This is a genomic window from Arthrobacter sulfonylureivorans (assembly GCF_047607445.1).
GTDB classification, from domain to species: Bacteria; Actinomycetota; Actinomycetes; order Actinomycetales; family Micrococcaceae; genus Crystallibacter; species Crystallibacter sulfonylureivorans_A.
Map to the genome: position 1 here is coordinate 1 of NZ_JBLKRT010000030.1, position 56121 is coordinate 56121.

At 65.2% G+C, this 56121-nt stretch carries 58 protein-coding genes (1 of these 58 only partly in view); 53 read left to right on the plus strand and 5 right to left on the minus strand.

Annotated features, from left to right (window positions below):
- Positions 1–52 precede the first annotated feature (52 nt).
- A complete protein-coding gene (locus tag ACMX2H_RS14240; RefSeq protein WP_414961265.1) occupies positions 53–499 on the minus strand; it encodes a universal stress protein in 447 nt (148 codons plus the stop codon).
- 215 nt (positions 500–714) lie between these two features.
- On the opposite strand from ACMX2H_RS14240, the gene ACMX2H_RS14245 reads away from it, so the two are divergent.
- The 9 genes from ACMX2H_RS14245 (at position 715) to rplL (ending at position 12436) form a co-directional block, all read left to right on the plus strand.
- Positions 715–1818 carry a GNAT family N-acetyltransferase gene (locus ACMX2H_RS14245; protein ID WP_414961267.1) on the plus strand — a complete coding sequence of 368 codons (1104 nt, stop codon included), beginning with the start codon at positions 715–717 and terminating at the stop codon, positions 1816–1818.
- Between the two features lie 84 nt (positions 1819–1902).
- The gene (locus ACMX2H_RS14250) at positions 1903–5622 is read left to right on the plus strand and encodes a nitrate reductase subunit alpha (protein ID WP_414961269.1); all 3720 of its coding nucleotides are present in this window, start codon (positions 1903–1905) and stop codon (positions 5620–5622) included.
- Positions 5622–7397, plus strand: coding sequence for a nitrate reductase subunit beta (gene narH, locus ACMX2H_RS14255; RefSeq protein WP_414961271.1), 1776 nt, complete (start codon positions 5622–5624; stop codon positions 7395–7397). Before ACMX2H_RS14250 ends, narH begins: the two co-directional genes overlap by 1 nt.
- Positions 7394–8020 (plus strand): nitrate reductase molybdenum cofactor assembly chaperone, encoded by a 627-nt coding sequence (gene narJ / locus ACMX2H_RS14260; RefSeq protein WP_414961272.1) that lies wholly within the window; start codon positions 7394–7396, stop codon positions 8018–8020. Before narH ends, narJ begins: the two co-directional genes overlap by 4 nt.
- The gene (narI, locus tag ACMX2H_RS14265; RefSeq protein ID WP_414961274.1) at positions 8017–8769 is read left to right on the plus strand and encodes a respiratory nitrate reductase subunit gamma; all 753 of its coding nucleotides are present in this window, start codon (positions 8017–8019) and stop codon (positions 8767–8769) included. Before narJ ends, narI begins: the two co-directional genes overlap by 4 nt.
- Before the next feature lie 48 nt (positions 8770–8817).
- Positions 8818–10035 (plus strand): MFS transporter, encoded by a 1218-nt coding sequence (locus ACMX2H_RS14270; RefSeq protein WP_414961276.1) that lies wholly within the window; start codon positions 8818–8820, stop codon positions 10033–10035.
- Between the two features lie 210 nt (positions 10036–10245).
- Positions 10246–11004, plus strand: a complete 759-nt coding sequence (locus ACMX2H_RS14275) for a FadR/GntR family transcriptional regulator (protein WP_414961278.1) — start codon at positions 10246–10248, stop codon at positions 11002–11004.
- 400 nt (positions 11005–11404) lie between these two features.
- Positions 11405–11989 (plus strand): 50S ribosomal protein L10, encoded by a 585-nt coding sequence (rplJ, locus tag ACMX2H_RS14280; RefSeq protein ID WP_136784947.1) that lies wholly within the window; start codon positions 11405–11407, stop codon positions 11987–11989.
- 69 nt (positions 11990–12058) lie between these two features.
- The gene (gene rplL / locus ACMX2H_RS14285; RefSeq protein ID WP_414961280.1) at positions 12059–12436 is read left to right on the plus strand and encodes a 50S ribosomal protein L7/L12; all 378 of its coding nucleotides are present in this window, start codon (positions 12059–12061) and stop codon (positions 12434–12436) included.
- A gap of 162 nt (positions 12437–12598) precedes the next feature.
- Here the strand turns inward: rplL and ACMX2H_RS14290 are convergent, their stop codons facing one another.
- A complete protein-coding gene (locus ACMX2H_RS14290) occupies positions 12599–13096 on the minus strand; it encodes an aminoacyl-tRNA deacylase (protein ID WP_414961282.1) in 498 nt (165 codons plus the stop codon).
- Positions 13097–13277: 181 nt separating this feature from the next.
- Entirely contained in the window at positions 13278–14480 is a 1203-nt protein-coding gene (locus ACMX2H_RS14295; protein ID WP_414961284.1) for an acetyl-CoA C-acetyltransferase, read from the minus strand.
- A 549-nt stretch (positions 14481–15029) separates the two neighbouring features.
- Here ACMX2H_RS14295 and rpoB point away from each other — a divergent pair.
- The 17 genes from rpoB (at position 15030) to tuf (ending at position 38320) form a co-directional block, all read left to right on the plus strand.
- Positions 15030–18548 carry a DNA-directed RNA polymerase subunit beta gene (gene rpoB, locus ACMX2H_RS14300; RefSeq protein ID WP_414961286.1) on the plus strand — a complete coding sequence of 1173 codons (3519 nt, stop codon included), beginning with the start codon at positions 15030–15032 and terminating at the stop codon, positions 18546–18548.
- A 119-nt stretch (positions 18549–18667) separates the two neighbouring features.
- Positions 18668–22558, plus strand: a complete 3891-nt coding sequence (locus tag ACMX2H_RS14305) for a DNA-directed RNA polymerase subunit beta' (protein WP_414961287.1) — start codon at positions 18668–18670, stop codon at positions 22556–22558.
- Positions 22559–23077: 519 nt separating this feature from the next.
- Positions 23078–23833: an IclR family transcriptional regulator gene (locus ACMX2H_RS14310; RefSeq protein ID WP_414961289.1), complete on the plus strand. Its 756-nt coding sequence runs from the start codon at positions 23078–23080 to the stop codon at positions 23831–23833.
- Positions 23834–24150: 317 nt separating this feature from the next.
- Positions 24151–25338, plus strand: a complete 1188-nt coding sequence (locus ACMX2H_RS14315) for a 4-hydroxybenzoate 3-monooxygenase (RefSeq protein ID WP_414961291.1) — start codon at positions 24151–24153, stop codon at positions 25336–25338.
- 120 nt (positions 25339–25458) lie between these two features.
- Complete coding sequence (gene pcaH, locus ACMX2H_RS14320) at positions 25459–26304, plus strand: protocatechuate 3,4-dioxygenase subunit beta (protein WP_414961292.1); 846 nt, start codon at positions 25459–25461, stop codon at positions 26302–26304.
- Positions 26304–26876, plus strand: coding sequence for a protocatechuate 3,4-dioxygenase subunit alpha (gene pcaG, locus ACMX2H_RS14325; protein ID WP_414961294.1), 573 nt, complete (start codon positions 26304–26306; stop codon positions 26874–26876). The genes pcaH and pcaG overlap by 1 nt, the downstream gene beginning before the upstream one ends.
- Before the next feature lie 6 nt (positions 26877–26882).
- A complete protein-coding gene (locus ACMX2H_RS14330) occupies positions 26883–28394 on the plus strand; it encodes a lyase family protein (RefSeq protein WP_414961296.1) in 1512 nt (503 codons plus the stop codon).
- Positions 28391–29185 (plus strand): alpha/beta fold hydrolase, encoded by a 795-nt coding sequence (locus tag ACMX2H_RS14335; RefSeq protein WP_414961298.1) that lies wholly within the window; start codon positions 28391–28393, stop codon positions 29183–29185. The genes ACMX2H_RS14330 and ACMX2H_RS14335 overlap by 4 nt, the downstream gene beginning before the upstream one ends.
- Before the next feature lie 104 nt (positions 29186–29289).
- The gene (gene pcaC, locus ACMX2H_RS14340; RefSeq protein WP_240691717.1) at positions 29290–29658 is read left to right on the plus strand and encodes a 4-carboxymuconolactone decarboxylase; all 369 of its coding nucleotides are present in this window, start codon (positions 29290–29292) and stop codon (positions 29656–29658) included.
- Positions 29659–29874: 216 nt separating this feature from the next.
- Complete coding sequence (locus ACMX2H_RS14345) at positions 29875–31086, plus strand: thiolase family protein (RefSeq protein WP_414961300.1); 1212 nt, start codon at positions 29875–29877, stop codon at positions 31084–31086.
- A 14-nt stretch (positions 31087–31100) separates the two neighbouring features.
- A complete protein-coding gene (locus ACMX2H_RS14350) occupies positions 31101–31787 on the plus strand; it encodes a 3-oxoacid CoA-transferase subunit A (protein WP_414961302.1) in 687 nt (228 codons plus the stop codon).
- Positions 31787–32431 (plus strand): 3-oxoacid CoA-transferase subunit B, encoded by a 645-nt coding sequence (locus ACMX2H_RS14355; RefSeq protein WP_414961303.1) that lies wholly within the window; start codon positions 31787–31789, stop codon positions 32429–32431. Before ACMX2H_RS14350 ends, ACMX2H_RS14355 begins: the two co-directional genes overlap by 1 nt.
- Before the next feature lie 25 nt (positions 32432–32456).
- Positions 32457–33248, plus strand: a complete 792-nt coding sequence (locus ACMX2H_RS14360; RefSeq protein WP_414961305.1) for an IclR family transcriptional regulator domain-containing protein — start codon at positions 32457–32459, stop codon at positions 33246–33248.
- A 615-nt stretch (positions 33249–33863) separates the two neighbouring features.
- The gene (gene rpsL / locus ACMX2H_RS14365) at positions 33864–34238 is read left to right on the plus strand and encodes a 30S ribosomal protein S12 (protein WP_136784929.1); all 375 of its coding nucleotides are present in this window, start codon (positions 33864–33866) and stop codon (positions 34236–34238) included.
- Position 34239: 1 nt separating this feature from the next.
- Positions 34240–34710, plus strand: coding sequence for a 30S ribosomal protein S7 (gene rpsG / locus ACMX2H_RS14370; protein WP_136784928.1), 471 nt, complete (start codon positions 34240–34242; stop codon positions 34708–34710).
- A gap of 65 nt (positions 34711–34775) precedes the next feature.
- A complete protein-coding gene (gene fusA / locus ACMX2H_RS14375) occupies positions 34776–36890 on the plus strand; it encodes an elongation factor G (protein WP_414961307.1) in 2115 nt (704 codons plus the stop codon).
- Between the two features lie 239 nt (positions 36891–37129).
- On the plus strand, positions 37130–38320 hold the full coding sequence (gene tuf / locus ACMX2H_RS14380) for an elongation factor Tu (protein ID WP_414961308.1): 1191 nt from the start codon (positions 37130–37132) through the stop codon (positions 38318–38320).
- A 142-nt stretch (positions 38321–38462) separates the two neighbouring features.
- Here the strand turns inward: tuf and ACMX2H_RS14385 are convergent, their stop codons facing one another.
- Positions 38463–38843, minus strand: a complete 381-nt coding sequence (locus ACMX2H_RS14385; protein WP_414961310.1) for a VOC family protein — start codon at positions 38841–38843, stop codon at positions 38463–38465.
- A 119-nt stretch (positions 38844–38962) separates the two neighbouring features.
- Between ACMX2H_RS14385 and ACMX2H_RS14390 the strand changes: the two genes are divergently transcribed.
- A complete protein-coding gene (locus ACMX2H_RS14390; protein ID WP_414961312.1) occupies positions 38963–39100 on the plus strand; it encodes a hypothetical protein in 138 nt (45 codons plus the stop codon).
- A gap of 5 nt (positions 39101–39105) precedes the next feature.
- Here the strand turns inward: ACMX2H_RS14390 and ACMX2H_RS14395 are convergent, their stop codons facing one another.
- A complete protein-coding gene (locus ACMX2H_RS14395) occupies positions 39106–40641 on the minus strand; it encodes a glycoside hydrolase family 1 protein (RefSeq protein ID WP_414961314.1) in 1536 nt (511 codons plus the stop codon).
- Positions 40642–41234: 593 nt separating this feature from the next.
- Between ACMX2H_RS14395 and rpsJ the strand changes: the two genes are divergently transcribed.
- The 26 genes from rpsJ to ACMX2H_RS14525 form a co-directional block, all read left to right on the plus strand.
- A complete protein-coding gene (gene rpsJ, locus ACMX2H_RS14400; protein ID WP_003803825.1) occupies positions 41235–41543 on the plus strand; it encodes a 30S ribosomal protein S10 in 309 nt (102 codons plus the stop codon).
- A 16-nt stretch (positions 41544–41559) separates the two neighbouring features.
- On the plus strand, positions 41560–42213 hold the full coding sequence (gene rplC, locus ACMX2H_RS14405; RefSeq protein ID WP_414961316.1) for a 50S ribosomal protein L3: 654 nt from the start codon (positions 41560–41562) through the stop codon (positions 42211–42213).
- 4 nt (positions 42214–42217) lie between these two features.
- Complete coding sequence (gene rplD / locus ACMX2H_RS14410; protein WP_414961318.1) at positions 42218–42835, plus strand: 50S ribosomal protein L4; 618 nt, start codon at positions 42218–42220, stop codon at positions 42833–42835.
- The gene (gene rplW, locus ACMX2H_RS14415) at positions 42832–43137 is read left to right on the plus strand and encodes a 50S ribosomal protein L23 (RefSeq protein ID WP_414961319.1); all 306 of its coding nucleotides are present in this window, start codon (positions 42832–42834) and stop codon (positions 43135–43137) included. The genes rplD and rplW overlap by 4 nt, the downstream gene beginning before the upstream one ends.
- Before the next feature lie 30 nt (positions 43138–43167).
- Positions 43168–44007, plus strand: coding sequence for a 50S ribosomal protein L2 (gene rplB, locus ACMX2H_RS14420; RefSeq protein WP_136784920.1), 840 nt, complete (start codon positions 43168–43170; stop codon positions 44005–44007).
- A gap of 12 nt (positions 44008–44019) precedes the next feature.
- The gene (gene rpsS / locus ACMX2H_RS14425; RefSeq protein WP_074701289.1) at positions 44020–44301 is read left to right on the plus strand and encodes a 30S ribosomal protein S19; all 282 of its coding nucleotides are present in this window, start codon (positions 44020–44022) and stop codon (positions 44299–44301) included.
- A gap of 39 nt (positions 44302–44340) precedes the next feature.
- A complete protein-coding gene (gene rplV / locus ACMX2H_RS14430; RefSeq protein ID WP_136784918.1) occupies positions 44341–44706 on the plus strand; it encodes a 50S ribosomal protein L22 in 366 nt (121 codons plus the stop codon).
- Positions 44707–45537 carry a 30S ribosomal protein S3 gene (gene rpsC, locus ACMX2H_RS14435; RefSeq protein ID WP_136784917.1) on the plus strand — a complete coding sequence of 277 codons (831 nt, stop codon included), beginning with the start codon at positions 44707–44709 and terminating at the stop codon, positions 45535–45537.
- Complete coding sequence (rplP, locus tag ACMX2H_RS14440) at positions 45538–45954, plus strand: 50S ribosomal protein L16 (RefSeq protein ID WP_127511066.1); 417 nt, start codon at positions 45538–45540, stop codon at positions 45952–45954. It abuts the gene before it with no gap.
- A gap of 2 nt (positions 45955–45956) precedes the next feature.
- A complete protein-coding gene (gene rpmC / locus ACMX2H_RS14445) occupies positions 45957–46304 on the plus strand; it encodes a 50S ribosomal protein L29 (RefSeq protein WP_136784916.1) in 348 nt (115 codons plus the stop codon).
- A complete protein-coding gene (gene rpsQ, locus ACMX2H_RS14450) occupies positions 46301–46600 on the plus strand; it encodes a 30S ribosomal protein S17 (RefSeq protein ID WP_127511068.1) in 300 nt (99 codons plus the stop codon). Before rpmC ends, rpsQ begins: the two co-directional genes overlap by 4 nt.
- Positions 46601–46992: 392 nt before the next feature.
- Complete coding sequence (gene rplN, locus ACMX2H_RS14455) at positions 46993–47361, plus strand: 50S ribosomal protein L14 (RefSeq protein WP_127511069.1); 369 nt, start codon at positions 46993–46995, stop codon at positions 47359–47361.
- A gap of 3 nt (positions 47362–47364) precedes the next feature.
- On the plus strand, positions 47365–47730 hold the full coding sequence (rplX, locus tag ACMX2H_RS14460) for a 50S ribosomal protein L24 (RefSeq protein WP_136784915.1): 366 nt from the start codon (positions 47365–47367) through the stop codon (positions 47728–47730).
- Entirely contained in the window at positions 47730–48299 is a 570-nt protein-coding gene (gene rplE / locus ACMX2H_RS14465) for a 50S ribosomal protein L5 (RefSeq protein WP_127511071.1), read from the plus strand. The genes rplX and rplE overlap by 1 nt, the downstream gene beginning before the upstream one ends.
- An 83-nt stretch (positions 48300–48382) precedes the next feature.
- Positions 48383–48781 carry a 30S ribosomal protein S8 gene (gene rpsH, locus ACMX2H_RS14470; RefSeq protein ID WP_136784914.1) on the plus strand — a complete coding sequence of 133 codons (399 nt, stop codon included), beginning with the start codon at positions 48383–48385 and terminating at the stop codon, positions 48779–48781.
- An 18-nt stretch (positions 48782–48799) separates the two neighbouring features.
- Positions 48800–49336 (plus strand): 50S ribosomal protein L6, encoded by a 537-nt coding sequence (gene rplF / locus ACMX2H_RS14475; protein ID WP_414961324.1) that lies wholly within the window; start codon positions 48800–48802, stop codon positions 49334–49336.
- 3 nt (positions 49337–49339) lie between these two features.
- Positions 49340–49723, plus strand: coding sequence for a 50S ribosomal protein L18 (gene rplR, locus ACMX2H_RS14480; RefSeq protein ID WP_127511074.1), 384 nt, complete (start codon positions 49340–49342; stop codon positions 49721–49723).
- Positions 49720–50424: a 30S ribosomal protein S5 gene (gene rpsE / locus ACMX2H_RS14485; RefSeq protein WP_136784912.1), complete on the plus strand. Its 705-nt coding sequence runs from the start codon at positions 49720–49722 to the stop codon at positions 50422–50424. Before rplR ends, rpsE begins: the two co-directional genes overlap by 4 nt.
- Positions 50424–50636 (plus strand): 50S ribosomal protein L30, encoded by a 213-nt coding sequence (gene rpmD, locus ACMX2H_RS14490; RefSeq protein WP_127511076.1) that lies wholly within the window; start codon positions 50424–50426, stop codon positions 50634–50636. The genes rpsE and rpmD overlap by 1 nt, the downstream gene beginning before the upstream one ends.
- Before the next feature lie 2 nt (positions 50637–50638).
- Positions 50639–51094: a 50S ribosomal protein L15 gene (rplO, locus tag ACMX2H_RS14495; RefSeq protein WP_127511077.1), complete on the plus strand. Its 456-nt coding sequence runs from the start codon at positions 50639–50641 to the stop codon at positions 51092–51094.
- 197 nt (positions 51095–51291) lie between these two features.
- A complete protein-coding gene (gene secY / locus ACMX2H_RS14500; protein ID WP_414961327.1) occupies positions 51292–52605 on the plus strand; it encodes a preprotein translocase subunit SecY in 1314 nt (437 codons plus the stop codon).
- Positions 52602–53177: an adenylate kinase gene (locus ACMX2H_RS14505; RefSeq protein WP_414961329.1), complete on the plus strand. Its 576-nt coding sequence runs from the start codon at positions 52602–52604 to the stop codon at positions 53175–53177. The genes secY and ACMX2H_RS14505 overlap by 4 nt, the downstream gene beginning before the upstream one ends.
- Before the next feature lie 24 nt (positions 53178–53201).
- Positions 53202–54029, plus strand: a complete 828-nt coding sequence (map, locus tag ACMX2H_RS14510) for a type I methionyl aminopeptidase (RefSeq protein ID WP_414961331.1) — start codon at positions 53202–53204, stop codon at positions 54027–54029.
- A 109-nt stretch (positions 54030–54138) separates the two neighbouring features.
- Positions 54139–54984, plus strand: coding sequence for a metal-dependent hydrolase (locus ACMX2H_RS14515; RefSeq protein WP_414961333.1), 846 nt, complete (start codon positions 54139–54141; stop codon positions 54982–54984).
- Between the two features lie 58 nt (positions 54985–55042).
- A complete protein-coding gene (locus tag ACMX2H_RS14520; RefSeq protein ID WP_414961335.1) occupies positions 55043–55291 on the plus strand; it encodes a hypothetical protein in 249 nt (82 codons plus the stop codon).
- A 53-nt stretch (positions 55292–55344) separates the two neighbouring features.
- Positions 55345–56121: the 5' portion of a P1 family peptidase gene (locus tag ACMX2H_RS14525; protein WP_414961336.1), read on the plus strand. 303 nt of this gene lie beyond the right edge of the window; the window shows 777 of its 1080 coding nt (coding positions 1–777); it begins with the start codon at positions 55345–55347; the stop codon falls past the right edge of the window.

Sequence of the window (56121 nt, forward strand, 5' to 3'; positions counted from 1 at the left end):
ACTGCCGTTTTAACGCTGGGTTCCGTTTAACCTCAGGTTCCGGCCGGAGACTTCAGTTTGTCTTATCGGATTCCGGAACATGCACCACCACAACGGGGCAGTGTGCGTGTGCCACACAGGCCGAGCTGACCGAGCCGATCAGCAAGCCACCGAACCGGCCGTGGCCGCGCCGGCCGACCACCAGCATCCGGGCCTCTTTGCTGGCCTCGATCAGGGCCTGCCGGGCTGCACCCCGCACCAGACGCGTCCGGACATTGTTGTCCGGGCCAAGAGCCTTCTCCACGGATTCGTGCAGGATCTGGCCGGCCCGCTCCTTGAACCCGTCGATCCCCATGACGGTGTAGCCGTCGTACATCTGCGGAAACTCCCAGACCGCGATGGCCTCAAGATCGGCACCGAGCGGCTCGGCCAAGCGTTGGGCCTCACGCAGGGCCTCAAGCGAGGCTTCGGAACCATCCACTCCTACGACGACTGTGCCCTTAGCGCTGTTGCTGGCCATGGCTGACTCCGATCCTTTTTCTCCCCTGTGGCGCAGGACCAAGTCCAGTCCCGGGCCGGTCCTGTGTCTGGACAGCCTACGCCGGACTTCCGGGTCCTTCCATCCTGTGCCGGGCAGAGGGGCCCGCGCTGCGGGGTGACGCTGGTGTTGTCCCGACACCATGCCATAAGGTGATTGATAAGACTCAATCACTCGTGCGGGTCCGAGGAGCCGACATGCCGACTACGTCGATCACCATCGCGCCGCTGCCGATTCCGGAGTCACTGGCAGGGCAAGCGGGTGCGGACTTCACCGCCTCCGCTGAGCTGGCCAACCTGGTCAGCTGTCTGGTCTGGGGAAACAACGATTTTTGGGTCAGCCCGGCCGCCAGACTGGAGGGTTCCCGTGCCAACGACTACACGGCCACCTATCTCTGGGCGGCCAAGCACGGGGACCGTCACGTAGGCCGCGCCTTGCTGGAACTGTCGCTGCAAGACAATGAACAAAACGGCTATGTCTTTGTGGCGGTGCACCCGCAGTACCGGTGCCGCGGAATCGGCCGACGGCTGCTGGCAGAGGCCGAAGGGCTGGCCGGCAGCAGGGGGCGGACCACGCTCCAGTCGTGGAGCGAGCACCCAGTCGGTTTCGGGCTGGAGGGCCAGGAGATGCTGCAGGCCGAAACGGGGTACGGTTCGGTTCCGGCGGCATCGCCGGCTGTCCGGTTTGCCACGAAGAACGGCTTCCGGCTGGAACAAGTGGACCGGTGCAGCCGGATGCCGATACCCGCCGACGCCGGCCGCCTCATCGAGCACGTGGAGACGGCCGCGGCCAGAGCCTCCGGTAGCTACCGGCTGGTGGAGTGGGCTGACAACTGCCCGCCGCAGTACCTGGACCAATACGCGGTGCTCCGCCAGCGGATGAGCACCGACGCTCCCCTCGGCGACCTCGACTACCAGGAGGAAACCTGGGATGCGGTCCGGGTGCGGCACAAGGAGGAGGACCTCAAGCGCATGAACGGCCGGAGCCTGGTGGTGGCAGCACAGCACAGGCCCACCGGCGACCTGGTCGGGCATACCGTCCTTGAGTGGTTTCCGGCACAACCCGAGGTCGTGTACCAGGAGGACACCCTGGTGCTGCGTGCCCATCGCGGCCACCGCCTCGGCCTCTGGATCAAGGCCCGGAACCTGCAGCGCGTAGCGGGGTCATGGCCGCAGGGCCGCCGGCTGTACACCTGGAACGCGGCGGAGAACAGCCACATGCTGGACATCAACATCGCCCTTGGTTTCGCCCCGGCCGGTTACGAGGCCGCCTGGCAAAAGAAACTGCCGGCCCAGCCGTAAGCCAGAAAGGAATGCCGCCAGAATTTGCCCGGACTGCACCTGGAAGGGTGGCCTAAGTCACACCCAATCCCTAGGGTGGGCCACATGGCAGCCGGACCGATCAAACCAGGTGCAGACGGCAGTGCATCCGACGCGATGCTGGCCGTCGGGAAATTCTTCACCCGCTGGGAGGAATCCGACGATGGCCGGGCCGTTTTCCGCAAAGGCGGCCGCGCGGGCGACGTGTTCTACCGCGACCGTTGGAGCCATGACAAGGTGGTCCGGTCCACGCACGGCGTGAACTGCACGGGCTCCTGCTCCTGGAAGGTGTACGTCAAGGACGGCATCATCACTTGGGAGGCGCAGCAGACCGACTACCCCTCGGTCGGCGCAGACCGTCCCGAATACGAGCCCCGCGGTTGCCCCCGCGGGGCTGCGTTTTCCTGGTACACCTATTCGCCTACCCGCGTGCGGTATCCCTATGTGCGCGGCGTGCTGGTCCAGATGTACCGGGAAGCCAAGGAACGGCTGAAAGACCCGGTACTGGCCTGGGCGGACATTCAGTCCGACCCGGAGCGCCGGCGCCGTTACCAGCAGGCCCGCGGCAAGGGCGGACTGGTGCGCACCAGTTGGGCGGAAGCGGTGGAAATCGCGGCCGCGGCGCATATCCACACCATCAAGGCCTACGGCCCGGACCGGGTGGCCGGGTTCTCGCCGATCCCGGCCATGTCCATGGTCAGCCACTGCGTCGGCACACGGTTCATCCAGCTGATCGGCGGGGTGATGACGAGCTTCTACGACTGGTACGCGGACCTCCCCGTGGCCAGCCCCCAAGTGTTTGGCGACCAGACGGATGTGCCCGAATCCGGTGATTGGTGGGATTCCACCTACTTGATGATGTGGGGCTCCAACGTTCCCGTGACCCGCACGCCGGATGCGCACTGGATGGCTGAGGTCCGCTACCGCGGCACCAAGGTTGTCACGGTCAGCCCGGACTATGCGGACAACACCAAGTTCGCCGACGACTGGCTGCCTGCGCAGGCGGGCACCGATGCGGCCCTGGCCATGGCGATGGGACACGTGGTCCTGAAGGAATTTTTTGTGCAGCGCGAGGTCCCGTTCTTCACCGACTACGTCAAGCAGTACACGGACCTGCCGTTCCTCATCACACTGACACCCTCGCCGGACGGTTCGTCGCTGGTGCCCGGAAAGTTCCTTACCGCGGCCGACCTGCCGGAACACTCCGCGGCCCAGGACGCCGAGTGGAAGACCGTGCTGCTGGATGAAGCCAGCGGTAAACCGGTGGTGCCGAACGGTTCCATGGGCTTCCGCTACAACCAGGCGGACGCGGGCAAATGGAACCTCGATCTGGCCGGCATCCGTCCGCAGCTGAGCCTGTACTCGCCGGGCGTCGACGCCCGCGAAGTGCTGCTGCCCTGCTTCGAGGCTCCGGACGGCTCCGGCTCCGTGCTGCGCCGCGGCGTGCCGGTCCGGCAGGTGGGGGACAAGCTCGTCACCACCGTCTATGACCTGATGCTCGCGCAGTACGGCGTGGGCCGGGACGGCCTGCCGGGCGAATGGGCGGGGGATTACGACGACGGAGCCACGCCGTACACACCCGCGTGGCAGGAAGCGATTACCTCGGTTCCCGCGAAGAAGTGCATCAAGATTGCCCGCGAGTTCGCCCGCAACGGCGAACAATCCAAGGGCCGGTCGATGATCATCATGGGAGCCGGGATTTGCCAGTGGTTCCACGGCGACGCAACCTACCGGTCGATTCTCTCGCTGCTGCTGCTGACAGGATCAATGGGCCGCAACGGCGGAGGCTGGGCGCACTACGTGGGCCAGGAAAAGACCCGGCCCATCACCGGCTGGGTGTCGCTGGCCAACGCACTGGACTGGTCCCGCCCGCCGCGGACGATGACGGGAACCTCCTACTGGTACATGCACACCGGCCAGTGGCGCAACGACGGCTACTCCGCGGGATCCTTGAGTTCGCCGCTGGCCGAAGGAAACTTGGCCGGGATGCACACCGCGGACACGATTGCGCAATCCGCCCGGCTGGGTTGGATGCCGTTCTACCCGCAGTTTGACCGGAACCCCCTGGCCGTCGCGGAGGAAGCAGAGGCCGCCGTCGCCGCAGGCCAGGCGGACGACGCGGCCGGATACGTCGCCACCCGACTGGCCAACGGCGCGCTGAAACCGGCCGTGGAGGACGTGGATGCTCCGGAGAACTGGCCGCGGACGCTGATGCTGTGGCGGTCCAACCTGATGGGTTCCTCGGCCAAGGGCAACGAATACTTCCTGAAGAACCTGCTCGGCACCCACCACAACGTGATGGGCAACGCGGAGGAAGCCGGCATGGCCCGGCCGAAGGACTTGAGGTGGCACCAAGAGACGCCGGAGGGCAAGCTGGACCTGCTGTGTTCGGCGGATTTCCGGATGACCTCCACCACCTTGCTCTCCGACGTCGTGTTCCCGGCGGCCACGTGGTACGAAAAGCACGACTTGTCCTCCACCGACATGCATCCGTTTGTGCACGCCTTCACGCCGGCCATTGACCCGCCGTGGGAGACCAAGTCGGACTTCGAGATGTTCCACTTGTTGGCCCAAGAGTTCTCCCGCCAGGCCGCCACGCATCTTGGTGTGCGCAAGGACCTGGTCAGCGTGCCGTTGCAGCATGACACCAAGGGCCAGATCGCCCAGCCCGGCGGCGTGGTCCGGGACTGGCGGGACGGAACCACGGAGCCGGTGCCGGGCAAGACCATGCCCAACTTCACCGTCGTCGAACGCGACTACACGGCCATCGCGGACAAGCTCGCCGCCGTCGGGCCGTTGGCGGACAAGCTCGGCTTCACGGTCAAGAACATCACCTACAAACTCGATCACGCCCTGGACTGGCTGGCCCAGAAGAATGGGGTGATGCTCGGCGGCGCCGCGGACGGACGCCCGGCCATCGAGACTGACGCCAAGATGGCCGAAGCGATCCTGACCTTCTCCGGCACCACTAACGGGGAATTGGCGGTGCACGGCTTCCGGGAGCTGGAGAAACAGACCGGACGGGAACTGGTGGACCTGGCGCTGGGCTCGGAGGAAAAGCACATCACCTTCGCCGACACACAGGCAGCGCCGGTCCCGGTGATCAGCTCGCCGGAGTGGTCGGGGTCAGAGACCGGCGGGCGGCGCTACGCACCATTCACCACCAATATCGAACGGCTCAAGCCATTCCACACGCTGACCGGGCGGATGCACTTCTTCCTGGACCACGACTGGATGCGCGACCTCGGCGAGGCGCTGCCCATCTACCGCCCGCCGCTGGACATGCACCGGCTTTTCGGCGAGCCGAAGCTGGGCCAGGACGGCTCCAAGGAGATCACCGTTCGCTACCTGACCCCGCACAACAAGTGGTCCATCCACTCCGAATACCAGGACAACCTGTTCATGCTGTCGCTCTCCCGCGGCGGTCCGGTCTGCTGGATCAGCCAGCAGGACGCGGCGTCCATCGGGGTGCTGGACAACGACTGGGTCGAGTGCGTCAACGCCAACGGCGTGTTTGTCTGCCGGGCGATCGTCAGCCACCGGATGCCGGAAGGCGTCGTCTACGTCCACCACGCCCAGGAGCGCATTATCGACGTGCCGAAGTCCGAGGCCACCGGGCGCCGTGGCGGCATCCACAACTCGGTGACCCGGCTGCTGGTCAAACCCACGCATTTGATCGGCGGGTACGGACAGTTGGCGTACGCCTTCAACTACCTCGGCCCCACCGGAAACCAGCGGGACATGGTCACCACCATCCGCAAGCGCTCGCAGGAGGTCACGTACTGATGAAAGTCATGGCTCAGGTCGGCATGGTGATGAACCTCGACAAATGCATTGGCTGCCACACCTGCTCCGTTACCTGCAAACAAGCATGGACCAACCGCGCCGGCACCGAATACGTCTGGTTCAACAATGTGGAGACCCGGCCCGGGCAGGGGTATCCGCGCCGCTACGAGGACCAGGACCGGTGGCGGGGCGGTTGGGAGCTGAACCGGCGCGGGCGCTTGAAGCTCAAGGCCGGCGGCCGGTTGAAGAAGCTGCTGGGCATCTTCGCCAGCCCCGTCCAGCCGGAGCTCAACGACTACTACGAGCCGTGGACCTACGACTACGAGACGCTGACCGAAGCGCCGCTCGGCGACGATTTCCCGGTGGCGCGGCCCAAGTCCCTGATCACCGGCGAGGACACCAAGATCGAGTGGTCCGCCAACTGGGACGACAACCTGGGCGGCACGTCGCAGTTGGGGCATCTGGACCCGATCGTGGAGAAGATCCGCAGGGAATCCGAAGACAAGATCAAGTTCGCGTTCGAACAGACCTTTATGTTCTACCTGCCGCGGATCTGCGAGCACTGCCTGAACCCCTCCTGCATGGCCTCCTGCCCGTCCGGCGCCATTTACAAGCGTGAAGAAGACGGGATCGTGCTGGTGGACCAGGACCGGTGCCGAGGCTGGCGCCAGTGCATCACCGGATGCCCATACAAGAAGATGTACTTCAACCACAAGACGGGCAAGGCCGAGAAATGCACGTTCTGCTACCCGCGCATCGAAGTGGGCATCCCCACGGTCTGTTCGGAGACCTGCGTGGGCCGCCTGCGGTATCTCGGGATTTTCCTGTACGACGCTGACAAGGTCACCGCAGCGGCGTCGGTCCCGGATGAAAAGGACCTCTACCAGGCCCAACTGGACCTGATGCTGGACCCGAACGACCCGGAGGTCATCACGGCCGCCCGCGCCGAAGGCATCCCCGACGACTGGCTGGACGCCGCCCGGCGCTCCCCGGTCTACCACCTCGCGAAGGTCTATAAGGTGGCGCTGCCGCTGCACCCGGAGTACCGGACCATGCCGATGGTCTGGTACGTGCCGCCGCTGTCGCCGGTGGTGGACCTGCTCAGCGACCAGGGCCACGACGCCGAGGACGCGGACAACCTGTTCGGGGCCATCGAAGCGCTGCGCGTCCCGGTGGAGTACCTGGCCGACCTCTTCACCGCCGGGGATACCGAGATCGTGACAGGGGTGCTGCGGAAACTGGCGGCCATGCGCGCCTACATGCGCGGGATCAGCCTGGGCGGCGATCCGGAAGAAGCGGTCGCCGCATCCGTGGGCATGGACGGCGAGCGGATGTACGACATGTACCGGCTGATGGCGATAGCGAAGTACAACGAGCGCTATGTCATTCCCAAGGCTCACGTCGAGCAGGCCCACAATCTGGAGGAGATGGGCTGCTCGCTGGATTTCGAAGACGGGCCCGGCATGTACCCCTCGGAGGCATTCGGCGAAGCCAGCGGACGGCCGACGCCGGTAGCGGTGGAGAACTTTTACGCCCTGAAGCAACGCCAGACCACCGGCGGCCACGCTGAACCCGGCGAACTGCGCGGCCGGGTGAACCTGCTCAACTGGGACGGCCGGGGCGTGCCGCGCGGGATGTTCCCGGAGCAGGATAACCCGCAGATGTCGCCGGAGTCACCCGCCCATTCCGGCGGCGCCTCCGGCCCCGGTCCGGACGCCGGCGGGCCGAGCGACCAGGCCGGACCGAGCGGCAACCCGCTGGAGAGCCGGCCATGACGCAGCGAAACCGGGTCACCTACCTGTCGGCGTCCTGGTGCCTGTCCTACCCGGATGAGGAACTGCTCGGCCGGATCCCGCTGGTCCGCCGGGCGCTCGCCGAATTTTCCGGACTGGACCGGCCCTTCCACGACGTGCTGCAGGCGCTCACCACCGTTCCGCTGGGGGAGTCGCAGGCGCGCTACGTGAAGGAATTCGATCTCAGCCGGCGGCACGCCCTCCACCTGTCCTACTGGACCGACGGCGACACACGCCGCCGCGGCGAGGTCTTGGCCAGCTTCAAGCGGGTGTACCGGGACAGTGGCATGCTGGTGGACCTGCATGGCGAACTGCCGGACTACCTGCCGATGGTGCTGGAGTTCGCTGCCACCGTGGACCTGGACGCCGGCCGAAAGCTGCTGACCGATTACCGGGCCAGCCTGGAAATGCTGCGGCTGGCCTTGGTGGACGACAACCTTCCGCAGGCCGCCGTCGTGCAGGCGGTGTGCGATTCACTGCCGGGCAAATCGCCCGCCGACCGCCAGGAGATCATGAAAATGGCCGGCTATGGGCCGCCCACCGAGCGCGTCGGACTGGACGCCTATGACCCGCGGCTGCTCCCGCTCGCAGGAGGACAACAATGACCGACATCGTGCTCTGGGGCGTGCTGCCCTATGTCATGGTTGCCGTTCTGGTAGGCGGCAGCATCTGGCGCTACAAGTACGACCAGTTCGGCTGGACCACGAGGTCATCCCAGCTGTACGAGTCCAAGCTGCTGCGGATCGCTTCGCCGGTGTTCCACTTCGGCATCCTGGCCGTCATCGCCGGCCACTTCTTCGGGCTGGTCATCCCGAAGAGCTGGACCGAAGCCGTTGGCATGAGCCAGGACTTCTACCACTTCAACGCGCTGTTCGTCGGCGGCGTGGCCGGTATCTGCACGCTGGGCGGAATCATCCTGCTGATTGTCCGACGCCGGACTACCGGACCGGTCTTCATGGCCACCACCAAGAATGACAAGACCATGTACGTGGTGCTGGTGGCCGCGATCGTGTTTGGCCTCTGGACCACGCTGGCCAGTGTGTTCCTGGGCGACCACGGGCACAACTACAGGGAGACGGTTTCCCCGTGGTTCCGCTCGCTCTTCATCTTCCAACCGGACATCGCATCCATGTCGGCTGCCCCGTTCTCCTTCCACCTGCACACGCTGGTGGGCATGCTGTTGTTTGCCATCTGGCCTTTCACCCGGCTGGTGCACGCCTTCACGGCACCTTTCCACTACCTGTTCCGGCCGTACATCGTTTACCGCAGCCGCGACGTGGGCAGCGTGCCCGGAGCCCGCGGCCGCCAGCCCGGTTGGCAGCCTGTGGGGACGCGTGACCGGGACCGGCGGTAGCTCCCGGCACGATCGCGACAGCAACACCAGACACAGGAAAGAGGCAACGTGGAGACAGAAAACAAGGGCGCAACCAAGAACCTCGTGCTGGCCACGGTGGCTTCACTGATCGCGTTTTGGGCGTGGACCATCATCGCCCCCTTGAGCGCGGCCTACACCCAACAGATGGGGCTGTCTACGTCGCAAACCGCCATCGTGGTCGCCATGCCGGTCTTCGTCGGCGCGCTCGGCCGGATCGTCGTCGGGTCCCTCACGGACCGCTTCGGCGGCAGGATCATGTTCGCCGTGGTGCTGATCTCCACGGCCCCGTCGGTGCTGTTGGTGGCACTGGCAGGCTCGTTGCAGTCTTATGCGCTGTTGGTGGTTTTTGCCTTCTTCCTGGGCGTGGCCGGCACGGTGTTTGCGGTCGGCATCCCGTTCGTCAGCCCGTGGTATCCGAAATCGCGGCGCGGTTTTGCCACTGGAGTCTTCGGCGCCGGCATGGGCGGCACCGCCCTGTCCGCTTTCCTGACGCCGCGTTTGGTGGCGTGGATCGGCTATTTCCCCACCCACCTGCTGGTCGCCGTCCTGCTGGTGACGGTGGCCGCTGTCGTCTGGTTCATGATGGAGGAAGCACCAGGCTGGACAGCGAACCGGAATCCGGTAGTGCCCAAGCTGATGGCTGCTGCCAAGCTGCGGGTCACCTGGGAAATGTGCTTCCTTTACGCCGTGGTGTTCGGCGGATTTGTCTCCTTCAGCAACTACCTGCCGACCTACCTGAAGGATGTGTATGAGATGGATCCCACCGGCGCCGGCACCCGGACCGCCGGTTTCGCGTTGGCTGCAGTCCTCCTCAGGCCGGTCGGCGGCATCCTTGCGGACAAGATTGGCCCCAAGCCCGTGGTGCTCTTTTCGCTGGGCGGGGTGGCTGTTCTCGCCTTCGTGGTGAACATGCGGCCGGACGCCGACGTCCCGGCCGGTTTGACCTTCCTGGCCATGGCGGCGGCGCTGGGGATGGGCGCCGGCGGGGTGTTCGCCTGGGTGGGCATCAGCGCGCCGCCCGAGAAGGTGGGGTCTGTCACCGGAATTGTCAGTGCGGCCGGCGGACTCGGCGGATACTTTCCGCCGCTGGTCATGGGGGCTACCTACAATGCCCAAGACAAGAGCTACGCCATCGGCCTCCTGCTGCTGGCCGCCACCGCGCTGGTCGCGTTCGCCTACACCACCACGTTCATGAAGGGCCGCCGCAAGCCCGCGGAGGAGACCGCCGGGTCGGAACCGGGCTGAGGCCCCACCGGTTTGCAGAGGCGGTGGATTGGGACGGCGGCCTGCCGAAACGGTTGCCAGTTCGGCCCGTTGCCCGGAGCAAACGAGGGCAGCGTGTGACGCCAAAATTCCCCTGTGGCGTGCGGCCGTAATGCTACCCCTCGGTAACCCGAGCGCGCGGTTACGATGGCTGCGCACCGGCATCCGCGCCGGAGTGACAGGAGCGGGGCCATGGAACACAGGACACTGGTGGACACGGTGGCGGAGAAGCTGCTGGAGGACATTGTCGCCGGCCGGCTGGCTCCGGGAGACGCGTTGCCGCCCGAAGCCGACATCGCCGCCGAGTCGCAGGTCAGCCGGCTCACGGTCCGGGAAGCTCTGACCATGCTGCGGACCATCAACGTGATCAGCGTGCAGCGGGGACGGGGCACTTTTATCAACCCGCCCGACGAGTGGACCTCCGTCGAGGCCATCGTCCGGGCAGCCGCCCACAGCACCGGTGACTCCCTTGCATCGAGGCAATTGCTGGAAGCGCGGCGACTGGTGGAATCCGGAGCCGCGGCGTTGGCCGCTGCACGCCGGACTGAGCAGGACCTGGAGGTTCTGCGCCGGGAAGTGGAGTCTATGGCGGCGGCAGATGCGGCGGGCGATGCGGACGCCTTCGTCGAAGCCGACCGTCTGTTCCACACGGGGATCCTGAAAGCATCCGGTAACACTCTCTTTGCTGCCGTGTTCGTGCCAATGGGCCGTGTGCTGGCCTCCGCGCGACGCGAGGCATTTACCGCCCCCGCTGTCCGCGCCCGCACGCTGGCCATGCACCGCAAGGTGCTCACCGCCGTCGACAGCGGAGACCAGCACGGTGCCCGCCAGGCCATGGAGGACCATTTGGGCCAGATCCAGGACGATTTCGACGGCGGTACAGCCGGCCTGACCGTGCCATCGGCCGAAGGACAGCTGGCCGCCGAAGTGCAGAAAGCCGCCGTCGTTTAAGCGGCGTGCGGCAGCACGCGGAGCGGACTAGTCGGCGGACCGGCGGTGGACTGGTAGGAGCAGGAAAAGGGGCCAGGACAGCGAACCGGCCAGCGGACAAAGCGCCGGCCCGCCGGCGGGTCGGGCAGCGGACCCACCAGCGGACCCACTGCTGCCGGCACGGGCGCCGATTTGGAGTCCGGCCGAAGCATCCCGTAACCTTGAAGAACCAAAGACCGTCGGTCGTTGAATCCTCTACGTTTTCAACCGAAAGTCCCGTGCCGGGACGGCCTGCGCAGGTGAACGAAGCATTGCCCCGCCCCGGATTGCCGGAGATGGGATCGAAGCCCCGTGCATCTGCATGGGGCGTTTTTTATGCATGCGACCCGAACCACCGGCACTATTCCCCGGAAGGAGGGTTATGGCAACGCCAACAAAGGTGGCAGCCGTTGAAGAAATCACCACCGATTTCAAGGAATCCAGCGCTGCAGTCCTAACCGAATACCGCGGGCTTACCGTTGCACAGCTCAAGGAGCTGCGTGTTTCTCTGGGCCAGGACACCAAGTTCTCGGTCGTAAAGAACACCCTGACTGGCATTGCAGCCAAGGAAGCCGGCATCGACGCGTTCGAAGGCCAGCTTGCCGGACCCACTGCTATCGCCTTCATCAAGGGTGACGCCGTTGCAGCCGCCAAGTCCCTGACGGATTTCGCAAAGTCCAACCCGCAGCTCATCATCAAGACCGGTTTCTTCGAGGGCAAGGCCCTGGACGCTTCCGCTGTTGCTGCACTGGCCGCTCTCGAGTCCCGCGAGCACCAGCTGGCCCGCGTCGCCGGAGTCCTCAAGGCTCCGATGTCCGCACTGGCCCGCACCATCGATGCGCTGCGCATCAAGCAGGAGGAGAACGGTGGCGCCGCTGCCGAAGCTCCGGCCGAAGCTGCCGAAGCTGAAGCTCCCGCTGCCGAAGCAACCGAGGCCCCGGCCGAGGCTGCTGCCGAAGAGCAGTAAGACTCTTCACCAACCTCACTCTTGGTGCGGACACACCAGCCGCATCACCTATCAGGAAGGACGCCAATCATGGCGAAGCTCACCAACGAAGAGCTCATTGAAGCTTTCAAGGAACTGACCATCATCGAACTCTCCGAGTTCGTCAAGCTGTTCGAGGAGACCTTCGAGGTCACCGCTGCAGCTGTTGCCGTTGCAGGCCCCGCCGGCGGCGCTGGCGAAGCCGCTGCTGAGGAGCAGAGCGAATTCGACGTCGTCCTCGAAGCAGCCGGCGACAAGAAGATCGCAGTGATCAAGGAAGTCCGCGGCCTGACCTCCCTGGGCCTCAAGGAAGCCAAGGACCTGGTTGACAGCGCTCCGAAGGCCGTCCTCGAAGGCGCCACCAAGGAAGCTGCCGAGAAGGCCAAGGAAGTTCTCGAGGCTGCCGGCGCTACCGTCACCCTCAAGTAAGCTTCTTCAAGCTGCTGCAAAGCCCCGCTGCCCTCCCAGGGCGGCGGGGCTTTGTGTTTTGCCTCAAGCACGACGGCGAAGTGGCCGCCCGGCAGATGCCGGCCCGGGGCCGGAGATGGCAGACCGGGCGGTGTCAGACGGACCGGTGCCGGCCCGACGATGTCAGGACGGGTCGGAGATATCTGCGACTGTTGCACCAAGCGCTGCGGTGAGGGCGTCGGCGTCGACAAAGGCGGAGTAGCCGTGCTCACCGGCACCCAGCGAAATCCGCCGCCCGCGGATCGACTCATCGGCGTACACGGGCCAGGCCGTGCTGCTGCCCAGCGGAGTGATGGTGCCCCGCCGGTAGCCGGTTGCCTCAAAGGCAACATCAGCGTGCGGCAGCGAGAGCTTGTTGACTCCCAGCAACGACCGGAGCTTGGGCCAGGAGATCTGCCGGTCCCCGGGAATCAGGGCGAACAGGAACGAGCCGTCTTTGTGCTTGACCACCAGGGTCTTCACGATGTCTGCCTCGGCAACGCCCAGCAGGTCGGCCGCCTCGGCCAGGCTGCGGGCACCGGAGCGCTCGGCCACTTCCACTGGGAGTGAGAGTGCTTCGGCGCCGGCCAGGAAGCGTTGCAGGCCGGCAGGCAGGGCGGGGGCACCGGATTCATTGCTCATGTCCGGTTCAAGTGCCGGAGTGCGGCCGGTATTCCCTGACTGCCGCGTCGTCCCAACACGGCTGGATGGGTCAGCCGAAGGCATGGCCCGAAGGCGTGGCCCGAAAGCCGGCCAGCCCGCGGGCGCGGCCCGAAGGCGTGACCTGATCCGGGCCGGTCTGAAAGCCGGCCGGTCCGCAGTCCTAGTCGCGGTAGAGCAGCAGCGCCTCGCCTTGGCCGCCACCGCCGCAGAGCGAAACCGCAGCCTTGCCGGTCCCGCGCCGGCGCAGTTCAAGCGCGGCCGTCAGCGCCAGCCGGGCGCCGGAAGCACCGATCGGATGGCCCAGGGCGATGGCCCCGCCGTGGATGTTGCACTTCTCCAGCGGGTAGTCCAGGTCCTGAAGCGACTGCACCGCCACGGCGCCGAAGGCTTCGTTGATTTCGATGAAGTCCAACTCCGCAGTGCTCCAGCCAGCCCGGTGCAGGGCCTGCGAGATGGCGTTGGAGGGCTGGGACTGCAACGAGGTGTCCGGTCCGGCAACTTGCCCGGCACGGCCGACGACGGCCAGCCAGTCAAGCCCGCTGTCCTCCGCGAAACCTCGCGTGGCCACCACAACGGCCGCGGCGCCGTCGGAGAGCGGGGACGAGTTCCCGGCCGTAATGGTCCCGTCCTTGGCAAACGCGGGGCGCAACGGAGACAGGCTCTCGACGGTGGTCTGCGGCCGGACGCCCTCGTCCCGGTCCACGATTAGATCGGCGCCCTTGCGCTGCGGCACCTTGACCACGACGATCTCGTCGTCGAAAACGCCGTTCTCCGCCGCTGCCGCGGCCCGCTGGTGGGACGCAGCAGCCACTTCGTCCTGCGCTTCGCGGCCAATGCCCAGCTCGCTGTTCCGGCGTTCTGTGGAGGCGCCCATGGACTCGTGGTCGAAGGCATCGGTGAGGCCGTCATGGGCCGTGGCATCCAGCGCGGTCATGCTGCCGTAGGTCCAGCCCTGGCGGGAGCCCGGGAGCAGATGCGGGCCATTGGTCATGGACTCCTGCCCGCCGGCGACAACCACCTGGGCCTCGCCGGCGCGGATCAGCCGGGCCGCATCGGTGATGGCTGCCAGTCCGGAGAGGCATACCTTGTTGATCGTAACGGTGGGTACGTTCCAGCCCAGTCCCGCGGCGATGGCGGCCTGGCGGGCAGGGTTCTGGCCGGTCCCGGCCTGGATTACGTGCCCCAGGATGACCGCGTCCACCTGCGCTGCGGCGACCTCGGCGCGCTCCAGGGCGGCAGCGATGGCCTTGCCGCCGAGTTCGACGGCGGTGAAGGATGCGAGCTGGCCGTTCAGGCGTCCGTTCGGCGTCCGCGCGCCGGCCAGGATGACGACGTCGTCGCGACTGCTGGTGTTCTGGGCCATGGTGTAGGTGCCTCTCTCTGCGCCGACGGCCTGGCCGTGAATCGGCCATAAAAACTGAGGCTGGCGGCTGCTGCGCTGGATATGATCTGATTCACAGATTACCCGTACCCGGGAACTCGCCTGAAGCGATGACCCAAAAATGCCGGCGGCGGGGTATATGCTGGTGGCGTTGTCCCGGGGAAGACAACCGCGAAGACGCCTTTCGCAACGCATTTGCACTACCGTTTGCGGTGGCTGGCACCGTGCCCCGCGTGGCGTTTCGCCCATTGCACGCCGCTCCGATCCCGATGGCGGGGGAGCGGGCACATGGTCCTGCCTGCATGCTGGACAATCCGGGACGCCGTCCCGTACACTTAGTATTTGCGTCTTCCCTCAAAACCTTCGGCCTTCATATAGCGGTGGGCTTCGCCACGCCCTATCTGTGTTTAACTACAGATCGTGCGGCGGGCAAGGATCATATAGCGGATCCAGGTTGCGTCCGGACCTCACCAGGGGTACCGGCAGTGCGGAAGCGCAGGACAAGCCTGAAGGTCTGTGGAAGGATCCCTCTTGGTCGCCTCGAGCACCTCTAATACCGATACCGCTAACAGCCTGCTGGACGCCTCGTCGAACGACGGAGCAACCCGCCGGCTCTCATTCGCCAAGATTCACGAACCTCTTGACGTTCCCAATCTGCTCGCCCTTCAGACCGACAGCTTCGACTGGCTGGTCGGCAACGAGCGCTGGAAAGCGCGCGTAGCCCAGGCTGAGGAAGAAGGCCGCCAGGGCGTCGCCACCACCTCCGGCCTCTCCGACATCTTCGAAGAGATCTCCCCGATCGAGGACTTCCAGGGCACCATGTCCCTGAGCTTCTCCGAGCCGGAGTTCGCCGATCCGAAGTACACCATGGCCGAGTGCAAGGACCGCGACGCCACATACTCCGCGCCGCTGTACGTCAAGGCCGAGTTCATGAACAACAACACGGGCGAGATCAAGCAGCAGACCGTGTTCATGGGCGACTTCCCGCTGATGACAGACAAGGGTACCTTCGTCATCAACGGCACCGAGCGTGTTGTTGTCTCCCAGTTGGTCCGCTCGCCGGGCGCCTACTTCGAGAAGACCGCCGACAAGACCAGCGACAAGGACATCTTCACCGCGAAGATCATCCCGTCCCGTGGCGCCTGGTTCGAGCTGGAAATCGACAAGCGCGACCAGGTCGGCGTTCGCCTTGACCGCAAGCGCAAGCAGTCCGTGACCGTGCTGCTGAAGGCCCTGGGCTGGACCGAAGGCCAGATCCTGGAGACCTTCGGCGAGTACGACTCCATCCGCGCCACGCTGGAGAAGGACGCCACCCAGACCCAGGAGGAAGCCCTCCTGGACATCTACCGCAAGCTGCGTCCGGGCGAGCCGCCGACAGTCGAGGCTGCCCAGTCCCTGCTGGACAACCTGTACTTCAACCCGAAGCGCTACGATCTGGCCAAAGTGGGCCGCTATAAGATCAACCGCAAGCTGGGCATCGACAAGCCGCTGAGCGATCCGGACGCTTCCGTCCTGAACAATGACGACATCGTCGCCATGATCAAGTTCCTGGTCGCCCTGCACGCGGGCGAAGCCACCATCCCGGGCAAGCGCGACGGCGTCGACCACGATCTCCGCGTCGAGATTGACGACATCGACCACTTCGGCAACCGCCGCATCCGCGCGGTGGGCGAGCTGATCGAGAACCAGGTCCGCACCGGCCTCTCCCGCATGGAGCGCGTGGTCCGCGAACGCATGACCACCCAGGACGTGGAGGCGATCACCCCGCAGACCCTGATCAACATCCGCCCCGTGGTGGCAGCGATCAAGGAGTTCTTCGGTACTTCGCAGCTGTCCCAGTTCATGGACCAGAACAACCCGCTGGCCGGCCTGACGCACAAGCGCCGCCTGTCCGCGCTGGGCCCGGGCGGCCTGTCCCGCGACCGTGCCGGCATGGAAGTCCGTGACGTGCACCCCTCGCACTACGGCCGCATGTGCCCGATCGAGACTCCTGAAGGCCCGAACATCGGCCTGATCGGCTCGCTGGCTTCCTACGGCCGGATCAACGCCTTCGGCTTCATCGAGACGCCGTACCGCAAGGTCGTCAACGGGCAGGTCACCGACCAGGTGGACTACCTGACCGCCGACGACGAGATTGAGTGCGTCATCGCCCAGGCGAACGCTCCGCTGACCGAGGACCTGCACTTCGAGGAAGACCTGGTCCTCAGCCGTGAGCGCGGCGGCGGCGGCGAGCCGGTACTCATGCCGGCCGACGAAGTCGACTACATGGACGTTTCCCCGCGCCAGATGGTGTCCGTGGCAACCGCCCTGATTCCGTTCCTGGAGCATGACGACGCCAACCGCGCACTGATGGGCGCCAACATGCAGCGCCAGGCTGTGCCGCTGCTGCGTTCGGAAGCGCCGCTGGTCGGCACCGGCATGGAGCGCTACGCGGCTGTTGACGCCGGCGACTCCGTGGTTGCCGCCAAGCCGGGCGTGGTCACCGAGGTGTCCGCAGACCTGGTGACGGCGCTGAACGACGACGGCACCGAGACCCGGTACCCGATCATGAAGTTCGCCCGCTCCAACCAGGGCAACGCCTACAACCAGCGCGTCCTCGTGTCCGAGGGCCAGCGCCTGGAAGCCCGCAGCATCATTGCCGACGGCCCGTCCACCGATCAGGGTGAACTGGCGCTGGGCAAGAACCTGCTGGTGGCGTTCATGTCCTGGGAAGGCCACAACTACGAGGATGCGATCATCCTTTCCCAGCGTGTGGTCTCCGACGACGTGCTGACCTCCATCCACATCGAGGAGCATGAGGTTGATGCCCGCGACACCAAGCTCGGTGCCGAGGAGATCACCCGCGACATCCCGAACGTGTCGGAGGAAGTGCTCTCCCAGCTGGACGAGCGCGGCATCATCCACATCGGTGCCGAGGTCGACGCCGGCGACATCCTGGTGGGCCGTGTGACCCCGAAGGGCGAAACCGAGCTGACTCCGGAAGAGCGCCTGCTGCGCGCGATCTTCGGCGAGAAGTCCCGCGAAGTGCGCGACACCTCCCTGAAGGTTCCGCACGGCGAGTCCGGCACCGTCATCGGCGTGCGCATCTTCGATCGTGATAACGACGACGAACTGCCCCCGGGCGTCAACCAGCTGGTGCGCGTGTACGTGGCGCAGAAGCGCAAGATCACCGACGGCGACAAGCTCGCCGGCCGTCACGGCAACAAGGGCGTCATCTCCAAGATCCTGCCGGTCGAGGACATGCCGTTCCTGGAAGACGGCACGCCGGTTGACGTTGTGCTGAACCCGCTGGGTGTCCCCGGCCGCATGAACGTGGGCCAGGTGCTGGAAATCCACCTCGGCTGGGCCGCGAAGCAGGGCTGGAACATCGAAGGCAATCCGGACTGGGCCAAGAACCTGCCGAACCTGCCGCGCCAGACCGGTCCCACCACGGTGGCCACCCCGGTGTTCGACGGCGCCAGCGAGTTCGAAATCACCGGACTGCTGGATTCGACTAACCCGACCCGCGACGGCGACCGGCTGATCGGTTCGTCCGGCAAGGCGCGTCTGTTTGACGGCCGTTCCGGCCAGCCGTTCCCGGATCCGGTGTCCGTCGGCTACATGTACATCCTGAAGCTGCACCACTTGGTGGACGACAAGATCCACGCGCGCTCCACCGGCCCGTACTCGATGATCACCCAGCAGCCGCTGGGCGGTAAGGCGCAGTTCGGCGGCCAGCGCTTCGGTGAAATGGAAGTGTGGGCGCTGGAGGCCTACGGTGCCGCGTACACCCTGCAGGAACTGCTCACCATCAAGTCCGACGATATCCACGGCCGCGTCAAGGTCTACGAGGCGATCGTCAAGGGCGAGAACATCCCGGAGCCGGGCGTTCCCGAATCCTTCAAGGTGCTGATCAAGGAAATGCAGTCGCTGTGCCTGAACGTGGAGGTCCTCTCCACCGACGGCACCGCGATCGAAATGCGTGACTCGGATGAAGAAGTCTTCCGGGCCGCGGAAGAGCTGGGCATCGACCTCTCGCGGGCCGAGCCGAGTTCCGTCGAAGAGGTCTAGCCGGGCGGGCCGGCCGGCACAGGGCGCTTGAGTGCCCATCGGCCGGCCAGCCGCTCATTCCCTCTTTCCGTAACCCGACAGACTTTCAGATTTAGAGAACAAGAGAGAACAGGGACCATATGTCCAGCGAATCCTCCTTCGGCCTCATGCGCATCGGCCTCGCCACCGCGGACGACATCCGCGACTGGAGCTACGGCGAGGTCAAGAAGCCGGAAACCATCAACTACCGCACCCTGAAGCCCGAGAAGGACGGCCTCTTCTGCGAGAAGATCTTCGGCCCGTCCCGCGACTGGGAATGCTACTGCGGCAAGTACAAGCGTGTGCGCTTCAAGGGCATCATCTGTGAGCGCTGTGGCGTCGAGGTCACCCGGGCCAAGGTCCGCCGTGAGCGGATGGGCCACATTGAGCTGGCCGCCCCGGTCACGCACATCTGGTACTTCAAGGGTGTCCCGTCCCGCCTGGGCTACCTGCTTGACCTGGCACCGAAGGACCTGGAAAAGGTCATCTACTTCGCTGCCTACATGATCACCAGCGTGGACGACCAGCGCCGCCACGAGGAACTGCCGAACCTGCAGGCCGAGCACGACCTGGAGAAGAAGCAGTTGGCCGATACCCGCGATTCCGACATTGCGGCCATCGCCAAGGACCTCGAGGACGAACTGGCCCGTCTGGAAGGCGAAGGCGCCAAGGCCGCCGAGAAGAAGAAGGCCCGCGACTCCGCCGACCGCCAGATGGCCAACGTGCGCAAGCGTGCCGACGCCGAAATCGAGCGCCTGGAAATGGTGTGGGACCGCTTCAAGAACCTCAAGGTCGCAGACCTTGAAGGCGACGAAGGCCTGTACCGCGAACTGCGCGACCGCTACGGCCTGTACTTCGAAGGCGCCATGGGTGCCGAGGCGATCAAGAACCGTCTCGAGAACTTCGACATGGCTGCCGAAGCCGAGTCGCTGCGCGACATCATCAAGAACGGCAAGGGCCAGCGCAAGACCCGCGCCCTGAAGCGGCTCAAAGTGGTCAACGCTTTCCTGACCACCACCAACTCGCCGCTGGGCATGGTGCTGGACGCCGTTCCGGTGATCCCGCCGGAGCTTCGCCCGATGGTGCAGCTGGACGGTGGCCGCTTCGCGACCTCCGACCTGAACGACCTGTACCGCCGCGTGATCAACCGTAACAACCGCCTGAAGCGCCTGCTGGATCTGGGCGCGCCGGAGATCATCGTCAACAACGAAAAGCGCATGCTGCAGGAAGCTGTGGACTCGCTGTTCGACAACGGCCGCCGCGGCCGTCCGGTCACCGGGCCGGGCAACCGCCCGCTGAAGTCGCTCTCCGACATGCTCAAGGGCAAGCAGGGCCGCTTCCGCCAGAACCTTCTGGGTAAGCGTGTTGACTACTCCGGCCGTTCCGTGATCGTGGTCGGTCCGCAGCTGAAGCTGCACCAGTGTGGCCTGCCCAAGCAGATGGCACTGGAGCTCTTCAAGCCGTTCGTGATGAAGCGCCTGGTTGACCTCAACCACGCACAGAACATCAAGAGCGCCAAGCGGATGGTCGAGCGTTTCCGCCCGCAGGTCTGGGACGTGCTGGAAGAGATCATCACCGAACACCCGGTGCTGCTCAACCGTGCACCAACCCTGCACCGCCTGGGCATCCAGGCGTTCGAGCCGCAGCTGGTTGAAGGCAAGGCACTGCAGCTGCACCCGCTGGTGTGTGCTGCGTTCAACGCGGACTTCGACGGCGACCAGATGGCTGTGCACCTGCCGCTGAGCCCCGAGGCCCAGGCCGAGGCGCGCATCCTGATGCTCTCCTCGAACAACATCCTCAAGCCGTCGGACGGCCGTCCGGTGACCCTGCCTTCACAGGACATGATCATCGGTCTGCACCACCTGACCACCAAGCGCGAAGGCGCAGAAGGCGAAGGCCGTGTCTTCGCCAGCCCGGCCGAAGCCATCATGGCGCACGACGCCGGCGAGCTGCACCTGAACGCCGTGGTCAAGATCCGCGTGCCCGGCTTCGTGCCCAGCGCGGACCAGCCGGCACCGGAAGGTTGGGAAGAGGGCCAGGATGCGCTGATCGAGACCTCGCTCGGCCAGGTCGTCTTCAACAACACCCTGCCCGAGGATTACCCCTGGGTTGAGCGCGTGGCGGACAAGGGCCAGCTCTCGGCGATCGTGAACGATCTGGCCGAGCGCTACCCGAAGGTCGTCACCGCGGCAACGCTGGACAACCTGAAGGACGCCGGTTTCTACTGGGCGACCCGTTCGGGTGTCACCGTGGCAATCTCCGACATCGCCGCCCCAGCCGAGAAGGCCTCCATCATGGAGGGCTACGAGGCGCAGGCAGCACGCGTCGAGTCCCAGTACAGCAAGGGCCTGATCGCCGACGACGAGCGGCGCCAGGAACTGATCGACATCTGGAACAAGGCAACCAACGAGGTCGCCGACGCGATGCGGAAGAACCTGACCAAGGAAAACACCATCAACCGCATGGTGTCCTCCGGTGCCCGTGGTAACTGGCTGCAGGTTCGCCAGATCGCCGGTATCCGCGGTCTGGTGGCAAACCCGAAGGGTGAGATCATCCCGCGCCCGATCAAGTCCTCCTACCGTGAGGGCCTGTCGGTGCTGGAGTACTTCATCGCTACGCACGGTGCCCGTAAGGGTCTGGCCGATACCGCGCTGCGTACCGCCAACTCGGGTTACCTGACCCGTCGTCTGGTGGACGTGTCGCAGGACGTCATCGTTCGCGAGCTGGATTGCGGCACCGAGCGCGGCCTGACCACGGTCATCGCCGAGGCAGACCACAACGGTGAACTGCGCCGGCACGAAGAGGTGGAGAACTCCGCCTACGCCCGTACGCTGGCCACCGATGTGGTGAACTCCGAGGGTACCGTGGTGGCCGCGGCAGGCTCCGACGTCGGCGATGTGCTGATCCAGGAACTGATCGACGCCGGCATCACCGAGATCAAGGTGCGCTCCGTGCTCACCTGTGAGTCCGCCGTCGGTACCTGCGCGTACTGCTACGGCCGCTCGCTGGCCACCGGCAAGACCGTGGACATCGGCGAGGCCGTCGGCATCATCGCCGCACAGTCCATCGGCGAGCCCGGCACGCAGCTGACCATGCGTACCTTCCACACCGGTGGTGTTGCCTCCGCGGAAGACATCACCCAGGGTCTGCCCCGTATCCAGGAGCTCTTCGAGGCCCGTACGCCGAAGGGCGTCGCGCCGATGGCCGAAGTGGCCGGACGCGTGTCAATCGAGGACGGCGAGCGCCAGATGCGCGTTATCGTCACCCCCGATGACGGCTCGGAAGAGATCGCCTACCCGGTGCTGCGCCGCGCCCGACTGCTGGTCGAAGACGGCCAGCACGTGGAGGTCGGCCAGCAGTTGGTCACCGGTGCCAAGGACCCGAAGCAGGTGCTGCGTATCCTCGGCCCGCGCCAGGCACAGAAGTTCCTGGTGGACGAGGTCCAGAGCGTGTACCGCAGCCAGGGCGTTGGCATCCACGACAAGCACGTGGAAGTCATCGTGCGGCAGATGCTGCGCCGTATCACCGTCATCGAGTCGGGCGAAACCGACTTGCTGCCGGGCGAACTGGCCGAACGCAGCCGCTTCCAGGCGGAGAACCGCAAGGCGGTTTCCGAAGGCAAGCAGCCCGCCAACGGCCGTGACGAGATGATGGGCATCACCAAGGCGTCGCTCGCCACCGAGTCGTGGCTGTCGGCCGCGTCCTTCCAGGAGACCACCCGCGTCCTGACACAGGCGGCCATGGAAGGCAAGTCCGACCCGCTGCTCGGCCTGAAGGAGAACGTCATCATCGGTAAGCTGATCCCGGCCGGCACCGGACTGGATCGGTACACCCAGGTGTCGGTGGAGCCGACGGAGGAAGCCAAGGCCAACCTCTTCACCGGCCCCAGCGCCTTCGGCGACTTCGACTACGCCGGTGGCGATGGTTCGATGACGCCCGAGTTCCACGCCATCCCGCTGGATGACTACGACCTGGGCAACGACTACCGCTAACGAGTGGGGCGCTCCCGCCAAGGTGCAGGCCAAGGGCCCCGCAGTGAGCTTGCGAGCTGTGGGCAGGCCTGGACCGGCGACTTCGTCGCCACGGCGGGGCCCCCGCGCCCCACTCTTCTGGGGCGCTCCCGCGTCCTGATTTGAGGCACTGAACCGCCTCCTGCTCCCCGATACCTGGGCAGCGGGAGGCGGTTCGTCGTTTAAGCGGCGGGGACCCTTCACACTCGACGGCGGGCCGCCAGAACTGCCCGGACCGGAAGATCCGGAACGACATGACAGGTATGCCCGGCCCGGCCTCCTCAGGTCCGGCCTCCGTAGGTCCTGCCCCCGGCTCTCAATGCTGCCGTCGAGCCGGCCCGGAAACCGCCCTGCTGGGCTGTATTCATTCCAGTGGAGAGAAGGCGGGATAGTGGCGGTCCGTTTATGCCCGTTTCTCTCCACCGGATGAGGATTGTGGCTACCGACAGGCCCAGCGGGCGGGCATGTTTGCTGTCCCTGCCGGCGTGAGAACCTAGGAGCATGGCCAATTCCCCGTCCGGAGACTCGATGCTGGACCGGCTGGTGCGCATCCTGTCTGCGTTCGAGTCGGACAAGCCGGCCATGAACGTTGCCACGTTGTCCCGCCGCGCGGACGTGCCGCTGGCAACGACTTATCGGCTGGTGGACGAGCTCTCGCGGCACGGGCTGCTGACAAAGGAAGGCACCGGCGAGATCCGGTTAGGACTGCGGCTGTGGGAACTGGCCAACCGCAGTTCACCGGCCGTCGACCTCCGGCAGGCCGCGATGCCATTTATGGAGGACATTCAGTCCGTGGTGCGCCAGCATACCCAGCTGGCCGTGCTCCGGGATGACGAGGTCCTGGTCATCGAGCGGCTCTCCAGCCGCGGCTCGGTGGTCAACCAGGCACAGATTGCCGGCCGCATGCCGGTGCACCGGACCTCGATGGGCATGGTGCTGCTGGCCAATTCGCCGAATCACGTCCAGGAAGCGTATCTCTCCCGTCACCCGGAAGCCGTCACCTCAGCCGATATGGTCTCCTTCGACCTGCGCCGGCATCTGGCCGATATCCGCAAGCGAGGCTACGCGGCGTTCGACGGGCGCATCGACGTGGACACCACCGGTGTGGCCGTCCCGGTGGCGGGGCCGGCCGGCTGGCCGGTGGCGGCCCTGGGTGTTGTGGTCCCGCTGGGCTTTGAAAACTTCAACGCCGTGGTCCCGGCCCTGATGACGGCGGCCCGCGGCATATCCCGAGCGATGGGTGTGGCCTTGCCATGAGCCATGCTAGCTGAGCGGGGATGCCCGGATGAGGGACACCCGAGTGGAACACTCGTCGCGGGACACCCGGGTGGGAACGTTGAGGCGGCGATGGCCGGCTGGGGGACGCAAGGCGGGGGAGACCCGGGTAATCGTAGCGGGGACCGCCGGCGGTGGAACACCAGCGTGGAACCTTGGGGAGCCTGAGAGTGGGGGAGACGGAGACGAGGAGCGCCGCCGTCGTAATTCTCATTCAATGAGAACGCGGGCGCATTCGTCGTGTCGGCCGGGTCACACTGGATCAAGACGTGATCAACAGGGCTTCAGGAGACTCACTAATGGCGCAGGCGCACATCATCAAAACCAAGGTCGGTATTGTCGGCGGCGGACCGGCGGGCCTGATGCTCAGCCACCTGCTGGCCAAGCAGGGCATTGACAACCTGGTGGTGGAATCGCGCGACCACGAGACCATCCGCAATACGCACCGCGCCGGCATCCTGGAGGCGGGCTCGGTCAAGATGCTCACCGATACCGGTGTGGACGGCCGGGTGCTCATCGAGGGCGACGAGCATGAGGGTATCGACCTGCGTTTCAACGGCGAATCGCACCCGCTTGACTTCAAGGACCTGGTGGACGCGACGGTGACGCTGTATGCGCAGAACGAGGTCTTCGTGGACCTGGCTGCTGCACGCAAGCGCGACGGCGGCGACGTGCGCTACGAGGCCGAGGTCACCGAGGTACTGGATCTGGAGACCACCACGCCCAAGTTCCGCTTCACCGACAAGGACGGCACCGCGTTCGAGGTGCACTGCGACATCCTGGTCGGCGCCGACGGTTCCCGCAGCTTCTGCCGCCGCGCGGTGAAGGGGGAGCAGGACTACAAGATCGAATACCCGTTCGCGTGGTTCGGCATCCTGACCGAGGCCCCGAAGAGCGCCCCGGAACTGATTTACGCCAACTCGCCGCACGGCTTCGCGCTGATCTCGCAGCGCAGCGAGACCGTCCAGCGGATGTACTTCCAGTGTGATCCAACCGAGAACGTGGACGACTGGAGCGAAGACCGCATCTGGGCCGAACTGCAGAAGAGGGTGGACGGACCCGACGGCTTCCAGCTCAAGCAGGGGCCGATTTTCGACAAGACCGTGCTGGCTTTCCGGTCCTTCGTCCGCGAACCGCTCTCGCACGGCCGCATGTTCCTGGCCGGCGACGCCGGGCACACCGTGCCGCCGACCGGCGCCAAGGGGCTGAACCTCGCCTTCGCAGACGTCAAGGTGCTGTTCGAAGCCATCGATTCGTTCTACGCTACCGGCAGCGACGCCCTGCTCGAGGGCTACTCGGACCTGGCCCTGGAACGGGTCTGGAAGGCGCAGAACTTCTCGTACTGGATGACCAGCATGCTGCACACCCGTACCGACGCCTCGCCGTTCGAAACCAAGCGTGCCCTGGGCGAGCTCGCCACGGTGACCGGGTCCCGCTTCGGCCAGCAGTACCTGGCCGAGTCGTACACCGGCTGGCCGCACAAGTAAGCCGCCCGCCGGGCGGGTAGCTACCCGCCGGGCAGCTACCCGCCCGCCCGCCGCATCCAGCGGCGCGGGCCCCCACAGACCCTGAACCGCCCGATCCCGAACAACAGAAAGGAGTTCTCGATGAGCGACGCTACTGCTCAGGACGAGGCTTTCGACGCCGAGACCTTTGACGACAGCCACGTGCTGGATCCTGCCGCCACCGCGGATTCGCAGGACCAAATCAGCCAGGAAATCACCGACATCCACGAGGCCTACCGTAAGGGCGTGGAGGCCGGAGAGGCACAGGAAACGCAGCCGCGCATCGACTTTGCGCCCTACCGTTCCTCGCTGCTGCGCCATCCCACCAAGGACCTGCACCACACCGACCCGGAGACTATTGAACTGTGGAGCCCGGCCTTCGGCGAGCGGGACGTGCACATCCTGGAGTCGGACCTGACCATCCAGCACAACGGCGAACCGCTCGGCGAGCGGATCGTGGTGCAGGGCCGCGTGTTGGACGGCGACGGCCGCCCGGTGCGCAACCAGTTGGTGGAGATCTGGCAGGCCAACGCGGCCGGCCGCTACGTGCACAAGCGTGACCAGCACCCGGCCCCGATCGACCCGAACTTCACCGGCGTGGGCCGCTGCATCACCGGACCCAACGGCGAATACAAGTTCACCACCATCAAACCAGCCCCGTACCCGTGGAAGAACCACCACAACGCCTGGCGTCCGGCGCACATCCACTTCTCGTTGTTCGGTACCGACTTCACCCAGCGCATGATCACCCAGATGTACTTCCCGGGCGACCCGCTGTTCCCGCTGGATCCGATCTACCAGGCCATCACCGACCAGGATGCACGCGACCGGCTGGTCGCCACCTACGACCACTCGGTGACCAGCCACGAATGGAACACCGGCTACCGCTGGGACATCGTCCTCTCCGGCAGCAACCGCACCTGGATGGAAGAAGGAGAGGAGCACTGATGAGCGAGTCCACCACCAAACTGGTAGCCACACCGGGCCAGACCATCGGCCCGTTCTACGGCTTTGCGCTCCCGTACGAGAAGGACAGCCAGCTGGTCCACCGCGCGCACGCCGGATCCATCCGGCTGCACGGCGTAGTAACGGACGGCAACGGCAGCCCGATCCCCGACTCCATGCTGGAGATCTGGCAGGCCGACGAGCACGGCGAGATCTCCCGGGAGACCGGTTCGCTGGTCCGTGACGACCACACCTTCACGGGCTTCGGCCGGGTGGCCGTGGACAACGTTGGCCACTACACCTTCACCACGGTCAACCCGGGCGCCACCGAGCAGGGCAAGGCCCCGTTCATCTCCATGGTGGTCTTTGCCCGCGGCCTGCTGAACCGTCTGTTCACCCGGATCTACCTGCCGGAGGACACCGAGGCACTGGCGAACGACCCGCTGCTGTCCTCGCTGCCGGAAGAGCGGCGGAAGACCCTGATCGCCGAGCGTGAACCGAACGGCGACCTGCGTTTCGACATCCGGCTGCAAGGCGAAGGCGAAACCGTCTTCCTGAGCTACCCGGGGAACTAGGGATCCATGAATCCAGCGGACCACGCTGATTTCGGGCTGCTGTCTCCGGCTTCGGCCGGGACAGCAGCGTCCCGTTTAACCAGCGACTACCAATTCATCCAAGCCATGCTCGACGTGGAGCTCGAATGGACACGCGTGCTGGCCGACGCCGGCCGGGTCCCGGCCGAATCGGTTCCGGCGGTCGAGCAGGCCTCGCGGGCGGACCTTTACGACGCGGCGGGCCTGGCCGAGCGTGCCCAAGGCGGCGGCAACCCGGTCATCCCGCTGCTCGCCGACCTGCGCGCGGAGGCCAAGAAGCACCATCAGGCCGCTGCCTCGGCGATCCACAAGGGCGCCACCAGCCAGGACATCCTGGACAGCGCCCTGATGCTGATGGCGCGCCGCGCACTGGCCGGCATCGTGACGGACCTGAAGACCGCCGCCGCCGCTTTGGCACGGCAGGCAGACCAGCACCGCGGCACCATCACCGTGGCCCGGACACTGACCCAGCATTCGCTGCCCTCCACCTTCGGGCTCAAGGCGGCGAACTGGCTCTCCGGCGTCGCCCAGGCCGGTGCCCGGCTGGAGCAGGTGGCCGGCGAACTGCCGCTCCAATGGGGCGGCGCGGCCGGCACCATGGCCGCACTGACGGATCTGGCCGGACGCCCGGCCCACCGCGCTGCTGCCACGGACAACGCCGCATCCGCCGGTCCCGCCGCGGGCGGCGCTGCACCAAACGACGACGGCGGTGTGAACGGCGGCGGCGCTGCACCAAACGACGACGGCGGTGCGCTGGCTTTGGCGGCCCGCCTCGCCGAACGGCTGGGGCTGGCAGACCCGATGGCGCCCTGGCAAACCAACCGGCTGCCGGTGACAGCGCTGGCCGCAGCGCTGGCCGATGTGCTGGTTGCTGCCGGCAAGGTCGCCAACGACGTGCTGCTGCTCAGCCGGCCCGAGCTGGGCGAAGTCGCCGAACCGGCCGCCGAAGGTCGCGGCGGTTCCTCGGCGATGCCGCAGAAACAGAACCCGGTACTGTCCGTGCTGATCCGCAGCGCCGCGCTGGCCGGTCCCGGGCACCTGGCCCAGATCCAGGCCGCCGCGGCCGGCGCCATCGATGAGCGGCCAGACGGTTCCTGGCACGTCGAGTGGCAAGCGCTGCGCCAGTTGCTCCGGCTGGCTGGCGGGGCAGCCGCCAAACTGGCCGAACTCGCAGAGGGCCTGGTGGTCAGGCCGGAGCAGATGCGCCGGAATCTGGCGATCACCGGCGAACTGGTGGTCAGCGAGCGGATCATGGCCACTGTGGCGCCGCTGCTCGACGGCGGATCACCGGGCGCCGGCAAGGCCAAGGTCCAGAACCTGGTCAACCAGTCGCTGGCCAACCAGGGCACGCTGGCGCAGTTGCTGCGCGATGCGGTACCTGCCGATGTACTGAGCGACGCGGCGTTGGCCGAACTGCTGGATCCGGCTGGCTATATCGGCCAGAGCAGCGAACTGATCGACCGGATCACCTCCCACTATGCAGAATGGAGCCATTCGTGAGCGTTCCCGACATCACCCCCACCTTGCTGTCCGAGGGCAAAGGCAAGCCCGTGCTGCTGGCCGGCGCCGGCCTGGGGACCGGAGCCAAGGCGCTCTGGATCGACGCCGTGCCCTACCTTCGGGACTTCCAGGTAGTGGGTGTGGACCTGCCCGGCCACGCGGCCAGCCCCGCCTCCACCGGGCCCTTCACCATGGCCGAACTCGCCCAAGGCGTGGTCGCCATGCTGGACAAGCTGGCCGCGGCCGGCGACATCGAGGCCGGCGCCAAGGTCTACTTCGCCGGGGTCTCGATGGCCGGCGAACTGGCACTGCAGCTGGGCCTGGACTACCCGGACCGCTTCGCCGGGCTGGGTGTGGTGTGCTCCGCCGCCAAGATCGGCGAGCCATCCGCCTGGCTGGAGCGTGCCGAGACCGTCCGCAACGCGGGCACACCCACCATGGTGGTCGGTTCAGCGCAGCGCTGGTTCGCGCCCGGCTTCATCGAGAAGCATTCCGAACGCACCACGCGGCTGCTGCACACCCTGCAGAACGCCGACCGATTCGCCTACGCGCACTGCTGCGAGGCCCTGGCCGGCTTCGACGTCCGCGACCGGCTCGGCGAGATCACCACTCCGGTGATCGCCATTGCCGGCGGAATGGACCAGGTCTGTCCTCCCGAGTTCGCCAAGGCCGTGGCCACCGGCGTGCAGCAGGGCAGCTCCGCCGTCGTCGATTCGGCTGCCCACCAGGCGCCCGCCGAAGCGCCCGAGGAAACCGCAGCACTGCTGCGCGATTTCTTCCTGGCTGCCTGAGCGCAGCCGGCCCGTTGACTGAAACTACCCAAGGAGTACCCGCCGTGAGCGAGAACCGCACCTTCGATCCTGCCAAAACCCAGCAGGAGGTGTACGACGACGGCATGGCCGTGCGCCGGCAGGTCCTGGGCAATGAGCACGTGGACCGGGCGAACAGCTCGATCGACGATTTCACCCAGGACTTCCAGGAACTGATCACCCGCTACGCGTGGGGGACCATCTGGACCCGGGACGGGCTGCCGCGCACCACGCGCAGCGCGATCACCCTGACCGCCATGATCGCCAAGGGCCACTGGGAGGAATTCGCCATGCATGTCCGCGCGGCGCTGACCAACGGCATGACCCGGGACGAGATCAAGGAAGTGGTGCTGCAGTCGGCAATCTACTGCGGCGTGCCAGACGCGAACGTCGCGTTCAAGGTGGCCAAGGGTGTTTTCGCCAGCCTTGACGAGGATCACAGCGCCTCGATATAGTTCATATAACGTACATGCGTTCGTGAAGCGAACACTTCCGGGTTTCGGCGAAGGTTCCATGGGAGTTGTCCCAAGATCTCGTGAAGCCGCAACGGAGGGTTCCTGCGCGGATCCCCATCATGTTTATGGAGCGGTCCGGTCCAGCCACAGCGCTGGACCGGGCCGTTTGCTGTAACACAAGGCGCACGCCAGTCGTGCGCCACGAAGGAGCCTCGAATGAACCAGGCATATCTGTATGATGCCGTCCGCACGCCGTTCGGAAAGTTCGGCGGTGGGCTGGCCGGCGTCCGGCCGGACGATCTGGCCGCGGAAGTGGTCAAGGCCGAAGTTGCCCGCGCGCCGGGCCTGGACCCGGAACGCATTGACGAGGTGATTTTCGGCAACGCCAACGGCGCCGGCGAAGAGAACCGCAACGTTGCCCGGATGGCCACGCTGCTGGCCGGCCTGCCCACGTCCATTCCGGGCACCACGGTGAACCGGCTCTGCGGTTCCAGCCTGGATGCCGCGATCATCGGCTCCCGCCAGATCAACGCCGGCGAAGGCGACCTGGTGCTGATTGGCGGCGTCGAGTCGATGAGCCGTGCGCCCTGGGTGCTGCCGAAGACCGAGAAGCCCTACCCGGCCGGCAACATGACCCTGGCGTCCACCACACTGGGTTGGCGGCTGGTGAACAAAAGGATGCCGCAGGAATGGACCGTCTCGCTGGGCGAGGCCACCGAACAGTTGCGCGAGCGGCACGGCATCACCCGGGAGCGTCAGGATGAGTTTGCGGCGTCGTCGCACCGCTTGGCCGACGAGGCCTGGAACGCGGGCAAGTACGACTCGATGGTGGTGCAGGTGCCGGGCACCGAGCTGACCCGCGACGAATCGATCCGCCCTACCAGCACTGCCGACGTGCTGGCCGGTCTGAAGACCGTCTTCCGGCCGGTTGCCGACGGCCCCGAGGGCGGGACCGTGACGGCCGGCAACGCGTCACCGCTGAACGACGGCGCCTCCGCGGCGTGGCTGGGCAGCGAGGCTGCCGCCGGACTGCTGGGCACCGAGCCGCTGGCCCGCATCGCCGGCCGCGGCGCGTCCGCGTTGGAGCCGCAGTTCTTCGGCTTCGCGCCGGTCGAGGCAGCCAACCAGGCCGTCCGCCGGGCGGGCATCAGCTGGTCGGATGTCGCCGCCGTCGAGCTTAATGAAGCCTTTGCTGCCCAGTCGCTGGCCTGCATCGACAACTGGGACATCGACCCCGGCATCGTCAACGCCTGGGGCGGCGCCGTGGCCATCGGCCACCCGCTGGGCGCCTCCGGCATCCGCATCCTCGGCACGCTGGCCCGCCGGCTGCAGGAATCGGGCGAGCGCTGGGGCGTGGCCGCGATCTGCATCGGCGTGGGCCAAGGCCTCGCCGTCGTGCTGGAAAACGTCAACTCAACCAAGAACTAAGGAGGTAAGCCAGCATGGCAAAATTTGCTGCTACTGCCCAGGACGCCGTGGCCGGCATTCAGGACGGCGCCACGGTTTTGATCGGCGGCTTCGGCAACGCCGGCCAGCCGATGGAACTGATCGACGCGCTGATGGACTGCGGCGCCACGGACCTGACGGTGGTGAACAACAACGCCGGCCAGGCCGACGCCGGCCTGGCGCTGCTAATCAAGGAGCGCCGGGTCAAGAAGATCATCTGCTCGTTCCCGCGCCAGTCCGACTCCTGGCACTTCGACACCGCCTACCGGGCGGGCGAAATTGAACTGGAACTGGTGCCGCAGGGCAACCTCGCCGAGCGCATCCGCGCAGCCGGCGCCGGCATCGGCGGCTTCTTCACGCCCACCGGCTACGGCACCATGCTGGCCGAGGGCAAGGAAACCCGCATCATCGACGGCAAGGGCTATGTGCTCGAGTCCCCGATCTACGGCGACGTCGCCCTGGTCAAGGCGCTGACCGCGGACAAGAAGGGCAACCTGGTCTACCGCAAGACCGCCCGCAACTTCGGTCCGATCATGGCTGCCGCCGCCAAGAAAAGCATCGTCCAGGTCTCCGGAATCGTGGAGACCGGCCAACTGGATCCCGAAGTCATCGTGACTCCGGGCATCTATGTGGACACCGTTGTGGAAATTGCGCCGCAGGCCGCAGAAGGAGAGGCACACTAGTGAGCGAGAAACTCAGCCGCGAGGACCTGGCCCGGTTGGTCGCGAAGGATATCCAGCCCGGTTCCTTCGTCAACCTCGGCATCGGCCAGCCGACGTCCGTCTCGAACTATCTGACGGCCGAACAGGACATCACCCTGCACACCGAGAACGGCATGCTCGGCATGGGGCCGGAAGCGCACGGCGATGAGATTGACCAGGACCTGATCAATGCGGGCAAGGTCCCGGTTACTGAAGTCGCTGGGGCGTCCTACTTCCACCATGCGGATTCCTTCGCCATGATGCGTGGCGGCCATCTGGACGTCTGTGTGCTCGGCGCCTTCCAGGTCTCGGCCACCGGCGACCTGGCGAACTGGCACACCGGCGCACCGGATGCCATCCCCGCCGTCGGCGGCGCGATGGATCTGGCCACCGGCGCCAAGGACGTCTACGTGATGATGTCCCTGTTCGCCAAGGACGGCACTCCGAAACTAGTCCAGGAATGCAGCTACCCGCTCACGGGCGTGGGTTGCGTCACCCGCGTATACACTAATGACGCGGTCTTCCTGCTGACGCCGGACGGCGTCCGGGTGCGCGAGACCTTCGGGACCACGCTTGAGGAACTGCAGTCCAAGATGGACATCAAGCTGCTCCCGCCCACCGAGTAACGCCCACCTAAAGCTCGAAGGAACCATGACCGAGACCAAAACGCCCGGCGATCAGTTCGTCCAGTCACTGGCCCGCGGATTGACCGTGATCAGGGCTTTCGACGCCGACAACGTCACCATGACGCTGAGCGAGGTCTCCAAGCGGACCGGCCTGACCCGCGCCACAGCGCGGCGTTTCCTGCACACCCTGGTGGACCTGGGGTACGTGCGCACCGACGGCCGGGTGTTCGAGCTCACCGCATTGGTGCTCCAGCTGGGGTATTCCTACCTTGCCGGGCAGAGTCTGCCCCAGCTGGTGCAGCCATTGCTGGAAGAACTTTCCGCCGAGCTGCATGAATCCACGTCCGCCTCGATTCTTGATGGCGACGAGATCGTTTACATCGCCCGCATCCACACCCGCCGGATCATGACCGTGGGGATCATGGTGGGCACCCGGTTCCCGGCCTACGCCACCTCGATGGGCCGGGTGCTGCTGGCCGGCCTGCCGACCGAGGAACTGGAACAGCGCCTGGCCTCCACCACGCTAAAGCAACTGACGCCGCGGACCATCGCCGACCCGGTTGAACTGCGGGCGGAACTGGACAAGGTGCGCAGCCAAGGCTGGTCCCTGGTGGATCAGGAACTGGAGATCGGCCTGCGCTCGGTGGCTGTGCCGGTTCTGCACCCGGACGGGTCTGTGGCCGCCGCATTGAACATGTCCATGCAGGCCTCGCTGGCGGACGGCACCCGGGATGTGGATGCCGTGATCGCTGAGGCCCTGCCCAAGTTGCGCGCCGCCTCGGCCAAGATCACGGACGCCCTGCGCGCACAGCAGTAGCGCAGGCCCCCGGTCGTTTACCCCGCGGGAAATTGCCGTTGACCTGCGCGTGAGCCCCGGCCGTTTACTCCGCGGCCAACTGTCGTTGACCTTGGTATGGATGAATATCCGGTGATGGAATCTGCGACCCCGCGGCGGAAGTTCCTGCCGGAAACCCCAGCGCTGCGCGCCCTTGCGGTGTCCCCAGATTGGCACCGCCTTGGGGCACCGGGATCTGAGCCACGTCAACGGCACATGCCTGAGGACTCAAGCCGAACCGCTGGAAGCCGCGATGCTGCTGGCGACCCGGCGGCGATGGCGCCGTTGGAAACAGTGATGCTGCCGGCGACGGGGCAGTGATCCCCGTGCAGGCTGTCCCCGCCAGACGCCGTGCGCCGGAGCCGCGATTGTCTGATAGACTTTTCTTCGATTGTTTTGTGTGGCAGTGGATGAAGGCCGTTCCGGATCAAACCGGGGCGGGGCCTGTTTCCGGTCCGCGGGGTTCTTGCGCGGAGGATGCCACACTTTTGCACGCCTACGGTCGCTTCGATTCGGCAGCGGGTGCGAAGACGACCGACAGTGCCTGGCCCTGCATGTGAGGCGGGGCAAAGCCCAAGAAAAACGGAGAACACGAAAGTGCCTACGATTAACCAGCTGGTCCGCAAGGGCCGCTCACCTAAGGTCAATAAGACCAAGGCGCCTGCCCTTAAGGGCAGCCCGATGAAGCGCGGCGTTTGCACCCGCGTGTACACCACCACCCCGAAGAAGCCGAACTCCGCGCTCCGCAAGGTAGCCCGTGTCAAGCTCGCCGGCGGCGTCGAAGTAACTGCCTACATCCCCGGTGTGGGCCACAACCTGCAGGAACACTCCATCGTGCTGGTGCGCGGCGGTCGTGTGAAGGACCTGCCGGGTGTCCGCTACAAGATCGTCCGCGGCGCACTTGACACCCAGGGTGTCAAGAACCGCAAGCAGGCTCGCAGCCGCTACGGCGCGAAGATGGAGAAGAAGTAATATGCCCCGCAAGGGTCCGGCCCCCAAGCGGCCGCTAGTCGTAGATCCCGTCCACGGTTCCCCGCTGGTCACCCAGCTGATCAACAAGGTTCTCGTCGACGGCAAGAAGTCCACCGCAGAGCGCATCGTTTACGGTGCCCTCGAAGGTGTAAAGGCCAAGTCCGGCGGCGACCCTGTTGCCGCCTTGAAGAAGGCCATGGACAACGTCCGCCCGACCTTGGAGGTCCGGTCCCGCCGCGTCGGCGGCGCCACCTACCAGGTTCCGGTTGAGGTCAAGCCGGGCCGCGCCACGGCTCTGGCCCTGCGCTGGCTGGTCGGCTACTCCAAGGCCCGCCGCGAGAAGACGATGACCGAGCGTCTCATGAACGAGATTCTGGATGCGTCGAACGGTCTCGGTGCCGCTGTGAAGCGTCGCGAAGACACCCACAAGATGGCTGAGTCCAACAAGGCCTTCGCCCACTACCGCTGGTAAAAGAGCCGGTACGACGGCGGTGCTAACCGCCGTCGTCGTACCCCTCACCTACAAAGGGAGACATTGTGGCACTGGACGTGCTAACCGACCTCACGAAGGTCCGCAATATCGGCATCATGGCCCACATCGATGCCGGCAAGACCACCACCACCGAACGCATCCTGTTCTACACGGGTGTGAACCACAAGCTCGGCGAAACTCACGACGGTGCGTCGACCACTGACTGGATGGAACAGGAAAAGGAACGCGGCATCACCATCACCTCCGCCGCGGTGACCTGCTTCTGGAACCAGAACCAGATCAACATCATCGACACCCCGGGCCACGTGGACTTCACTGTGGAGGTTGAGCGTTCGCTGCGCGTCCTCGACGGTGCCGTCGCTGTCTTCGATGGCAAGGAAGGTGTGGAGCCACAGTCCGAGACGGTGTGGCGCCAGGCCGACAAGTACGAAGTTCCGCGCATCTGCTTCGTCAACAAGATGGACAAGCTCGGCGCTGACTTCTACTTCACGGTGGACACCATCATCAAGCGCCTCGGTGCCAAGCCGCTGGTCATGCAGCTGCCGATCGGCTCCGAGAACGACTTCATCGGCGTCGTGGACCTGATGACCATGAAGGCCCTGGTGTGGCCGGGCGACGCCAAGGGCGACGTCACCATGGGTGCTGCCTACGAGACCCGGGAGATCCCCGCGGACCTGCAGGCAAAGGCCGAGGAATACCGCGCGCAGTTGGTGGAAACCGTTGCCGAGTCTTCCGAGGAACTCATGGAGAAGTACCTCGAAGGCGAAGAGATCTCCATCGACGAGCTGAAGGCGGGCATCCGCAAGATGGTCGTCAACTCGGAGATCTACCCGGTCTTCTGTGGCTCCGCGTTCAAGAACCGCGGCGTGCAGCCGATGCTGGACGCCGTCATCGACTACCTGCCGTCCCCGGTGGATGTTCCGTCGATGATCGGTCACGACCCGAAGAACGAGGAAGTTGAACTGACCCGCAAGCCGAGCGAGGACGAGCCGTTCTCCGCCCTGGCGTTCAAGATTGCGGCGCACCCGTTCTTCGGCCAGCTGACCTTCATCCGCGTGTACTCCGGCAAGGCCACCTCCGGTGCGCAGCTGCTGAACACCACGAAGGGCAAGAAGGAGCGCATCGGAAAGCTCTTCCAGATGCACGCCAACAAGGAAAACCCGGTGGATGAGGTGCATGCAGGCCACATCTACGCGGTGATCGGCCTCAAGGACACCACCACCGGCGACACCCTGTCTGCCGTCGAGGCCCCGATCGTCCTCGAATCCATGTCCTTCCCGGAGCCGGTGATCTTCGTGGCCATCGAGCCGAAGACCAAGGGTGACCAGGAAAAGCTCTCCACGGCTATCCAGAAGCTGTCCGCCGAGGACCCGACGTTCACCGTTTCGCTGAACGAAGAGACCGGCCAGACCGAAATCGGCGGCATGGGCGAGCTGCACCTGGATATCCTGGTGGACCGCATGCGCCGCGAATTCAAGGTCGAGGCGAACGTGGGCAAGCCTCAGGTTGCCTACCGCGAAACCATCAAGAAGGCTGTCGAGAAGGTCGACTTCACCCACAAGAAGCAGACGGGTGGATCCGGCCAGTTCGCGAAGGTCCAGGTTTCCTTCGAACCGCTGGACACCTCCGACGGCACCTTCTACGAGTTCGAGAACAAGGTCACCGGTGGCCGTATTCCGCGCGAATACATCCCCTCGGTCGACGCTGGCATCCAGGATGCCATGCAGCTCGGCGTGCTGGCCGGCTACCCGCTGGTCGGCGTCAAGGCCATCCTGCTCGACGGCGCGTACCACGACGTCGACTCTTCGGAAATGGCCTTCAAGATCGCTGGTTCCCAGGTCTTCAAGGAAGGCGCACGCCGCGCCAACCCGGTCCTGCTCGAGCCGCTGATGGCCGTCGAAGTACGTACCCCTGAGGAATACATGGGCGACGTGATCGGCGACCTGAACTCCCGCCGTGGACAGATCCAGTCCATGGAGGACGCTAGTGGCGTGAAGGTTGTGCGCGCTAACGTTCCGCTTTCCGAGATGTTCGGTTACATCGGTGACCTGCGTTCCAAGACGCAGGGCCGTGCGGTGTACTCGATGCAGTTCGAAAGCTACTCTGAGGTCCCGAAGGCTGTTGCCGACGAGATCATCCAGAAGACGCGCGGCGAGTAAAACCATGGTGGCGGGTTCTTATCCGTAAGGACCCGGCGCCCCCGTGCCAGCGGCCGGCCTATCACAGCAGCCGGCCGCCGGCACAACCCCTCGGAGGGAACCGCGCAATCCTTTTGCCGGTACCTGACGGAACCAGTAATTTCACCAAATACAAAAGCCCGAAGTAGACTTGTTCAAGTTTCGGCCGTGACAATCGCGTCCGGAGAGCAATTCTTCTCAAAACGTTCTAGGAGGAACCCGTGGCGAAGGCAAAGTTCGAGCGGACTAAGCCGCACGTCAACATTGGCACCATCGGTCACGTTGACCACGGTAAGACCACGTTGACCGCTGCCATTTCCAAGGTGCTTGCTGACAAGTACCCCGATCTCAACGAGCAGCGTGACTTCGCAGCTATCGACTCTGCCCCGGAAGAGCGCCAGCGCGGTATCACCATCAACATCTCGCACGTCGAGTACCAGACCGAGAAGCGCCACTACGCACACGTGGACGCCCCCGGCCACGCCGACTACATCAAGAACATGATCACCGGTGCCGCCCAGATGGACGGCGCAATCCTGGTGGTTGCCGCGACTGACGGCCCGATGGCCCAGACCCGCGAGCACGTTCTGCTGGCCCGCCAGGTTGGCGTTCCGACGCTGCTGGTGGCCCTGAACAAGTCGGACATGGTTGAGGACGAGGAACTGCTCGACCTGGTCGAGATGGAAGTCCGTGAGCTGCTCAGCTCGCAGGAATTCGATGGCGACAACGCACCGGTCATCCGCACTTCCGGCCTGAAGGCCCTGGAAGGCGACGCCCAGTGGGTCAAGTCCGTTGAGGACCTGATGGACGCCGTTGACGAGTACATTCCGGACCCGGTCCGCGACAAGGACAAGCCGTTCCTGATGCCGGTTGAAGACGTCTTCACCATCACCGGCCGCGGCACCGTGGTGACCGGCCGCGCCGAGCGCGGTACCCTCGCCATCAACTCCGAGGTCGAGATCGTCGGCATCCGCCCGATCCAGAAGACCACCGTTACCGGTATCGAGATGTTCCACAAGCAGCTCGACGAAGCATGGGCAGGCGAGAACTGTGGTCTGCTGCTGCGCGGTATCAAGCGCGAAGACGTGGAGCGCGGCCAGGTTATCGTGAAGCCGGGTTCGATCACCCCGCACACCGACTTCGAGGCCAACGTCTACATCCTGTCCAAGGATGAAGGCGGCCGCCACAACCCGTTCTACTCGAACTACCGTCCGCAGTTCTACTTCCGCACCACCGACGTGACCGGCGTTATCACGCTGCCGGAAGGCACCGAAATGGTCATGCCGGGCGACAACACTGAGATGACCGTTGAGCTCATCCAGCCGATCGCTATGGAAGAGGGCCTCGGCTTCGCTATCCGTGAAGGCGGCCGCACCGTTGGTTCGGGCCGCGTCACCAAGATCACCAAGTAACTTTGTGATCCGCTGACCGGAGGAATCCGGACAGAATCAGGAGAACCCCTGCCGTCTACGACGGCGGGGGTTCTCCTTTTTAACGCCGCATACGACGTTCGATGCGACCTGCCGCAGCAGGCTGGGAGCGGTCTCCGGCAGATCAGATGTTCTGGTGCAGGCAGAGGATGTTGCCTTCCGAATCCGGGAACCACGCGCAGCGCTGGTGCTCACTGACGGCGATGTGGTTCTCGGTCTTTAGACCCGGCAGGTCGTAGTCGGCGAATTGAATGCCCTTGCCGGCCAGGTCAGACATCTCGGATTCCAGATCAGCCACTTCAAAACTGACCGAGGTATGGTCCGAGGTATCGGCCTCCGGTCGAACGATGAGTTCCACGGCGTTGGACCCGCCGCTGGAAAACATGAACGAATCGTCCCCATTGGAGCCCGCGGGCTTCAAGCCGAGGGAGTCCTGGTAGAACGCGCGCGCCCGGTCCAAGTCCTTCACGGGCAGGACCGTCGTCATGGTGGTGGTGCTGAGCATGGTGTTTCAGCCTCCTGGGAGCATCTGCGGTGGACATTTCCCAGAATAGACCTGAGCGCCGCCCATGGAACCGGTGAAACGCAACGAAGTTTCGCGGCCCTGCCACTAGGATCGGAACCATGGAATGGCTCATCGTGTGGATCATCATCGGCCTGATCGCCGCAGTGGTCGGGGCAGTGTTTTGGGGCAGGCGGTACTTCCGCCATGAACTGGAGCGTGTGCGCCGCGTCCGGCGCGCGAACGGCGGCAAACAGTAGCAGGTTTAGGAGGCCTGCGGCCGTGCGCTCTGCGCGGCGGTGCTGTCCGCTGCGGTATGCCCGTGCGTTGTGGCGGCGCGGGTACTTGAATCACGACGGCGGCGCTCCATGAGGTCCTTGAGCCAATGGAACGAGGACTTGCGGACCCGCTGCTGGGTGGCGAAGTCCACGTAGACCAGCCCGAACCGCTGGCTGTAGCCGGCCGCCCATTCGAAGTTGTCCATCAAAGTCCAGACGTAGTAACCGCGCAGGTCGATGCCTGCGGCCGGCCCGCCGGGTGCCGTGGCGGACAGGGCAGCTTCAAGGTGCCGGGCCAGATAGTCCATCCGCCGCACGTCGGCTACCGACGGTTCGTTGGTCAACGCATCAGGCACCACCACATCCTTGAAACTGGCGCCGCCCTCGGTGATGTAGACCGGCGGCAACTCCGGATAGCGTTCGGCCATCTCGGCCAGGGCCACGGGCAGGTAGTCCGGAGCCACCGGCCAGCCGAACTCGGTCCTCGGATAGCCGGGCCAGCCAGCCAGGTGGAACGGCAACTCGGCGCCCTGCTCCAGGAGCGGCTCGGGTAGCCCGTCCGGTATCGCGTCCGGCCCCGTTGAAGGGCCCGGGCCGATGCCGATCCGCGTGGGGAAGTAGTAGTTGAGCCCGTAGAAGTCCAGCGGTTGGCTCATGACGGCCAGGTCTTCGTCCGGGATTTCCCGCAGGTACTGCAGGAACGGCTTCAGTATGGGATTGAAGTCCGGATAACGGCCCAACAGCACCGGATCGGAGAACATCTTGTTGTGCAGCACGTCGAACAATTCCACCAGCACAGCATGGGCCAGCCCGTCCTTTGCGCCGACCACGGGGGAGTAGACGTTGGTGATGCCGGCCTCGCCGGCGATACCGCCGCCCCGCAGCGCCGAGAGGCTGAGCCCGTGCGCCAGAAGAAGATGGTGCGCGGCGGGCAACGCATCGAACAGCCCGGCGTGGCCGGGGGCATGGACGCCCAAGCCGTAGCCGTTGAGAGTGACGGTGGTCGGCTCGTTAATGGTCACCCAGCGCTCCACCCGGTCGCCGAACTTTTCCGCGGCGACGGCGGCGAAGTCGGCCAGCCGGTAGGCGGTGTCCCGGTTCAGCCAGCCTCCGGCACGTTCCAGCGGCAGGGGGGTGTCCCAGTGATAGAGCGTGCACATGGGGGAGATGCCCCGCGCCAGCAACTCGTCGAGCAGCCGGTCGTAGAAGTCGATGCCCCGCTGGTTGACCGGCCCCCGGCCACCGGGCTGGATCCGCGGCCAGGACAGCGAAAACCGGTACGAGTCCACCCCAAGCTCGGCCAGCAGTTCCACGTCCTGCGGCATCCGGTGATAGTGGTCGCAGGCGGTGTCTGCCGTGGCGCCGCCGGCGATTCGGCCTGGCTCATGGGTGAAGGAGTCCCAGCCGGATGGCCCGCGGCCGTCTTCGGCCACGGCACCCTCGATCTGGAACGCCGCGGTCGCCACGCCCACGGTGAAATCGGACGGTATCAAGGCCGCCAGATGCTCGCTGTCCAGTGCCATTCGCGACTTTCCTCCCGTTGAACATAGGTTCTTTCCGCTGCAATAAGGTGAGCTGCAACTAAGCTGCAACTGAGCTGCAACACGGTAAGCTGCTACAAAGGTTCCGGTGCGGCCCAGGGATGCTGCACCGAAGGTACCGCTGCAGCAGGACATCTGGTCCCACCGGGGCGGTTAGGCACCAGCATTGCACCGGGAGCCGGTGCGCGCCATAGCCGCATAAGCCGGGCCGCCCTCGGGGACGCAGGCCTCAATTCGCAATCGCGGCGAAAGTCTGACACACTAGACGAGTTGTTCAAGCGCTTTTGCATGTCTATGTGCGAAGCCGTGTCCCGCCCGGGATAATGCCCGGGGCAGGGTCAGGCTCCACGGACCTGAAAGCCCAAATATAACCCACCCTCCATTTTGAGCGGGCGGAGTGCGCAGAATGTTCGCGACACGCCCGACCGCGGGGGTCGGAGCCTCAGCAGGGTGAGGAACCCGGATTCATCCGGATTCAGTCTGCCGGAGGAGCGCCAGGCACGGGGAAATCCGGCCGTCGGGGCGCACAGGAAGAAAGTCCACAGAGCAGCACTGAGAAAGAGAGCGGAGACGCCATGGCGGGACAGAAAATCCGCATCCGTCTGAAGTCATATGACCATGAGGTCATTGATGTTTCAGCACGGAAGATCGTTGAGACGGTCACGCGTGCAGGCGCAACAGTAGTCGGCCCCGTGCCGCTGCCCACCGAGAAGAACGTGTACTGCGTTATCCGGTCGCCGCACAAGTACAAGGACAGCCGGGAGCACTTTGAAATGCGCACCCACAAGCGGCTGATCGACATTATCGATCCCACGCCGAAGGCCGTCGATTCGCTGATGCGTCTCGACCTGCCGGCGGACGTGAACATCGAAATCAAGCTGTAGGGGAGTGCGGATTCATATGTCTACCACTACACGCCAAGTAAAAGGCCTGCTGGGCACCAAGCTCGGCATGACCCAGGTCTGGGACGCGGACAACCGGCTCATCCCGGTCACCGTCGTCAAGGCTGATTCCAACGTCATCACCCAGCTGCGCTCTGCGGACGTCGACGGCTACACCGCCGTTCAGATTGGCTTCGGCCAGATCGACCCGCGCAAGGTGACCAAGCCGCTGGCCGGCCACTTCGAGAAGGCCGGAGTTACTCCGCGCCGCCACGTGGTCGAGCTGCGCACCGCCGATGCCGACTCTTACGAGCTGGGCCAGGAACTCTCCGTGGAGCTGTTCGAGGCCGGCCAGAAGGTCGACGTCGTCGGAACCAGCAAGGGTAAGGGCTTCGCCGGTGTTATGAAGCGTCACGGCTTCGCCGGTGTCAGCGCCTCGCACGGTGCGCACAAGAACCACCGCAAGCCCGGTTCCATCGGTGGCGCGTCCACCCCGGGCCGCGTCTTCAAGGGCCTGCGCATGGCCGGCCGTATGGGTGCCGTCCGCCACACCACGCTGAACCTGACCGTTCACGCTGTGGACACTGAGAACTCGCTGCTCTTGATCAAGGGTGCCGTTCCCGGTGCTCGCGGCTCGGTCGTTCTCGTCCGTTCCGCTGTGAAGGGAGCCTAGTTCAATGGCTAACACGCTCAAGGTTGACCTGCCTGCAGAGATCTTCGACGTCCAGACCAACGTGCCGCTGCTGCACCAGGTCGTCGTCGCACAGCTCGCTGCTGCCCGCCAGGGAACCCACAAGACCAAGACCCGCGCCGAGGTTTCCGGTGCCGGCCGCAAGCCGTTCAAGCAGAAGGGCACCGGCCGCGCCCGCCAGGGTTCGATCCGCGCTCCGCACATGACCGGCGGCGGCGTGGTGCACGGCCCGACCCCGCGCGACTACAGCCAGCGCACCCCCAAGAAGATGAAGGCAGCTGCCCTGCGCGGTGCCCTCTCCGACCGGGCACGCAACGGCCGCATCCACGTCCTGGAAACCCTGGTTGCCGGCGAGAAGCCGTCCACCAAGGCTGCCACCGCGGCCCTGCGCGCCATCACCGAACGCAAGAACCTGCTCGTAGTCATCGAGCGCGCCAACGATGTTGCGGCCCTGAGCCTGCGCAACATCGAGGAAGTTCACACCATTTACGTGGATCAGCTGAACACCTACGACGTGCTGGTTTCCGATGACGTGGTCTTCACCAAGGCCGCCTACGACGCGTTCGTCGCAGCTAAAGCAACTGCCAAGGAGGACGCCAAGTGAGCGCGACCACCACTAAAGATCCCCGCGACGTGATCCTTGCTCCCGTCGTTTCGGAGAAGAGCTACGGCCTGATCGACGAAGGTAAGTACACCTTCCTGGTCGACCCGCGCTCGAACAAGACCGAGATCAAGCTGGCCGTGGAGAAAATCTTCTCCGTCAAGGTCGACTCGATCAACACCATCAACCGTGCCGGGAAGCGCAAGCGCACCCGTTTCGGATGGGGACAGCGCAAAGACACCAAGCGCGCCATTGTCACCCTGAAGGAAGGCACAATCGACATCTTCGGCGGTCCGCTTTCTTAAGCGGAGACCACTTTAACGAGGAATTGAACTATGGGAATCCGTAAATACAAGCCGACTACACCGGGCCGTCGCGGCTCGAGCGTAGCCGACTTTGCCGAAATCACGCGGTCGACACCGGAAAAGTCGTTGCTGCGTCCGCTGACCAAGTCCGGCGGCCGTAACAACTCCGGCAAGATCACCACCCGCCACAAGGGCGGCGGACACAAGCGCCAGTACCGTCTGATCGACTTCCGTCGTCACGACAAGGACGGCGTGCCCGCCAAGGTCGCTCACATCGAGTACGACCCGAACCGCACCGCGCGGATCGCACTGCTGCACTACGTTGATGGCACCAAGCGCTACATCCTGGCCCCGGCCAAGCTGAAGCAGGGAGACACCGTTGAGGCCGGCGCCAGCGCCGACATCAAGCCGGGCAACAACCTGCCGCTGCGCAACATCCCGGTCGGTACCGTGATCCACGCTGTGGAGCTGCGTCCGGGCGGCGGCGCCAAGATGGCCCGCTCCGCCGGCGCCTCCGTGCAGCTGGTAGCCAAGGAAGGCAAGTACGGCCAGCTCCGTCTGCCCTCCGGCGAAATCCGCAACGTTGATGTGCGCTGCCGCGCCACCATCGGCGAGGTCGGCAACGCCGAGCAGTCGAACATCAACTGGGGCAAGGCCGGCCGTATGCGCTGGAAGGGCGTCCGCCCGACCGTCCGCGGTGTGGCCATGAACCCGATCGACCACCCGCACGGTGGTGGCGAGGGCAAGACCTCCGGTGGCCGCCACCCGGTCAACCCGAACGGCAAGCCCGAGGGCCGCACCCGCCGCCCGAACAAGGAAAGCGACCGCCTGATTGTGCGTCGCCGTCGTACTGGCAAGAACAAGCGATAGGAGCCTGGGAACATGCCACGCAGCCTGAAGAAAGGCCCCTTCGTCGATCAGCACCTCTTCGTGAAGGTCGCTGCAGAGAACGAAAAGGGCACCAAGAACGTCATCAAGACGTGGTCCCGCCGTTCGATGATCGTTCCCGACATGCTCGGGCACACGATCGCCGTACACGACGGACGCAAGCACATCCCGGTGTTTGTCACTGAGTCGATGGTCGGGCACAAGCTCGGCGAATTCGCCCCGACGCGGACTTTCCGCGGCCATGTGAAGGACGACCGCAAGGGCAAGCGCCGCTAGGCGCTTACTCTTTCGGCAGAAGACGAGAGAAGGAAAGCAATGGAAGCCAAGGCTATTGCGCGCCATATTCGCGTGACGCCTATGAAGGCCCGGCGCGTCGTCAACCTTGTTCGTGGCAAGCAGGCGAATGAGGCTCTGGCAATCTTGAAGTTTGCCCCGCAGGCAGCTTCGGAGCCGGTCAGCAAGGTACTCGCGTCAGCCGTCGCCAACGCCCGCGTTATCGCGGACCGTGATGGCGTCGCCTTTGACGAGAGCGACCTCTACATCAGCGAAGCATTCGTGGATGAAGGACCCACCATGAAGCGGTTCCAGCCGCGCGCCCAGGGGCGTGCCTACCGCATCAAGAAGCGGACCAGCCACATCACGCTTGTTGTCGCTACCCCGGAGAAAGAGGAGGACCAGTAAGTGGGACAGAAAGTAAACCCGCACGGATTCCGACTCGGTATCACCACCGACCATGTCTCCCACTGGTTCGCTGACAGCAACAAGGCCGGCCAGCGCTACAAGGACTTCGTCCGCGAGGACGTGAAGATCCGCCAGCTGATGTCCACGGGCATGGACCGCGCGGGCATCGCGAAGGTTGAGATCGAGCGTACCCGTGACCGCGTGCGTGTGGACATCCACACCGCCCGCCCCGGCATTGTCATCGGCCGCCGCGGCGCCGAAGCAGACCGCATCCGCGGCGAGCTGGAGAAGCTCACTGGCAAGCAGGTGCAGCTGAACATCCTCGAGGTCAAGAACCCGGAGATCGAAGCACAGCTGGTGGCCCAGGGCATCGCTGAGCAGCTGACTTCCCGCGTGGCTTTCCGCCGCGCCATGAAGAAGGCCATGCAGTCCGCCACCCGCGCCGGCGCCAAGGGCATCCGTGTCCAGTGCTCCGGTCGTCTCGGCGGCGCTGAAATGAGCCGTTCGGAGTTCTACCGCGAAGGCCGTGTGCCCCTGCACACCCTGCGTGCGAACATCGACTACGGCTTCTTCGAGGCCAAGACCACGTTCGGCCGCATCGGCGTCAAGGTCTGGATCTACAAGGGCGACGTGACCGCGAAGGAACTGGCTGCCCAGCAGGCAGCTGCTCCGTCCTCGCGTGGCCGTGGCGACCGTCCGGGCCGCCCCGCCGGTGGCGAGCGCCGTCGTCGTAATGACCGTCCTGGCGCTCCCGCCGCAGGCGAGGGCGCAGCCAAGGCCGAGGCACCTGCCGCTGAGGCAGCGCCGGCGGCAGAAGGAGGAGAAGCTTAAATGCTTATCCCACGTCGAGTTAAGTTCCGTAAGCAGCACCACCCGGGTCGTTCCGGCGCTGCTACCGGCGGCACCGAAGTCAGCTTCGGCGAGTGGGGTATCCAGGCTCTGACGCCGGCATACGTCACCAACCGCCAGATCGAAGCGGCCCGTATTGCGATGACCCGCCACATCAAGCGTGGCGGCAAGGTTTGGATCAACATTTATCCGGACCGCCCGCTGACCAAGAAGCCGGCCGAAACCCGTATGGGTTCCGGTAAGGGTTCGCCGGAATGGTGGGTCGCAAACGTCAAGCCGGGTCGGGTTCTGTTCGAACTCTCCGGTGTCAATGAAGAGGTAGCTCGCGAGGCACTGCGCCTGGCGATCCACAAGCTGCCGTTGAAGGCACGCATTGTGCGTCGCGAAGGTGGTGAATAGAAATGGCAGTTGGTTCAAAGGAACTGGCAACCGATCAGCTCGAGACTTTCGATAAGGACCGTCTCGCAGAGGAGCTGCGCAAGGCCAAGGAGGAGCTGTTCAACCTCCGTTTCCAGTCCGCCACTGGTCAGCTGGAAAACCATGGCCGCCTGAAGGCAGTCAAGCGCGACATCGCACGCATCTACACCGTGCTGCGCGAGCGCGAGCTGGGCATTCGCCCCGAGGTTGAGGCTGCAGCTGCAGCCCCGGCCGAGGAGAAGAAGGCCAAGAAGGCTAAGAAGTCTGAAAAGGCTGCTGACGCCGACACCGCCGAGACCGCAACCCCCGCTTCGGAGGATGAGGCCAAGTGAGCGAAAACACGAACAAGGATGCAACTGTGGAAGAAGCCACTCAGGCTCGCGGTTACCGTAAGACCGCCCGCGGCTACGTCGTCTCGGACAAGATGGACAAGACCATCGTGGTCGAGGTTGAGGACCGCGTGAAGCACGCGCTGTACGGCAAGGTGATCCGCCGGACCGAAAAGCGCAAGGCCCACGACGAGCAGAACTCCGCCGGCATCGGTGACCTGGTTCTGATCGCCGAGACCCGGCCGCTGTCCGCCACCAAGCGGTGGCGCCTGGTCGAGATCATCGAAAAGGCCAAGTAGGACTTGAAGTCCTGCGCGGGGCCCGCCTGCCAAGCGGGCGGGCCCCGCACCCTTTAAGTTTCCCTTCCGGCATCTTAGGATCCCGATCCGCCGGAGCAACCGGAAGGGTTTGGAAGGGAACGTGGTCGTCGAAATTCAGACCGCGAACCCTTTGAAAAGTACAAGCCCCTGGCCGTGATTTCACGTCCGGGGTGTCTTGGTCATAAACTAGTAATCTTGCCTGTGCCGTTTGGGAGGACCATCCATCCTTCCGCCTGGACAGAATAGGCAAATTCCCGCAACCGCCTTCGGACTGCACACGCGTGTGGCCAGGGGGAGTTACGGTGCGGGCTACCCATATCCGTTCCGCAAGGCTCAGTTCATGAGAACCAGCGCGACGACAGGAGTAATAAGTGATTCAGCAGGAGTCGCGACTGAAGGTCGCCGACAACACGGGTGCCAAGGAAATCTTGACCATCCGCGTTCTCGGTGGATCCGGCCGTCGCTACGCAGGCATTGGCGACACCATTGTTGCCACCGTCAAGGACGCAATTCCCGGCGGCAACGTCAAGAAGGGTGACATCGTCAAGGCTGTCATCGTTCGCACCAAGAAGGAACGCCGCCGTGCGGACGGTTCCTACATCAAGTTCGATGAGAACGCAGCCGTGATCCTCAAGAACGACGGCGATCCCCGCGGCACCCGTATCTTCGGTCCGGTTGGCCGCGAGCTTCGCGACAAGAAGTTCATGAAGATCATTTCGCTGGCTCCGGAGGTGCTGTAGTCCATGGCTAAGTACAAGATCAAGAAGGGTGACCTGGTTCAGGTCATCACCGGTGCCAAGGCAGAGCGCGGCGGCGACCGCGGCAAGCAGGGCAAGGTCCTGAAGGTGTTCACGGAGACCAACCGTGTGCTGGTTGAAGGCGTCAACCGCGTTACCAAGCACACCAAGGCCGGACAGTCGGAGCGCGGCACGAAGACCGGTGGCATCGAGACCGTTGAGGCTCCGATCCACATCTCGAACGTCGCGATCGTCGATCCCGAGACCAAGAAGCCGACCCGGGTTGGCTACCGCACCGAAACCGTCGAGCGTGATGGCCGTGAGCGCACTGTGCGCATCCGCGTGTCCAAGGCCTCCGGGAAGGACCTCTAATGACTGAGACTGTCACCAAGATCGTCCCCCGTCTGAAGACTCGCTACGCCGGCGAGATCAAGCAGGCTCTGCGGGACGAGTTCAAGTACGAGAACGTGAACCAGGTTCCGCGCCTGGTCAAGGTCGTTGTCAACATGGGTGTTGGAGATGCCGCCAAGGACTCCAAGCTCATCGACGGCGCCGTGCGCGACCTGACCCAGATCACCGGTCAGAAGCCGCAGGTCACCAAGGCCCGCAAGTCCATCGCACAGTTCAAGCTGCGCGAGGGCATGCCGATCGGCGCCCACGCGACGCTGCGCGGCGACCGCATGTGGGAATTCGTTGACCGCCTGGTTTCGCTGGCTCTGCCCCGTATCCGCGACTTCCGCGGCCTCAACGGCAAGCAGTTCGACGGCAACGGCAACTACACCTTCGGTCTGACCGAGCAGTCGATGTTCCACGAGATCGATCAGGACAAGATCGACCGCGTGCGCGGCATGGACATCACCGTAGTGACCACCGCCAAGACCGATGACGAGGGCCGTGCGCTGCTGAAGGCGCTGGGCTTCCCGTTCAAGACCGAAGACTAATCTAGCTACGTGAAAGGTCCCGCCCCGGCGCCCAGCGCTGACCGGAGCGAGGAAACCGTTACGAGGAAGGGCAAGAGCCCACAATGACTATGACAGATCCTGTCGCAGACATGCTCACGCGTCTGCGCAACGCCAACTCGGCTTACCATGACTCGGTGTCGATGCCGTACAGCAAGCTCAAGGCTCGCGTCGCCGACATCCTGAAGGCCGAAGGCTACATCGCAGGTTGGAAGGAAGAAGAGGCCGAGGTCGGCAAGAAGCTGACCCTGGAACTCAAGTTCGGTCCGAACCGCGAGCGTTCCATCGCCGGCATCCGCCGCATCTCCAAGCCCGGTCTGCGCGTTTACGCGAAGTCCACCAACCTGCCGCACGTGCTCGGTGGCCTGGGCATCGCAATCCTGTCCACCTCTTCCGGACTGATGACTGATCGTCAGGCCGGCAAGAAGGGCGTGGGCGGCGAAGTCCTCGCTTACGTCTGGTAACGGAAAGGAAGAGATTAAATGTCACGTATCGGACGTCTCCCCATCACCGTTCCCGCCGGCGTTGAGGTCAAGGTCGACGGCAACGTCGTCTCCGTCAAGGGCGCCAAGGGCGAACTGAGCCACACGCTGGCTTCGCCGATCACGGTGTCCCTGGACGAGAACACCCTCACCGTTGCCCGCCCGAACGACGAGCGCGAATCCCGGTCCCTGCATGGCCTGACCCGCACGCTGATCAACAACATGATCGTTGGCGTGACCGAGGGCTACAAGAAGGACCTCGAGATCGTCGGCACCGGTTACCGCGTGCAGGCCAAGGGTGCGAACCTCGAATTCGCCCTGGGCTTCAGCCACCCGGTGGTCGTGAATGCCCCCGAGGGCATCACCTTCGCCGTGGAGGGCGCCAACAAGCTCTCCGTCTCCGGTATCAACAAGCAGCAGGTCGGCGAAGTTGCTGCCAACATCCGCAAGCTGCGCAAGCCTGACCCCTACAAGGGCAAGGGCGTTCGCTACGCCGGCGAACAAATCCGCCGCAAGGTCGGAAAGGCTGGTAAGTAAACCATGGCGATCAGCATCAATAAGAAGCGGACCTCGAAGTCCAAGTCCGCAGCACGCGGCCGCCGCCACCTGCGCGTCCGCAAGCGCATCACCGGTACCGCGGTCCGTCCGCGCCTGGTGGTCAACCGCTCCGCACGCCACATCTTTGTCCAGGTTGTCGACGACAGCAAGGGCATCACCGTGGCATCCGCTTCCACCATGGAAGCCGATCTGCGTGCCCTCGACGGCGACAAGTCCGCCAAGGCAAAGCGCGTCGGCGAGCTCGTGGCCGAGCGCGCCAAGGCTGCCGGTGTTGAAGCCGTGGTCTTCGACCGCGGTGGCAACCGGTACCACGGCCGCATCGCAGCGGTTGCCGACGGCGCACGCGAAGGTGGGCTGGCACTGTGACCGCTGAGAACAACGAAAAGGAAACTCAGGTGACTGAAGCAACTGAGACCGCTGCCGCGGGATCCGCTGAGACCACCGCTGCTTCCGGCCAGGACGACCGCCGCGGCGGACGCCGTGGCGAACGTAGCGGCGGCGGCGACCGTGGTGGCCGCGGCCGTGGCCGCGACAATGCACGCGATGCCGAGAAGGACAAGTTCCTCGAGCGCGTCGTCACCATCAACCGCGTGTCCAAGGTCGTCAAGGGCGGCCGGCGCTTTAGCTTCACGGCTCTGGTAGTTGTCGGCGACGGCAACGGCATGGTCGGCGTGGGCTACGGCAAGGCCAAGGAAGTTCCGGCAGCGATCGCCAAGGGCGTGGAAGAGGCCAAGAAGTCCTTCTTCCGCGTGCCGATCATCGCCGGCACCGTCCCGCACCAGGTGCAGGGCGAAGCCGCTGCAGGCGTTGTCATGCTGCGTCCGGCTGCTGCCGGTACCGGTGTGATCGCCGGTGGCCCGGTCCGCGCCGTACTCGAGTGCGCCGGCATCCACGACGTGCTCTCCAAGTCGCTGGGTTCGGCCAACGCGATCAACATCGTGCACGCAACCGTCGACGCGCTGCGTCGTCTGGAAGAGCCCCGCTCCGTGGCAGCCCGCCGTGGCCTGCCCCTGGACGAGGTTGCTCCGGCGATCCTGCTGCGCAACATGCAGAAGGCAGGTGCGTAATGACCACGCCCAAGAATCTGACTCCGTCGGATGCACAGTTGGAAATCACGCAGATCAAGTCCGTCATTGGCGGCAAGCAGAACCAGCGCGACACGCTGCGTTCACTGGGCCTGAAGCGCATCGGACACACCGTTGTCCGCAGCGCCGATGCAGTGACCGTGGGCATGGTCAACACTGTTTCTCACCTGGTGAAGGTTGAGGAGGCGAAGTAAAGATGGCAGAAGAGAACAAGACTCTCAAGGTCCACCACCTGCGTCCTGCCCCCGGTGCCAAGACCGCCAAGACCCGTGTTGGTCGTGGTGAAGGCTCCAAGGGTAAGACCGCTGGTCGCGGTACCAAGGGTACGAAGGCCCGTTACCAGGTCAAGGCTGGCTTTGCCGGCGGCCAGCTGCCGCTGCACATGCGCCTGCCGAAGCTGCGCGGCTTCAAGAACCCGTTCAAGGTGGAGTTCCAGGTCGTGAACCTGGACAAGCTCAATGAGCTGTTCCCCGAGGGCGGCGACGTGACCGTGGAGGCCCTGGTGGCCAAGGGCGCGGTTCGCAAGAACCAGCCCGTGAAGGTCCTGGGCACCGGCGACATCACCGTCAAGGTCGATGTGAAGGTTGACGCCTTCTCCGCCAGTGCCGCTGAGAAGATTGCCGCCGCTGGCGGCACCGTGACGGCGCTCTAGCAGCCCGTACCGGGTGCAGTCTTTTAGCAGCCCCTGACTGAACTCGTGGTGGCCGGTATTCCCCGGCCGCCACGAGTTCAGCCGCTTTAAAGGCACACGACGTATTCTTAATCCGTTTAATGCGAACGGGCCGAGCCGATAGACTCGGATCTTGTGACTTGCCGCGCAGCGGCATCAGAAACTTTTTGGGAGGACGCTTGCTTAGCGCAATTGGCCGGGCATTCCGGACGCCGGACCTGCGGCGCAAGTTGCTGTTCACGCTCGGGATCATGACGGTCTACCGGCTGGGCGTATTCATCCCGGCACCGGGCGTGGACTACGGCAACGTGCAGCAGTGTCTGGCGCTGGGCAACACCAGCGGCGGGCTGTACCAGTTCGTCAATCTGTTCAGCGGCGGCGCGCTGCTGCAGGTGTCCATCTTCGCCCTCGGCATCATGCCGTACATTACCGCCAGCATCATCGTGCAGCTGCTTCGCGTGGTCATCCCGCGGTTCCAGGAACTGCACCAGGAAGGTCCGCAGGGCCAGTCCAAGCTGACGCAGTACACCCGCTACCTGACCATCGCACTGGGCCTGCTCAACGCCACGACGCTGGTGTCGCTGGCGCGGTCCGGCGCCCTGCTGGGCAACTGCCCGGTTCCGATCATCCCGGAAGACAACCTGGTGGTGATCAGCCTGATCATCCTCACCCTGACCGCGGGCACCGGCCTGATCATGTGGATGGGCGAATTGATCACCGAGAAGGGCGTCGGCAACGGCATGTCCCTGCTGATCTTCATCTCCATTGCCGCCGGTTTCCCGAGCTCGCTGGGCGAAATCTGGAACACCCAGGGCGTCAACGTCTTCCTCGGCGTGCTGATCGTCGGCCTGCTGACAGTGGCCGCGGTGGTCTTCGTGGAGCAGTCGCAGCGTCGCATCCCGGTGCAATATGCCAAGCGCATGGTGGGACGCCGCACAGTCGGCGGCACCAGCACCTACATCCCGATCAAGGTCAACATGGCCGGTGTCATCCCGGTGATCTTCGCGTCGTCGATGCTGTACCTGCCGTCCCTGATCGCCCAGTTCAACACACCGACCGACGGCACCACGGCGCCGCCGGAGTGGGTCAACTGGATCAACACCTACCTGGTTAGCGGCGACTCGCCGTTCTACATGGCGGTCTACTTCTCCCTGATCGTCTTCTTCACTTACTTCTACGTGGCCATTACCTTCAACCCGGAGGAAGTCGCGGACAACATGAAGAAGTACGGCGGCTTCATCCCGGGCATCCGGGCCGGCCGCCCCACGGCGGAGTACCTGCAGTACGTGCTGGCCAGGATCACGCTGCCCGGCGCGCTCTACCTGGGCATCATCTCGCTGATCCCGCTGATCGCACTGGTGCTCATCAACGCGAACCAGAACTTCCCGTTCGGCGGCGTTTCGATCCTCATCATGGTTGGTGTGGGTCTGGAGACCGTCAAACAAATCAACGCACAACTACAGCAACGGCACTACGAAGGACTTCTGCGATGACTCAAATGCTCATTATCGGCCCGCCCGGATCCGGCAAGGGCACCCAGGCCACCCGCATCTCCGACCGGCTGGGCATCGTCGCGATCTCCACCGGTGACATCTTCCGCGCCAACGTGAAGGAAGAGACGCCGCTCGGCGTCGAAGCCAAGAAGTACATCGACAAGGGCGAGTTTGTCCCGGACAGCGTCACCAACAACATGGTGCGCGACCGGTTGAAGCAGCCCGACGCCGCCGACGGCTTCCTGCTGGACGGCTACCCCCGCACCAGCGGCCAGGTGGACGAGCTGGACAACATCCTGGCCGAGGCCGGATCGCAGTTGGACATCGTCCTGCAGTTGACCGCGGACGACGAAGAGCTGGTCAAGCGCCTGCTCGGCCGCGCCGCCCAGGAAGGCCGCAGCGACGACAACGAGACCGTGATCCGCCGCCGGCTGGCCCTCTACCACGAGGAAACCGCCGTCGTGGTGAACCGCTACGCGGAGCGCGGCATTGTGGCCACCGTGGACGGCATCGGCGACATCGACGAGGTCACCGAGCGCATCATGACCGCGCTCAAGTCCGTCACGGCCTGACACCCAAAGAAAGTTAGAGAGCCCATGGCGTTCCGCCAGCCCAGCATCGAATACAAGACCAATGACCAGATCCGCAAAATGCGCACCGCCGGTCTGGTGGTCAGCCGCGCCCTCGACGCCGCGGTTGCCGCTGCCGTCCCCGGCGCGACGACGGCGGACGTGGATGCGGCCTTCGAAGCTGTGCTGGACGAAGCGGGAGCCAAGAGCAACTTCAAGGGCTACCACGGCTTCCCGGCGACGGTCTGCGTGTCCGTCAACGAGGAAGTGGTGCACGGCATCCCCGGCGGCAAGGTGCTCCAGGACGGAGACATCATCTCGGTGGACGGCGGCTGCAGCGTGGACGGCTGGCACGGCGATTCCGCCCGCGGCGTGATCGTGGGCACCGCGGATCCGGAAGACCAGCGGCTTTCCGATGTCACCGAGGAAGCCATGTGGCGGGGGATTGCCGCCCTGGCCACCGGCCACCGCGTGGGCGACATCGGCAACGCCATCGATGACTACGTTTCCTCGGTGCCCGGCAAGCCGCTGGGCATCCTGGAGGACTATGTAGGCCACGGCATCGGCACCGCGATGCACCAGGCCCCGGATGTGCTGAACTACCGGACCAACCACCGCGGGGCGAAGATCCGTCCCGGGCTGTGCCTGGCCATTGAACCGATGCTGGTCCGCGGAGACATCGAGACCAAGGTGTTGGACGACGACTGGACCGTGGTGACCACGGACGGGTCCCGTTCCTGCCAGTGGGAGCACACCGTCGCCGTGCACGACCGCGGCATCTGGGTCTTGACGGCTGAAGACGGGGGAGCAGGACGGCTGGCCCCGCTGGGCGTCACCCCGGTGCCGCTGGACTGACGCCCGCCCGGCCCGACTTCATCGCCCGAAGGCCGGTCCCGCTGGATAGATCGTCCAGCCGGACCGGCCTTCGCGCGTTAAGGAACTTCCCCGAAAGGATGTCCGGATCATGATGGGATCCCACCACGCCCTCTCCGGCGCCGCCGCCTGGATCGCCCTCACCACCCAGGTGCACGTGCCGTTGGATGCCATTACGACGCCGCTGGGCTGGGGCGGGCAAAGCCTCACCCTGGGCTGGGGACTGCTGGACGTCGGACCGCTGGGCCTGATCACCGGAGCGATGGTGACCGCCGGAGCCGCCCTGGTGCCGGACGCCGACCACCACAACGCCACCATCGCCCACTCGTTGCCTCCGCTCTCCAACGCAGTCTGCGGCGGCATAGGGGCGCTGGCCGGCGGACATCGCCGGGGGACGCACTCGCTGATTGGTTTGGCCGCCTTCGTGGCGACGGCGTGGCTGGCCGGGCTCTGGACGGTGGAGACCGAATGGTTTGGGACCGTGTATCCGGGCGCGGGCGTGCTGTGCGTGCTGCTGGTGGCCTTCGCGGCAAAAGCCCTCAAGTTCCTGCCCGACGGGCTGCAAAAGATTCCCTGGGCCGTGGGCCTGTCGGTAGCCGCCTTCATCGCCGTGTACGCCCCGGACCATCAAAACTGGTTCCCACTGGCCATGGGCATCGGGGTGGTCATGCACGTCCTCGGCGACATGCTGACCACCGGGGGAGTGAACCTGCTCTGGCCGCTGCGCATCAAGCCGCCCAGGGTGTGGCGCCGGGTCCCGCTGCTGAACACCATCTGGCGGCGGAACGGTTACTTCGCCATCCCGCTGCTGGGCAATGCCGGCTCTGCCCGGGAATGGGTGCTGCTGGTGCCGGTCAGTGCCTACGTGGTGGTCCTTTTCATGGGCGCTTGCCTCGACGTCGGACATCAGGGCCTGACGGCGCTCGGCGCAGGCTGACTCCTGTGGTTGCGGGCCGACAATAGGGGATGCAGGAAAAGAACCAAAGGAGAGACGCATGAACCGGAACCCGAAGCGCGTTGACGGGAAAGCAGTGGTGCTGGTGGCGGTGGTGGCCGCCCTCGTCGCCTCGGTGCTGCTCCCGGCGGTCAATGCTGGCTTCGCCCTGGTCTCCGGCACGTGGGATGAGACGGAGCCGGGAATGGTTCGGGTCCTGCTGGCAGCGGTTCTTGGGTTACTGACCGCTGCCGTTGCCGGCGTTTGCGTGGCCGGGTTGCTCCGGCGGCGCCGGCGGGACAGGCCGTAACACTGGATGGCCCCATCCTTGCTCCGGCGCAGCTGCCGGGTGAGGATGAGGCCATGGCTTCTTCCATCACCGATGTACCGGGCATCCGCGTGGGCCAGGTCCAGAAGACCGGAGCCGGCTGGCTCACCGGGGTCACCGTGGTGCTGCCGCCACCGGGCACCGTGGGCGCAGTGGACGTGCGCGGCGGAGGGCCGGCCACGCACGAAACCGACGCGCTGGACCCTACCACGCTGGTGCCGACCGTGGACGCGGTGGTGCTCGCCGGCGGCAGCGCCTTCGGGCTGATCGCGGCACACGGAGCGCAGCGCTGGTTGGAGGAACAGGGACAAGGGTTCCGCACGGCAAACGCCGTGGTGCCGATTGTCCCGGCGGCCGCCATCTACGACCTGGGCCGCGGCGGGGACATTGCTGCGCGCCCGGATGAGCAGATGGGGTACGACGCCGCTGCCTCCGCGGGCGCGATGCAAGACTTCGGCGCGGTGCAGCGCGGCAACGTCGGCGCCGGTACCGGAGCGGCGTTGGGTTTCCAGCAGTACAAGGGGGGAGTGGGAACTGCCTCGCTGCGGATGAGCGGCGCGAACGACGCCGTGGTGGTCGGCGCGCTTGCGGTGGTGAACGCCGCCGGCATGCCGTTCCACGGTGGAGTGAGTGGGGCGGGGGGTCTCCACACGGGCGCTGCGCGCCCTGGTCGACCACCGCAGGGGGAGGGCGCTGGGGGTCTGGGGCGAGCACCGGGGGAGGGTGCTGCGGGTCTGGGTCGACCACGGGGGGTGGATGCTGCGGGTCTGGGGCGAGCACCGGGGGAAGAGACAGCCCCGTTGAACACGACG

What these genes read in the sequence shown, in the direction of transcription:
- ACMX2H_RS14360 (WP_414961305.1), top strand. Translation starts at nt 32,457, where the DNA reads ATGACCGAGACCAAAACGCCCGGCGATCAGTTCGTCCAGTCACTGGCC.
- ACMX2H_RS14250 (WP_414961269.1), top strand. Translation starts at nt 1,903, where the DNA reads ATGGCAGCCGGACCGATCAAACCAGGTGCAGACGGCAGTGCATCCGAC.
- pcaC (WP_240691717.1), top strand. Translation starts at nt 29,290, where the DNA reads ATGGCCGTGCGCCGGCAGGTCCTGGGCAATGAGCACGTGGACCGGGCG.
- rplO (WP_127511077.1), top strand. Translation starts at nt 50,639, where the DNA reads ATGGCAGAAGAGAACAAGACTCTCAAGGTCCACCACCTGCGTCCTGCC.
- ACMX2H_RS14295 (WP_414961284.1), bottom strand. Translation starts at nt 14,480, where the DNA reads ATGGCCCAGAACACCAGCAGTCGCGACGACGTCGTCATCCTGGCCGGC.
- ACMX2H_RS14290 (WP_414961282.1), bottom strand. Translation starts at nt 13,096, where the DNA reads ATGAGCAATGAATCCGGTGCCCCCGCCCTGCCTGCCGGCCTGCAACGC.
- rplR (WP_127511074.1), top strand. Translation starts at nt 49,340, where the DNA reads ATGGCGATCAGCATCAATAAGAAGCGGACCTCGAAGTCCAAGTCCGCA.
- ACMX2H_RS14330 (WP_414961296.1), top strand. Translation starts at nt 26,883, where the DNA reads ATGAATCCAGCGGACCACGCTGATTTCGGGCTGCTGTCTCCGGCTTCG.
- rpsG (WP_136784928.1), top strand. Translation starts at nt 34,240, where the DNA reads ATGCCCCGCAAGGGTCCGGCCCCCAAGCGGCCGCTAGTCGTAGATCCC.
- rplP (WP_127511066.1), top strand. Translation starts at nt 45,538, where the DNA reads ATGCTTATCCCACGTCGAGTTAAGTTCCGTAAGCAGCACCACCCGGGT.
- rpmD (WP_127511076.1), top strand. Translation starts at nt 50,424, where the DNA reads ATGACCACGCCCAAGAATCTGACTCCGTCGGATGCACAGTTGGAAATC.
- rpsH (WP_136784914.1), top strand. Translation starts at nt 48,383, where the DNA reads ATGACTATGACAGATCCTGTCGCAGACATGCTCACGCGTCTGCGCAAC.
- ACMX2H_RS14310 (WP_414961289.1), top strand. Translation starts at nt 23,078, where the DNA reads ATGGCCAATTCCCCGTCCGGAGACTCGATGCTGGACCGGCTGGTGCGC.
- ACMX2H_RS14245 (WP_414961267.1), top strand. Translation starts at nt 715, where the DNA reads ATGCCGACTACGTCGATCACCATCGCGCCGCTGCCGATTCCGGAGTCA.
- narH (WP_414961271.1), top strand. Translation starts at nt 5,622, where the DNA reads ATGAAAGTCATGGCTCAGGTCGGCATGGTGATGAACCTCGACAAATGC.
- ACMX2H_RS14350 (WP_414961302.1), top strand. Translation starts at nt 31,101, where the DNA reads ATGGCAAAATTTGCTGCTACTGCCCAGGACGCCGTGGCCGGCATTCAG.
- ACMX2H_RS14395 (WP_414961314.1), bottom strand. Translation starts at nt 40,641, where the DNA reads ATGGCACTGGACAGCGAGCATCTGGCGGCCTTGATACCGTCCGATTTC.
- ACMX2H_RS14305 (WP_414961287.1), top strand. Translation starts at nt 18,668, where the DNA reads ATGTCCAGCGAATCCTCCTTCGGCCTCATGCGCATCGGCCTCGCCACC.
- rplF (WP_414961324.1), top strand. Translation starts at nt 48,800, where the DNA reads ATGTCACGTATCGGACGTCTCCCCATCACCGTTCCCGCCGGCGTTGAG.
- ACMX2H_RS14315 (WP_414961291.1), top strand. Translation starts at nt 24,151, where the DNA reads ATGGCGCAGGCGCACATCATCAAAACCAAGGTCGGTATTGTCGGCGGC.
- rplJ (WP_136784947.1), top strand. Translation starts at nt 11,405, where the DNA reads ATGGCAACGCCAACAAAGGTGGCAGCCGTTGAAGAAATCACCACCGAT.
- rplV (WP_136784918.1), top strand. Translation starts at nt 44,341, where the DNA reads ATGGAAGCCAAGGCTATTGCGCGCCATATTCGCGTGACGCCTATGAAG.
- ACMX2H_RS14275 (WP_414961278.1), top strand. Translation starts at nt 10,246, where the DNA reads ATGGAACACAGGACACTGGTGGACACGGTGGCGGAGAAGCTGCTGGAG.
- rplD (WP_414961318.1), top strand. Translation starts at nt 42,218, where the DNA reads ATGGCTAACACGCTCAAGGTTGACCTGCCTGCAGAGATCTTCGACGTC.
- rpsJ (WP_003803825.1), top strand. Translation starts at nt 41,235, where the DNA reads ATGGCGGGACAGAAAATCCGCATCCGTCTGAAGTCATATGACCATGAG.
- rplE (WP_127511071.1), top strand. Translation starts at nt 47,730, where the DNA reads ATGACTGAGACTGTCACCAAGATCGTCCCCCGTCTGAAGACTCGCTAC.
- rplL (WP_414961280.1), top strand. Translation starts at nt 12,059, where the DNA reads ATGGCGAAGCTCACCAACGAAGAGCTCATTGAAGCTTTCAAGGAACTG.
- pcaH (WP_414961292.1), top strand. Translation starts at nt 25,459, where the DNA reads ATGAGCGACGCTACTGCTCAGGACGAGGCTTTCGACGCCGAGACCTTT.
- pcaG (WP_414961294.1), top strand. Translation starts at nt 26,304, where the DNA reads ATGAGCGAGTCCACCACCAAACTGGTAGCCACACCGGGCCAGACCATC.
- narJ (WP_414961272.1), top strand. Translation starts at nt 7,394, where the DNA reads ATGACGCAGCGAAACCGGGTCACCTACCTGTCGGCGTCCTGGTGCCTG.
- rpsS (WP_074701289.1), top strand. Translation starts at nt 44,020, where the DNA reads ATGCCACGCAGCCTGAAGAAAGGCCCCTTCGTCGATCAGCACCTCTTC.
- ACMX2H_RS14345 (WP_414961300.1), top strand. Translation starts at nt 29,875, where the DNA reads ATGAACCAGGCATATCTGTATGATGCCGTCCGCACGCCGTTCGGAAAG.
- ACMX2H_RS14390 (WP_414961312.1), top strand. Translation starts at nt 38,963, where the DNA reads ATGGAATGGCTCATCGTGTGGATCATCATCGGCCTGATCGCCGCAGTG.
- narI (WP_414961274.1), top strand. Translation starts at nt 8,017, where the DNA reads ATGACCGACATCGTGCTCTGGGGCGTGCTGCCCTATGTCATGGTTGCC.
- rplC (WP_414961316.1), top strand. Translation starts at nt 41,560, where the DNA reads ATGTCTACCACTACACGCCAAGTAAAAGGCCTGCTGGGCACCAAGCTC.
- map (WP_414961331.1), top strand. Translation starts at nt 53,202, where the DNA reads ATGGCGTTCCGCCAGCCCAGCATCGAATACAAGACCAATGACCAGATC.
- ACMX2H_RS14515 (WP_414961333.1), top strand. Translation starts at nt 54,139, where the DNA reads ATGATGGGATCCCACCACGCCCTCTCCGGCGCCGCCGCCTGGATCGCC.
- ACMX2H_RS14505 (WP_414961329.1), top strand. Translation starts at nt 52,602, where the DNA reads ATGACTCAAATGCTCATTATCGGCCCGCCCGGATCCGGCAAGGGCACC.
- ACMX2H_RS14520 (WP_414961335.1), top strand. Translation starts at nt 55,043, where the DNA reads ATGAACCGGAACCCGAAGCGCGTTGACGGGAAAGCAGTGGTGCTGGTG.
- ACMX2H_RS14385 (WP_414961310.1), bottom strand. Translation starts at nt 38,843, where the DNA reads ATGCTCAGCACCACCACCATGACGACGGTCCTGCCCGTGAAGGACTTG.
- rplB (WP_136784920.1), top strand. Translation starts at nt 43,168, where the DNA reads ATGGGAATCCGTAAATACAAGCCGACTACACCGGGCCGTCGCGGCTCG.
- rplX (WP_136784915.1), top strand. Translation starts at nt 47,365, where the DNA reads ATGGCTAAGTACAAGATCAAGAAGGGTGACCTGGTTCAGGTCATCACC.
- rpmC (WP_136784916.1), top strand. Translation starts at nt 45,957, where the DNA reads ATGGCAGTTGGTTCAAAGGAACTGGCAACCGATCAGCTCGAGACTTTC.
- ACMX2H_RS14240 (WP_414961265.1), bottom strand. Translation starts at nt 499, where the DNA reads ATGGCCAGCAACAGCGCTAAGGGCACAGTCGTCGTAGGAGTGGATGGT.